Source organism: Nonomuraea sp. NPDC003727 (genome assembly GCF_053586935.1).
On the sequence record NZ_JBSFNE010000001.1, the window covers coordinates 55,600 to 110,180 of the forward strand.

General features: G+C 70.1%; 56 protein-coding genes and 1 tRNA gene (2 of these 57 only partly in view). 21 read left to right on the forward strand and 36 right to left on the reverse strand.

The genetic code is table 11. The annotated features are described in order from the left end of the window. On the reverse strand, nt 1–869 hold the 5' portion of the coding sequence (locus tag ACWDLG_RS00290; RefSeq protein ID WP_354913935.1) for a helix-turn-helix domain-containing protein. 103 nt of this gene lie to the left of the window's left edge; only the first 869 of its 972 coding nucleotides appear in the window; it begins with the start codon at nt 867–869; its stop codon lies off the left edge, out of view. 73 nt (nt 870–942) lie between these two features. Between ACWDLG_RS00290 and ACWDLG_RS00295 the strand changes: the two genes are divergently transcribed. Next, entirely contained in the window at nt 943–2,244 is a 1,302-nt protein-coding gene (locus tag ACWDLG_RS00295; RefSeq protein ID WP_449914294.1) for an aminotransferase class I/II-fold pyridoxal phosphate-dependent enzyme, read from the forward strand. Here ACWDLG_RS00295 and ACWDLG_RS00300 read toward each other — a convergent pair. Continuing rightward, a complete protein-coding gene (locus ACWDLG_RS00300) occupies nt 2,234–3,421 on the reverse strand; it encodes a sensor histidine kinase (RefSeq protein WP_449914296.1) in 1,188 nt (395 codons plus the stop codon). The two genes, ACWDLG_RS00295 and ACWDLG_RS00300, sit on opposite strands and share 11 nt — an antisense overlap. After that, nucleotides 3,418–4,062: a response regulator transcription factor gene (locus tag ACWDLG_RS00305; RefSeq protein ID WP_354913940.1), complete on the reverse strand. Its 645-nt coding sequence runs from the start codon at nt 4,060–4,062 to the stop codon at nt 3,418–3,420. The genes ACWDLG_RS00300 and ACWDLG_RS00305 overlap by 4 nt, the downstream gene beginning before the upstream one ends. 83 nt (nt 4,063–4,145) lie before the next feature. On the opposite strand from ACWDLG_RS00305, the gene ACWDLG_RS00310 reads away from it, so the two are divergent. Genes ACWDLG_RS00310 through ACWDLG_RS00325 form a run of 4 tightly spaced genes read left to right on the forward strand, consistent with a single transcriptional unit; the run spans nt 4,146 to nt 7,535 of the window. After that, complete coding sequence (locus tag ACWDLG_RS00310) at nt 4,146–4,664, forward strand: hypothetical protein (RefSeq protein WP_354913942.1); 519 nt, start codon at nt 4,146–4,148, stop codon at nt 4,662–4,664. Continuing rightward, the gene (locus ACWDLG_RS00315) at nt 4,661–5,701 is read left to right on the forward strand and encodes a peptidoglycan-binding protein (RefSeq protein ID WP_449914301.1); all 1,041 of its coding nucleotides are present in this window, start codon (nt 4,661–4,663) and stop codon (nt 5,699–5,701) included. The genes ACWDLG_RS00310 and ACWDLG_RS00315 overlap by 4 nt, the downstream gene beginning before the upstream one ends. Beyond that, nucleotides 5,698–6,357 carry an ABC transporter ATP-binding protein gene (locus ACWDLG_RS00320; protein ID WP_449914303.1) on the forward strand — a complete coding sequence of 220 codons (660 nt, stop codon included), beginning with the start codon at nt 5,698–5,700 and terminating at the stop codon, nt 6,355–6,357. The genes ACWDLG_RS00315 and ACWDLG_RS00320 overlap by 4 nt, the downstream gene beginning before the upstream one ends. Then, a complete protein-coding gene (locus ACWDLG_RS00325; RefSeq protein ID WP_449914306.1) occupies nt 6,354–7,535 on the forward strand; it encodes an ABC transporter permease in 1,182 nt (393 codons plus the stop codon). Before ACWDLG_RS00320 ends, ACWDLG_RS00325 begins: the two co-directional genes overlap by 4 nt. A 107-nt stretch (nt 7,536–7,642) precedes the next feature. Here the strand turns inward: ACWDLG_RS00325 and ACWDLG_RS00330 are convergent, their stop codons facing one another. From ACWDLG_RS00330 to ACWDLG_RS00345, 4 genes are all read right to left on the reverse strand, one after another. Next, nucleotides 7,643–8,572: an alpha/beta fold hydrolase gene (locus ACWDLG_RS00330; RefSeq protein ID WP_449914307.1), complete on the reverse strand. Its 930-nt coding sequence runs from the start codon at nt 8,570–8,572 to the stop codon at nt 7,643–7,645. 187 nt (nt 8,573–8,759) lie between these two features. Then, the gene (locus tag ACWDLG_RS00335) at nt 8,760–10,778 is read right to left on the reverse strand and encodes a protein kinase domain-containing protein (protein ID WP_449914310.1); all 2,019 of its coding nucleotides are present in this window, start codon (nt 10,776–10,778) and stop codon (nt 8,760–8,762) included. A 263-nt stretch (nt 10,779–11,041) separates the two neighbouring features. After that, the gene (locus ACWDLG_RS00340; protein WP_449914313.1) at nt 11,042–12,001 is read right to left on the reverse strand and encodes a hypothetical protein; all 960 of its coding nucleotides are present in this window, start codon (nt 11,999–12,001) and stop codon (nt 11,042–11,044) included. Further along, the gene (locus ACWDLG_RS00345; protein WP_354913955.1) at nt 11,994–12,485 is read right to left on the reverse strand and encodes a SigE family RNA polymerase sigma factor; all 492 of its coding nucleotides are present in this window, start codon (nt 12,483–12,485) and stop codon (nt 11,994–11,996) included. The genes ACWDLG_RS00340 and ACWDLG_RS00345 overlap by 8 nt, the downstream gene beginning before the upstream one ends. Before the next feature lie 151 nt (nt 12,486–12,636). Here ACWDLG_RS00345 and ACWDLG_RS00350 point away from each other — a divergent pair, with 151 nt between their 5' ends. Together ACWDLG_RS00350 and ACWDLG_RS00355 are read left to right on the forward strand one after the other, a co-directional pair. Beyond that, complete coding sequence (locus ACWDLG_RS00350) at nt 12,637–13,533, forward strand: Gfo/Idh/MocA family protein (RefSeq protein WP_449914317.1); 897 nt, start codon at nt 12,637–12,639, stop codon at nt 13,531–13,533. Between the two features lie 36 nt (nt 13,534–13,569). Further along, nucleotides 13,570–14,709, forward strand: a complete 1,140-nt coding sequence (locus tag ACWDLG_RS00355; protein ID WP_449914319.1) for a baeRF10 domain-containing protein — start codon at nt 13,570–13,572, stop codon at nt 14,707–14,709. Nucleotides 14,710–14,743: 34 nt separating this feature from the next. On the opposite strand, the gene ACWDLG_RS00360 is transcribed toward ACWDLG_RS00355, so the two are convergent. After that, nucleotides 14,744–15,397: a winged helix-turn-helix transcriptional regulator gene (locus ACWDLG_RS00360; RefSeq protein WP_449914322.1), complete on the reverse strand. Its 654-nt coding sequence runs from the start codon at nt 15,395–15,397 to the stop codon at nt 14,744–14,746. 99 nt (nt 15,398–15,496) lie between these two features. Between ACWDLG_RS00360 and ACWDLG_RS00365 the strand changes: the two genes are divergently transcribed. Beyond that, nucleotides 15,497–16,390 (forward strand): alpha/beta fold hydrolase, encoded by an 894-nt coding sequence (locus tag ACWDLG_RS00365; protein ID WP_449914325.1) that lies wholly within the window; start codon nt 15,497–15,499, stop codon nt 16,388–16,390. Between the two features lie 252 nt (nt 16,391–16,642). Here ACWDLG_RS00365 and ACWDLG_RS00370 read toward each other — a convergent pair whose 3' ends face one another. Then, nucleotides 16,643–16,990, reverse strand: coding sequence for a DoxX family protein (locus tag ACWDLG_RS00370; RefSeq protein ID WP_449914327.1), 348 nt, complete (start codon nt 16,988–16,990; stop codon nt 16,643–16,645). A 331-nt stretch (nt 16,991–17,321) separates the two neighbouring features. Here ACWDLG_RS00370 and ACWDLG_RS00375 point away from each other — a divergent pair, with 331 nt between their 5' ends. From ACWDLG_RS00375 to ACWDLG_RS00390, 4 genes are all read left to right on the forward strand, one after another. Further along, a complete protein-coding gene (locus ACWDLG_RS00375; RefSeq protein ID WP_449914330.1) occupies nt 17,322–17,861 on the forward strand; it encodes a DinB family protein in 540 nt (179 codons plus the stop codon). A gap of 44 nt (nt 17,862–17,905) precedes the next feature. Next, complete coding sequence (locus ACWDLG_RS00380; RefSeq protein WP_449914332.1) at nt 17,906–18,439, forward strand: hypothetical protein; 534 nt, start codon at nt 17,906–17,908, stop codon at nt 18,437–18,439. A gap of 166 nt (nt 18,440–18,605) precedes the next feature. Further along, nucleotides 18,606–19,076, forward strand: a complete 471-nt coding sequence (locus ACWDLG_RS00385; protein ID WP_354913969.1) for a pyridoxamine 5'-phosphate oxidase family protein — start codon at nt 18,606–18,608, stop codon at nt 19,074–19,076. Further along, nucleotides 19,073–20,062 carry an NADPH:quinone reductase gene (locus tag ACWDLG_RS00390; protein WP_449914335.1) on the forward strand — a complete coding sequence of 330 codons (990 nt, stop codon included), beginning with the start codon at nt 19,073–19,075 and terminating at the stop codon, nt 20,060–20,062. The genes ACWDLG_RS00385 and ACWDLG_RS00390 overlap by 4 nt, the downstream gene beginning before the upstream one ends. A gap of 52 nt (nt 20,063–20,114) precedes the next feature. Here the strand turns inward: ACWDLG_RS00390 and ACWDLG_RS00395 are convergent, their stop codons facing one another. Next, a complete protein-coding gene (locus ACWDLG_RS00395) occupies nt 20,115–21,083 on the reverse strand; it encodes a DUF1838 family protein (RefSeq protein ID WP_449914337.1) in 969 nt (322 codons plus the stop codon). A 203-nt stretch (nt 21,084–21,286) separates the two neighbouring features. On the opposite strand from ACWDLG_RS00395, the gene ACWDLG_RS00400 reads away from it, so the two are divergent. Next, nucleotides 21,287–21,736, forward strand: coding sequence for an SRPBCC family protein (locus ACWDLG_RS00400; protein ID WP_449914339.1), 450 nt, complete (start codon nt 21,287–21,289; stop codon nt 21,734–21,736). 49 nt (nt 21,737–21,785) lie between these two features. On the opposite strand, the gene ACWDLG_RS00405 is transcribed toward ACWDLG_RS00400, so the two are convergent. From ACWDLG_RS00405 to ACWDLG_RS00430, 6 genes are all read right to left on the reverse strand, one after another. After that, on the reverse strand, nt 21,786–21,968 hold the full coding sequence (locus ACWDLG_RS00405; protein WP_449914340.1) for a hypothetical protein: 183 nt from the start codon (nt 21,966–21,968) through the stop codon (nt 21,786–21,788). Between the two features lie 414 nt (nt 21,969–22,382). Next, a complete protein-coding gene (locus ACWDLG_RS00410; RefSeq protein WP_449914342.1) occupies nt 22,383–23,351 on the reverse strand; it encodes a TIGR04500 family putative peptide maturation system protein in 969 nt (322 codons plus the stop codon). Further along, nucleotides 23,348–24,322 (reverse strand): MvdC/MvdD family ATP grasp protein, encoded by a 975-nt coding sequence (locus ACWDLG_RS00415; RefSeq protein WP_449914345.1) that lies wholly within the window; start codon nt 24,320–24,322, stop codon nt 23,348–23,350. Before ACWDLG_RS00415 ends, ACWDLG_RS00410 begins: the two co-directional genes overlap by 4 nt. Before the next feature lie 73 nt (nt 24,323–24,395). Next, nucleotides 24,396–24,557, reverse strand: a complete 162-nt coding sequence (locus ACWDLG_RS00420; RefSeq protein ID WP_449914347.1) for a hypothetical protein — start codon at nt 24,555–24,557, stop codon at nt 24,396–24,398. 243 nt (nt 24,558–24,800) lie between these two features. Next, nucleotides 24,801–26,936, reverse strand: coding sequence for a peptidase domain-containing ABC transporter (locus ACWDLG_RS00425; protein WP_449914350.1), 2,136 nt, complete (start codon nt 26,934–26,936; stop codon nt 24,801–24,803). 13 nt (nt 26,937–26,949) lie between these two features. Next, nucleotides 26,950–27,360 (reverse strand): hypothetical protein, encoded by a 411-nt coding sequence (locus ACWDLG_RS00430; protein ID WP_449914352.1) that lies wholly within the window; start codon nt 27,358–27,360, stop codon nt 26,950–26,952. A gap of 262 nt (nt 27,361–27,622) precedes the next feature. Here ACWDLG_RS00430 and ACWDLG_RS00435 point away from each other — a divergent pair, with 262 nt between their 5' ends. Continuing rightward, complete coding sequence (locus ACWDLG_RS00435) at nt 27,623–31,117, forward strand: protein kinase domain-containing protein (RefSeq protein ID WP_449914355.1); 3,495 nt, start codon at nt 27,623–27,625, stop codon at nt 31,115–31,117. A gap of 81 nt (nt 31,118–31,198) precedes the next feature. On the opposite strand, the gene ACWDLG_RS00440 is transcribed toward ACWDLG_RS00435, so the two are convergent. Beyond that, nucleotides 31,199–31,813, reverse strand: a complete 615-nt coding sequence (locus ACWDLG_RS00440) for a DUF6461 domain-containing protein (RefSeq protein ID WP_449914356.1) — start codon at nt 31,811–31,813, stop codon at nt 31,199–31,201. Nucleotides 31,814–32,119: 306 nt separating this feature from the next. Here ACWDLG_RS00440 and ACWDLG_RS00445 point away from each other — a divergent pair, with 306 nt between their 5' ends. Further along, nucleotides 32,120–34,378 carry a hypothetical protein gene (locus ACWDLG_RS00445; RefSeq protein WP_449914358.1) on the forward strand — a complete coding sequence of 753 codons (2,259 nt, stop codon included), beginning with the start codon at nt 32,120–32,122 and terminating at the stop codon, nt 34,376–34,378. Between the two features lie 255 nt (nt 34,379–34,633). After that, on the forward strand, nt 34,634–35,008 hold the full coding sequence (locus ACWDLG_RS00450) for a hypothetical protein (RefSeq protein ID WP_449914360.1): 375 nt from the start codon (nt 34,634–34,636) through the stop codon (nt 35,006–35,008). Nucleotides 35,009–35,749: 741 nt separating this feature from the next. Here ACWDLG_RS00450 and ACWDLG_RS00455 read toward each other — a convergent pair. Then, nucleotides 35,750–36,019 (reverse strand): hypothetical protein, encoded by a 270-nt coding sequence (locus tag ACWDLG_RS00455; RefSeq protein ID WP_449914362.1) that lies wholly within the window; start codon nt 36,017–36,019, stop codon nt 35,750–35,752. A gap of 216 nt (nt 36,020–36,235) precedes the next feature. Here ACWDLG_RS00455 and ACWDLG_RS00460 point away from each other — a divergent pair, with 216 nt between their 5' ends. Beyond that, nucleotides 36,236–36,703 carry a peroxiredoxin family protein gene (locus ACWDLG_RS00460; RefSeq protein WP_449914364.1) on the forward strand — a complete coding sequence of 156 codons (468 nt, stop codon included), beginning with the start codon at nt 36,236–36,238 and terminating at the stop codon, nt 36,701–36,703. Nucleotides 36,704–37,086: 383 nt separating this feature from the next. Here the strand turns inward: ACWDLG_RS00460 and ACWDLG_RS00465 are convergent, their stop codons facing one another. The 8 genes from ACWDLG_RS00465 to ACWDLG_RS00500 all read right to left on the reverse strand — a co-directional run bounded on the left by ACWDLG_RS00465 (nt 37,087) and on the right by ACWDLG_RS00500 (nt 41,878). Continuing rightward, entirely contained in the window at nt 37,087–37,590 is a 504-nt protein-coding gene (locus tag ACWDLG_RS00465) for a hypothetical protein (RefSeq protein ID WP_449914366.1), read from the reverse strand. A gap of 637 nt (nt 37,591–38,227) precedes the next feature. After that, nucleotides 38,228–38,689: a hypothetical protein gene (locus tag ACWDLG_RS00470; protein ID WP_449914368.1), complete on the reverse strand. Its 462-nt coding sequence runs from the start codon at nt 38,687–38,689 to the stop codon at nt 38,228–38,230. A 220-nt stretch (nt 38,690–38,909) separates the two neighbouring features. Next, complete coding sequence (locus tag ACWDLG_RS00475) at nt 38,910–39,110, reverse strand: hypothetical protein (protein ID WP_449914370.1); 201 nt, start codon at nt 39,108–39,110, stop codon at nt 38,910–38,912. Next, on the reverse strand, nt 39,107–39,451 hold the full coding sequence (locus ACWDLG_RS00480; protein ID WP_449914372.1) for a flavoprotein: 345 nt from the start codon (nt 39,449–39,451) through the stop codon (nt 39,107–39,109). The genes ACWDLG_RS00475 and ACWDLG_RS00480 overlap by 4 nt, the downstream gene beginning before the upstream one ends. After that, on the reverse strand, nt 39,448–39,744 hold the full coding sequence (locus ACWDLG_RS00485; RefSeq protein WP_449914373.1) for a hypothetical protein: 297 nt from the start codon (nt 39,742–39,744) through the stop codon (nt 39,448–39,450). The genes ACWDLG_RS00480 and ACWDLG_RS00485 overlap by 4 nt, the downstream gene beginning before the upstream one ends. 23 nt (nt 39,745–39,767) lie before the next feature. Next, the gene (locus ACWDLG_RS00490) at nt 39,768–40,382 is read right to left on the reverse strand and encodes a hypothetical protein (protein WP_449914375.1); all 615 of its coding nucleotides are present in this window, start codon (nt 40,380–40,382) and stop codon (nt 39,768–39,770) included. 197 nt (nt 40,383–40,579) lie between these two features. Beyond that, nucleotides 40,580–41,623, reverse strand: a complete 1,044-nt coding sequence (locus ACWDLG_RS00495) for an NADP-dependent oxidoreductase (RefSeq protein WP_449914378.1) — start codon at nt 41,621–41,623, stop codon at nt 40,580–40,582. Between the two features lie 9 nt (nt 41,624–41,632). After that, complete coding sequence (locus ACWDLG_RS00500; RefSeq protein ID WP_449914380.1) at nt 41,633–41,878, reverse strand: hypothetical protein; 246 nt, start codon at nt 41,876–41,878, stop codon at nt 41,633–41,635. A gap of 430 nt (nt 41,879–42,308) precedes the next feature. On the opposite strand from ACWDLG_RS00500, the gene ACWDLG_RS00505 reads away from it, so the two are divergent. Beyond that, nucleotides 42,309–43,085 carry a class I SAM-dependent methyltransferase gene (locus ACWDLG_RS00505; RefSeq protein WP_449914382.1) on the forward strand — a complete coding sequence of 259 codons (777 nt, stop codon included), beginning with the start codon at nt 42,309–42,311 and terminating at the stop codon, nt 43,083–43,085. 116 nt (nt 43,086–43,201) lie between these two features. Here ACWDLG_RS00505 and ACWDLG_RS00510 read toward each other — a convergent pair. The 4 genes from ACWDLG_RS00510 to ACWDLG_RS00525 all read right to left on the reverse strand — a co-directional run bounded on the left by ACWDLG_RS00510 (nt 43,202) and on the right by ACWDLG_RS00525 (nt 46,121). Further along, nucleotides 43,202–43,274 (reverse strand) — tRNA-Thr (locus ACWDLG_RS00510). A 20-nt stretch (nt 43,275–43,294) separates the two neighbouring features. Further along, on the reverse strand, nt 43,295–44,257 hold the full coding sequence (gene rlmB, locus ACWDLG_RS00515) for a 23S rRNA (guanosine(2251)-2'-O)-methyltransferase RlmB (RefSeq protein ID WP_449914384.1): 963 nt from the start codon (nt 44,255–44,257) through the stop codon (nt 43,295–43,297). Between the two features lie 12 nt (nt 44,258–44,269). Further along, nucleotides 44,270–45,661: a cysteine--tRNA ligase gene (cysS, locus tag ACWDLG_RS00520; protein WP_354914011.1), complete on the reverse strand. Its 1,392-nt coding sequence runs from the start codon at nt 45,659–45,661 to the stop codon at nt 44,270–44,272. 82 nt (nt 45,662–45,743) lie between these two features. Continuing rightward, complete coding sequence (locus tag ACWDLG_RS00525) at nt 45,744–46,121, reverse strand: PPOX class F420-dependent oxidoreductase (protein WP_449914387.1); 378 nt, start codon at nt 46,119–46,121, stop codon at nt 45,744–45,746. A gap of 32 nt (nt 46,122–46,153) precedes the next feature. Here ACWDLG_RS00525 and ACWDLG_RS00530 point away from each other — a divergent pair, with 32 nt between their 5' ends. Together ACWDLG_RS00530 and ACWDLG_RS00535 are read left to right on the forward strand one after the other, a co-directional pair. Beyond that, nucleotides 46,154–48,115: a DUF2637 domain-containing protein gene (locus ACWDLG_RS00530; protein WP_449914390.1), complete on the forward strand. Its 1,962-nt coding sequence runs from the start codon at nt 46,154–46,156 to the stop codon at nt 48,113–48,115. A gap of 285 nt (nt 48,116–48,400) precedes the next feature. Then, nucleotides 48,401–49,531 (forward strand): fumarylacetoacetate hydrolase family protein, encoded by a 1,131-nt coding sequence (locus ACWDLG_RS00535; protein ID WP_354914016.1) that lies wholly within the window; start codon nt 48,401–48,403, stop codon nt 49,529–49,531. Here ACWDLG_RS00535 and ACWDLG_RS00540 read toward each other — a convergent pair. The 4 genes from ACWDLG_RS00540 to ACWDLG_RS00555 all read right to left on the reverse strand — a co-directional run bounded on the left by ACWDLG_RS00540 (nt 49,528) and on the right by ACWDLG_RS00555 (nt 51,308). Further along, nucleotides 49,528–49,797 (reverse strand): GlsB/YeaQ/YmgE family stress response membrane protein, encoded by a 270-nt coding sequence (locus tag ACWDLG_RS00540; protein ID WP_354914018.1) that lies wholly within the window; start codon nt 49,795–49,797, stop codon nt 49,528–49,530. The genes ACWDLG_RS00535 and ACWDLG_RS00540 overlap by 4 nt on opposite strands. Nucleotides 49,798–49,890: 93 nt before the next feature. Further along, entirely contained in the window at nt 49,891–50,160 is a 270-nt protein-coding gene (locus tag ACWDLG_RS00545) for a GlsB/YeaQ/YmgE family stress response membrane protein (protein WP_354914020.1), read from the reverse strand. Nucleotides 50,161–50,331: 171 nt separating this feature from the next. Then, a complete protein-coding gene (gene ispF, locus ACWDLG_RS00550) occupies nt 50,332–50,808 on the reverse strand; it encodes a 2-C-methyl-D-erythritol 2,4-cyclodiphosphate synthase (RefSeq protein WP_449914400.1) in 477 nt (158 codons plus the stop codon). Nucleotides 50,809–50,825: 17 nt separating this feature from the next. Then, the gene (locus ACWDLG_RS00555; RefSeq protein WP_181615762.1) at nt 50,826–51,308 is read right to left on the reverse strand and encodes a CarD family transcriptional regulator; all 483 of its coding nucleotides are present in this window, start codon (nt 51,306–51,308) and stop codon (nt 50,826–50,828) included. Nucleotides 51,309–51,548: 240 nt separating this feature from the next. Here ACWDLG_RS00555 and ACWDLG_RS00560 point away from each other — a divergent pair, with 240 nt between their 5' ends. Beyond that, nucleotides 51,549–52,127, forward strand: coding sequence for a copper chaperone PCu(A)C (locus ACWDLG_RS00560; RefSeq protein WP_354914024.1), 579 nt, complete (start codon nt 51,549–51,551; stop codon nt 52,125–52,127). A gap of 796 nt (nt 52,128–52,923) precedes the next feature. Here ACWDLG_RS00560 and ACWDLG_RS00565 read toward each other — a convergent pair. Together ACWDLG_RS00565 and ACWDLG_RS00570 are read right to left on the reverse strand one after the other, a co-directional pair. After that, nucleotides 52,924–53,616 (reverse strand): response regulator transcription factor, encoded by a 693-nt coding sequence (locus ACWDLG_RS00565; protein WP_354914026.1) that lies wholly within the window; start codon nt 53,614–53,616, stop codon nt 52,924–52,926. A 66-nt stretch (nt 53,617–53,682) separates the two neighbouring features. Continuing rightward, on the reverse strand, nt 53,683–54,581 hold the 3' portion of the coding sequence (locus ACWDLG_RS00570; RefSeq protein ID WP_449916154.1) for a sensor histidine kinase. Its footprint extends 274 nt past the window's final position; only the last 899 of its 1,173 coding nucleotides appear in the window; its start codon lies beyond the right edge, outside the window; it ends in the stop codon at nt 53,683–53,685.

A 54,581-nucleotide genomic window follows, 5' to 3' on the forward strand; every position in this document is an offset into this window, starting at 1 on the left:
CGGCCGAGCCGGTAGTACAGGGTCGTCCGGTGCAGGTGCAGCGCCGCTGCGGCGCGCTGGGCGTTGCCGCCGAGGTCCAGGTAGGTCTCCAGGGTGTGCGCCTGCTCGCCGTCCAGCCCGGCCAGCGGATCGTCCGCCGCGCCGAGCAGCGTCAGGTACGGCCCCAGCCCCGCCCACGACACCTGGCGCGGCAGCGCGGGGTCGGCGGCGGCCAGGTGGGCGGCGGTCAGCGCCTGGCGGTAGGCCTCAGGAGCCGCCTCGGGCGCCATCGCCTCGCTGTAGCCGCGGGTGACGCCGTCCTCGTCCGGCATGGCGTCGGCGGGCTGGCGGAGCAGGTAGGCGGCGTGGGTGTCGGTCCGCAAGCCGCCGATGGCATGGCGTTCCGGCCGGCCGGAGCCGGGAAGCACGACGCACACCTGGATGAGTCTGGGGGTCGTCCGGTTCCAGCCCTGCCCCGTGGTCAGCAGGCGGCGGACCATCGCGTCGGGGTCCTCGTGCCAGGCGGCCGCCAGCTCGCGGGCGGTCTCCTCGGCCAGCGCGAGCGCCTTGCCGTCCAGCGTCTGGTCGGGGTCGAGCAGCCACAGGTAGCCGAGCGCGCGCCCGCCGTCCCTGATGGGCACGCAGACCCTGGCCCCCATGCCGAGCTCCTCGTTGGCCGGCACCCGGACGGGTGCCGTGGCCGCGGCGATGCCGTGCAGGTCCTGCCAGCGGCTGATCTCGGGCGCGACCTGCCGGGAGAGGATCGCGGCGACCCGCACCGGATCGGCGTCGGCGTGCCGCGAGCTGTAGGCGATCAGCCGGCCGTCGGGGTCGTCGACGGTGACGCTCCGCTCGATGGCCGCGGCGAGCGCGTCGAGCCATGCCTGCATTCCGACAAGTGTAGGAGCGGGTCCCTTCATCCACACCATGTGCCCGCCGCGACGTGCTGCTTACCCTGGCCCCATGCTCGCCCCTCGCTCCTGGGTTCCCGCCGCCGCCGACGATCTCGTTCAGCACGGCGCGGCCGCCGTCTCCTCGCAGCCCGCCTCGGCCACGCTGGCCGAGATCGAGCGGCTCACCACCCGCAGCCACGAGATCCACGACGTGGAGTGCGTCAACCTCAACCCCGCGACCAACGTCATGAACCCGCGCGCCGAGGCGCTGCTGTCGGCCGGGCTCGGCTCCAGGCCCTCCCTCGGCTACCCGGGTGAGAAGTACGAGACCGGCCTCGAGGCCATCGAGCAGATCGAGATCATCGCCGCCGAGCTGGCCGCCGAGGTGTTCTCGGCCCGCTACGCCGAGGTCCGCGTGGGCTCGGGCGCGCTGGCCAACCTCTACGCGTTCATGGCCACCTGCAAGCCGGGCGACACGATCATCGCCCCGCCGCCCGCCATCGGCGGACACGTCACCCACCACGCGGCGGGCGCGGCCGGCCTGTACGGCCTGACCACCGTCGACGCCCCCGTCGCGGCCGACGGCTACACCGTCGACGTCGCCGCGCTGCGCGAGCTCGCCGTACGGGTCAGGCCCAGACTGATCACCCTCGGCGGCAGCCTCAACCCCTTCCCCCACCCGGTGTCCGCCGTCCGTGAGATCGCCGACGAGGTGGGGGCCCTGCTGCTGTTCGACGCGGCCCACGTGTGCGGGATGATCGCCGGCGGCGTCTGGCCGAACCCGCTGGCCCAGGGCGCGCACCTCATGACGATGAGCACCTACAAGAGCCTGGGCGGCCCGGCCGGCGGCCTGGTCGTCACCGACTCGGCCGCGCTGGCCGAACGCCTCGACGCGATCGCCTATCCGGGGCTCACCGCCAACTTCGACGCGGGCCGTACGGCGGCGCTGGCCGTCGCGCTGCTGGACTGGAAGGTGGCGGGCAAGGCCTACGCGGAGATGATGGTGAGCACCGCCCACCAGCTGGCGACCAGCCTGCAGGAGCTCGGCCTGCCCGTCTTCGGCGGCGGCACCAACTCCCACCAGTTCGCGCTCGTCGCTCCCCGGGGCGGCCAGGCCGCGGCCCGCCGCATGCGCCGAGCCAACCTGCTGGCCTGCGGCATCGGCCTGCCGGCCGCCCCGGTCGAGGGCGACGTCAACGGGCTGCGCCTGGGCACGCCCGAGGTGGCGCGGCTGGGCATGACGGAGGAGGACATGCCCGTGCTGGCCGCGTTCGTGGCCCGCAGCCTCGACCCGTCCGTGGATCCCGCGACGGTCGCGCCCGAGGTCACCCAGTGGCGGCGCGGCTTCTCCGGGGTCCACTTCACCTGCTGACCTCCCGCAGACCCCCGGTCCCCCTCACAGGCCTGCCCGGGCCCGCGACGCTCGCCGTCGCCGGCCTGGGCAGGCTCACGGTGACGGCCAGGCCGCCGTCCGGCCTGGGCAGCGCGGTGATGGTGCCGCCGTGCGCGTCGACGATGGCCCGCACGATCGACAGCCCGAGCCCGGCGCCCCTGTCGGAGCGCACGCGCTCCCCCGCCAGCCGCCGGAACGGCTCGAACAGGCCGTCCACGTCGTACGGCGCGACCACGGGCCCGGTGTTCTCCACCGTGACGAGCCCGTCGGCCGACACCCTGATCCAGACCTGGCCGTCGCGCACGTTGTACTTGATCGCGTTCTCCACGAGGTTGAACAGGCAGCGCTCCAGGAACAGCGGATCGGCCTCGACCTCGGCGTCCGACAGGTCCTGGTGGATCGTGACCCGGCGCCTGCGCGGCTGCAGGTCGACCTGCTCCAGCACGGTGCGGACGATGTGGCGCAGCTCGACCGGGCGGCGCGCGGTGAGCTCCTGCTCCGACTGGGCCAGCAGCAGCAGGCCCTCGATCAGCCGCTCGTAGCGGGCGTTGGTGCCCAGCAACGCCCGTGCCAGCGCCTTCAGGTCGGCGGAGGCCTCCGGCTCCTCCAGCGACACCTCCAGGACCGTGCGGTTGATCGCCAGGGGCGTGCGCAGCTCGTGGGAGGCGTTGGAGATGAACCTGCGCTGGGCGTCGAACGCCCTGTGCAGCCGGTCGAGCATCGCGTCGAAGGTGTCGGCCAGGCGCTTGACCTCGTCGTCGGGTCCGTCCAGGCCGATGCGCTCGTGCAGGGTGCTCTCCGACAGGCGCTGCGCGGTCTCGGTCACCCGGTCGATCGGCCGCAGCGCGCGGTCGGCCACCAGGTAGGCGAGGATCACCGCGATGATCCCGATGAGAATCATGATCATGAGCGAGTAGCGCAGCATCTCGTCCAGCACCTCGGCGGCGCGTACGCCCACCTCGCGCTTCATCGTGGTCTGCAGCTGCTCCTTGGACGGCAGCGCCGCGCCCGGGCCGACCTTGGCGAACGCCAGGACGAACTGCTTGCTCAACGCGCTGGACGTCAGCAGGTAGGTGAACCAGAGCAGCAGCGATCCGGCCACGAAGAACAGCACGCCGTACAGGACGGTGAGCCTGGCGCGCAGCCCGAGCCTCACAGCCGGTACCCCTTGCCCGGCACGTTCCCGACGAGGGCGGGACCGCCGAGCTTCCTGCGCAGCGCGGTCATGGTGACGCGCAGGACAGCGGTGTCGGTGCCCGCGTACTCGTCCCACACCCTGCGGCGCAGCTCCGCCGAGGTCACCAGCGCGCCTTCGGCGCGCATCAGCTCCCACAGCAGGTCGAACTCCTTGCGGCTGAGCGACACGGGCCGCCCGTCCCTGGTCACCGTACGGCGGGCGGGGTCGAGCCTGATCCCGGCCCGCTCCAGCACCGGCGGCGCGGCGGGCGAGCTGCGGCGGGCCAGGGTCCTGATCCTGGCCACCAGCTCGGCGAAGGCGAACGGCTTGACCAGGTAGTCGTCCGCGCCGAGGGTCAGCCCTTCGACCTTGTCGCGCACCTGTCCGGCCGCCGTGAGCATGAGGATCCTGCTCCTGCCGGCCAGTTCCTCGCAGACGTCGTCGCCGTGCACCTCGGGCAGGTCCCTGTCGAGGACGACGACGTCGTAGTCGGTGTGGGAGGCGCGTTCGAGCGCCTCCTGGCCGTCGTAGGCCACGTCGACGGCCATGGCCTGCAGCCGCAGCCCGCGCGCCACGGCGTCGGCCAGCTGTTCCTCGTCTTCCACGATGAGCACCCGCATGATGACGAGCGTGCAGCACCGCCTGTTAGCCGTGAGTAAGCCACTTATCCGGCTTTAGCGCTCCCTTCAGTGAAGTGTGCGGCATGAGAAGACACCTCCTCGTGGCCGCGCTGCCACTCCTGCTCGCCGCCGCGTGCGGCTCGACCCCCTCCACCACCGCGCAGGTCGCCGGCGTCGGCGAGAGCGCCACCGCCGCCGCCAGGCCGAGCGCCTCGGCCACCATGGACAGGAACACCGCCCAGCTCAAGTTCGCCCAGTGCATGCGCGAGAACGGCGTCGACATGCCCGATCCCGACGGCAGCGGAGGCGTGCGCATCCAGGCCAAGAAGGGCGAGCAGGCCAAGACCGAGGCCGCGATGAAGGCCTGCAAGCAGTACCTCGACCAGGCGGCGGGCGAGCGCAAGGCCATGGACCCCGCCCAGCGCGACCAGATGCTGAAGTTCGCCCAGTGCATGCGCGAGAACGGCGTCAAGATGGAGGACCCGAGCGCCGACGGCATGGTGAGGATCACCGGGGCCGAGGGCGGCGAGCAGGCGATGAAGGTCGCCCAGGAGGCCTGCAAGGAGTTCGCGCCCGGCGCGCTGAGGGGGAACGGCTCGTGAGAAGGGTCGCCCTCGCCGGTGCCTGCCTCCTCGCGGTCGCGGTGGCGGGCGCGGCGGTGGCCGTCCTGGCCGACGGCGGCACCGGCGCGGCGGCCCCCGCGGCGGCGGCCGTACCGGCCACGGCGCCGATCACCAGGCAGGACCTGATCGACACCAAGACGGTCGACGGCGCCCTCACCTACGAGGGCGAGCGCCAGGTGGCCGCGGGCGCGGCGGGCACGCTGACCTGGCTCCCCGACGAGGGCGCGGTCGTGAGGCGGGGCCGGTCCCTGTTCAGGACCGACCGCCGCCCCACGGTCCTCATGTACGGCAAGCTCCCCCTCTACCGCACCCTCCAGCTCGGCGTCGGCGACGGCCCGGACGTCGAGCAGCTCGAACGCAACCTCGCCGCGCTCGGCTACGACGGCTTCACCGTGGACGACGAGTTCACCTACGCCACCTACCAGGCCGTCGTCGAGTGGCAGGAGGACAGGGGCCTGCCCGAGACGGGACGGGTGGACGCCGCCCAGGTGGTGTTCCTGCCGTCGGCCGTCAGGGTGACCGGCGTCCGGGGCGAGGTCGGCGGCAGGGCCGCCCACGGCCGGCAGGTGCTGGCGGTCAGCGGCCTGGACAGGGTGGTCCACGTGGACCTCGACACCGACGACCAGACCCTGGCCAGGAAGGGGGCCAAGGTCACCGTCGAGCTGCCGGGCGGCGAGAAGGCGGCCGGGCGGATCACCTCGGTCGGCACGGTCGCCAAGACGGTCAAGGAGAGCACGACCGTCGATGTCGACATCACCCTGGACAAGGCCCCCCGCACCAAGCTGGACCAGGCGCCGGTCGAGGTCGAGCTGGTCAGCGAGCGGCGCGAGGACGTGCTGGCCGTACCGGTGGAGGCGCTGCTCGCGCTGCGCGAGGGCGGGTTCGGCGTCGAGGTCGTCGAGGGCGCCCGCACCAGGCTCGTGCCGGTCGAGGTCGGCGCGTTCGGCAGCGGCATGGTCGAGATCACCGGCGCGGGGCTGGCCGAGGGGATGAAGGTCGGGGTGCCCGCCGAATGAGCATCATCGAGCTGCGCGGAGTCACCAAGACCTACAACGGCACCGTCCACGCGCTGCGCGGGGTGGATCTGACGGTCGACTCCGGCGAGCTGCTGGCGATCATCGGGCCTTCCGGCTCGGGCAAGTCCACGATGCTGCAGATCATCGGCACCCTCGACCGGCCGACGGCGGGAAGCGTGCGGATCGCCGGGCACGACGTCCTGGGGCTGAGCGACCGCCGGCTGTCCGCGCTGCGCGCCCGGCACCTCGGCTTCGTCTTCCAGCAGTTCCACCTGTCGCCGGGGGTGAGCGCGCTGGACAACGTGGCCGACGGAATGCTCTACACCGGCACCCCGCTGCGCGTCCGGCGCGAGCGGGCGGCCGCGGCGCTGGACCGGGTGGGCCTCGGCCACCGGCTCGGCCACAAGCCGAACCAGATGTCGGGCGGCGAGCAGCAGCGCGTCGCCGTGGCCAGGGCCGTCGTGGGCGACCCGCCCCTGCTGCTGGCCGACGAGCCGACGGGCAACCTCGACTCGGCGGCGGGAGCCGAGGTCCTGAAGATCATCAAAGAGCTCAGCGAGGCGGGGACGACCATCGCGATCATCACGCACGACAGCGAGATCGCCGAGTGGTGTCCCCGGCAGGTGCGGGTCAGGGACGGGCTGGTGCTCCCATGAGACCGGCCAGGCTGAGCCTCCGCGACGTCCTCAGGGTCGGGGCGTCGGGGCTGCGGGCCCGCCCGGCCAGGGTGATCCTGTCGGCGCTCGGGATCGCCATCGGGATCGCCACGATGATCGCGGTCATCGGCATCTCGTCGTCCTCGCGGGAGCAACTGCTGCGCCAGCTCGACAAGCTGGGCACCAACATGCTGACCGTCTCGGCGGGCAACACCGTCTTCGGCGAGCCCGCCAAGCTGCCGCGCACCGCGGTCGACATGGTCTCCCGCATCGGCCCCGTCTTCTCCGCCGCCGCGACGGGGTCGGCCCCGGCGACCGTACGGCGGACCTCCCACATCGACGAGGCGGTGACCGGCGGCATCAGCGTCCAGGCGGCGACCACGTCCCTGCTGGAGACGCTGGAGGGCACGGTGGCGAAGGGCACCTGGCTGAACGACGCCACCTCCCGCCAGCCCGCCGTCGTCCTCGGCGCCAAGGCCGCCGAACGGCTGGGCATCACCCGCACCGGCGTGCGGGTGTGGATGGGCGGGCGCTGGTTCACGGTGATCGGGATCCTCCGCCCCACGCCGCTCGCCCCCGAGATCGAACGGTCGGCGCTCGTCGGCTTCCCCGTCGCCGAGGAACATCTCGGCTTCGACGGGCACCCGACGACGATCTACGAACGGTCGGCGGAGGAGGCGGTCGAGGCCGTGCGGGACGTGCTGCCGCGCACGGTCAACCCGGAGAACCCCAACGAGGTCGACGTCAGCCGCCCGTCCGACGCGCTAGCCGCCAGGGCCGCCGCCGCGGGCGCCTTCACCAGCCTGCTGCTCGGCCTCGGCGCGGTCGCGCTGCTGGTGGGCGGGGTCGGCGTGGCCAACACCATGGTCATCTCCGTCCTCGAACGCCGCCGCGAGATCGGCCTGCGCCGCTCGCTGGGGGCGACGAGAGGGCAGATCCGCGTCCAGTTCCTGTCGGAGTCGCTGCTGCTGTCGGCGCTCGGCGGGGTGGCGGGTGCGGTCCTGGGGGCGCTGGCGACGGTCGGGTACGCGATGTCGCGGGACTGGCCGCCGGTCGTGCCCCCGTGGGCGATCGGCGGCGCGGTGGCCGCCACGCTCGTCATCGGCACCGTCGCGGGGCTCTACCCGGCCATGCGCGCGGCCCGCCTGTCGCCGACGGTGGCACTGACCACCACCTGACCGGGTACGGCGGCGGCACCGGAGTCCCCGGTGCCGCCGCCACCCGGGTTCAGGGGATACGGGGCGCCAGGCCACCGCCGGCCGAGGCCGTCTTCAAGCCGACGAGATCATGGACACCGGGGAGCGTCTCCCGCGCCGCCTGCGCGACCCGCTGAGCTGACGAAGGCCGCCACCTCCTCCAGCAGCTCCGGATCCACCGGGCGGGCGTACTGCTCGCGGTAGGTGCTGCGGGAGGCCGGGCCGGGATCGCGGCGCAGGAGATGCGTGAGGTCGGGGAAGCGGCGCGTCTCCACCGGCCCCGGGACCAGGTCGTCGATCACGTCGAGGTCGTCCACGTCGACGTGGAGGTCCTTGTCCCCGATGATCGCCAGCACCGGCACGTGGATCGCCGCGAGATCCTTCTTCGGGTCGTGGACGAGCCACTCGCGGAAGGCCCGCGACACGGGGACGCCGTAGATCCGCGGCGCGCCCGACTTGACCCTGGCGAACAGCCGCCGCGCCTGGTCCTCCGGCGTACGGCCGAACAGCCGCAGGGCCAGCCTGATCGGCCGCGGCAGGTCGTCCTTGCCCCAGCGCGCCGCGCCCCACAGGTAGACCTCCTCCCCTGTCTGGGCGGTGCAGCCGAGCAGGACGGCGGAAGCGGCCCCCGCGTGGGCCGCCAGCCAGGCGGCCTGCTGCGCGCCCTCGCTGTAGCCGATCGCGCCCACCGTGCTCACCCCCGGCAGGTCCGCCACCGCCCGCAGGACCGTGGCGGCGTCCTGGCGGTAGCGGGCGAGCGGGACCGTACGCCCCCCGCCCGGGGTCCGGCCGGTGCCGCGCGGGTCGAACCGGTAGGAGATGACCCCTTTCGCGGCCAGCGCCTCGGCCATGGGCCGGCCGAGGCCGAGCCGGTTGCCGCCCCTGTCGGCCTCCCTGTCCAGCCCCATGGGCCAGGTGAGCACCATGGCGGGATGCGGCCCGTCGCCATCCGGAACGGCCAGCGTGCCTGAGATGGCCACCCCGTCGTCGGCCGTCACCGCCATCTCGATCTCGCGCACGTGGTCCTCCCGTGGTGCCGCTGACCTGCCCTTCCATTGTTTCACCGAAGAACTGATGGGTGATTTCGCCTGGCTTCAGCCGGTGACGGCCGCCCGAACCCGGCCTCGCTGCCGGCCCTCTACCCGACCAGCCGCGCCGCCGAGCATCAGGCCGAGCTGCGCGAGGCACGGCAGCCCGCCCAGGCGGCTACCAGGTGATCTCGGGACTCTCGCGGCCGCCGCTCCAGACACCTGTTCCCGCGGGCCGCCACCGCTCCCGGACGTTGATCGTGGCCCCGGTCCGCGGCACTCCGCTCATGGTCGTGACACATGCCACGACGCCGCCGCCCGCGGGCACGGAACGGCTCGGGCAGACGAAATGCCGCGAGACGACGCGCTCGGCGACGCTGTCGTACAGCTGGACGTGGATGTCGGAGACGACCGAGGAGGAACCCCGGATCCGGCCCTTGAGCCGAATGCTGTCGCCTGCCACGGCGATGCACGGTGACATCTCCACGTTCGTGCCCGGCCCGGCCGAGATCCAGGGGCGGCACTGCCAGTCGTACTGCTTCGACGGAGCCGACGGGCCGTCCCCCGGGTCGCCGCTCACGAGCGTCGTGTCCTTGGGATCCGGCTTGGGATCCGGCTCAGGCTCGGGATCCGGCTCCGGCTCCTTGGCGGGCTGCTTCTTCTCCGCGGTCACCCGCTGCTCGCGTTCCGCCGTCTGCTCGGTACGCTCACGCGGCTGCCGGTCGTGCTGTTCGTCCTGTTCCTGCTCCTGTTGCGACTTCCCCGGCTTCGCCTCCGGCGTGGTCACTCCCGGCGAGGGCGGGGTGGTGACCGGGGCGGCCACCTCGGGGGTGACGACCGGCTTCTTCGCGGTGTCCCCGGCCTGGGCCGCCGCCGTCGCGCCCGGCGATCGCCACGGCGCCACGAAGGTGAGCGCCGTCCCGCTCACCACCAGGGCAGCGGCGACGGCCGCGACCACCGCCAGCCGCCGCCGGGGCGGCCTGCGCCGGGCGGAGGCCAGAGTTCCGTCCTCGACGGCGCCGGGCCGCGACCCCGCACCCCCCGAACCCGGCCCTCCCGGCAAGCCACCCGGAACCGAAGCGCCCGGCGCTCCTGGCGAACCCGAGGCTCCTGGCGAGCCCGGCGCCCCCGGAGAGCCCGGCGATGCGGGGAAACCCGGCACACCCGGAGTGCCCAGGGATGCGGGAAAGCCCGGCGCCCCCGGAGTGCCCGGGGATGCTGGGAAGCCCGGCATCCCCGGAGAACCGAGCGCTCCTGGAGAGCCCGGCACTCCCGGTGTCGCCGGCATTCCGGGGTGGAGGTTCGGGGCGGGGAGGGGTTCGGAGGTGACGGACGGCGGCTCCTGCCTGGCGACGGCGGGCAGGGCGGGCAGTCCCGCCAGGGCGGGCACCGCCGACCGCAGCGCCCTGGCCACCTCCGCCGCCGGCGGCCGCACGGCGGGGTCCTTCGCCACGCAGGCCGAGACGATGGCCCACACGGCGTCCGACATCCCCGGCAACCGCCGCGGGGTCGCGCTCGCGTGCTGCTTGAGCAGCGCCATCGGATGCTCGCCGACGAACGGCGGGCGTCCGGCGACCAGCTCGTAGAGGATCAGCCCGACGGCGTAGACGTCCACCGCGGGTGTGGGGGTGCCGCCGTCGGCCACCTCCGGCGCGAGGTAGGTGGGCGTGCCGATGACCGACGTCGTCTGGGTCAGCCCGGGGCCGTGGACGATGCGCGCCACGCCGAAGTCCGTCAGCCGCGCCTGCCCGCTGGCGCCGTCGATCAGCACGTTCCCCGGCTTGACGTCACGGTGCACGACGTCGAGGGCGTGGGCGGCCGCCAGCGCGTCGGCGACCTGCGCCATCAGCTCGGCCGCCGCCGACTGGGGCAGCGTGCCCGACCGCTGGAGCATGGAGCGCAGGTCCCCGCCCTCGACGAGGTCCATGACGAGCGCCAGCCGTTCACCCTCGATGACGAAGTCGCGCACCGGGACGATGTGGGGGTGGCGCAGCGCCCGCATCACGTTGCGCTCCTGGACGAAGCGCAGGACCAGGTCCTGGTCGGCGGCGTGACCGTCGCGCAGCAGCTTGACCGCCACGATCTGCCCGGTGTCGCGGCTGCGCGCCCGCCAGACCGTCCCCATCCCGCCGGCGCCGATCTCGTCCAGCAGGACGTACTGGCTCCCCAGAGACTCCTCGGACCCGCCCGTCGCCATGTGCTCGCCTTTCCCCTCCAACAAATCCAGATCACCATAGTCACGTACATCCGGGTCAGAAAGATCACCGCATGGCGGGCGATCTCGACCGGAACGGCTACGGCGCCCCGGACCTGCGGCGAGTCCAGGCGGAGCGAGCGAGCCGGGCGGGCCGAGCGGGCCGGGCAGGCGCGCACAGGGCAGGCCGAGCGGGCCGGAGCCGGGCGGGCCGAGCAGATCGGGCGGGCCGAGCAGATCGGGCGGGCGGGGGCGGTTTGCCGGTGTCAGGGCCGGGCCATGCCGGGGACCACGATCAGCGAGTCCGGCGGCAGCTCGAAGAGCTCCTTTCCGCCAGCCGACACCTTGCCGGCGGTGGAGACGACGTAGCCGTCCTCGCTCGGGCCGAGCGGTTGGCCGGCGAGCCGGTACCGCGTCAGCTCCTTGCCGTCCAGGCCGAACTCGATCATCGTGTTGGACGGGAACGCGAGGGCGTAGATCCGGTCCCCGTACACCTCGATCGTGGGCCCGCCGTCCTCGGTGACCAGCTCGGCGTCGCCGGCGTCCAGCGTGACCGGCCGGCCGCCCACCGTGAGCTCCACGCGCGTGGCGCGCTTGCCGTACTGGCTCTCGGCGAAGAGCACCAGCTCGCCCCGCGCCAGCCCGACGGGCTCGAAGCCGCTGGGCACCTCGGGCCGGGTGACCCGGCCGGTGGTCAGGTCGAACAGGAAGTAGGCGCCGACCTTGCCGCTGGCGTGGCCGGCCAGCAGGAGCGTGCGGGAGTCGGCCGACCACGCCCACGGGGTGACGGCCTCCCCCTGACCCGCCTGAGGGCCGTGGTAGACCGTGCTTCCGCTCAGGTCCTTGAGCTGGAAGCCGCTCGGAGTGGGCATGCCCAGCCAGCGGCCGTCGGGCGACAGGGTGAGGTTGCCCGGCGGTGGCGCGGTCTGCTCGCCCAGCAGGACCTGCCGTCCGTCGGTGAGCGTCAGGTACGTCGGGCACCCGTACATGCACGCGGTGTGGATGCTCCGCCCCACGCCGGACGGCTGCGCGGCCACGGACACCTCCGGGGAGGCCGGCCGGACGAACCACAGGCCGCCCACGACGGCGAGGACGGCCGCCACCGCCGCCACCGCGACGGCCGCCCGCCGCCGCCTCATGACGGCCAGGGCCCTGGCCGAGTCGGCGTAGTCACCCGCCTCCTGCTCCAGCGTGCGGTAGGCGGCCCGCAAGGCCTCGTCACTCATGTCCGACCTCCAGCAGTTCGGGCGCGAGTTGCCGCAGCCGCTTGAGCGCGTCGTGGGTGTGGCGCTTGACCGTGCCCACGGAGCAGCCGAGCTGCCTGGCGATCTCCGCCTCCGACAGGTCCTCATAGAAGCGCAGGTAGAGAACCGCACGTTGCTTCGCTCCCAGCCTGGCCAGCGCGCGCGCCAGCATGACCTTGCTGTCGGTGCCGCCCGACGGGTCGGGCTGGACGGTCTCCGGCACCTCGGAGGTGGAGAAGAAGGCGAGCCTGCGCGGTCGCCGCCAGCTCCTGAGCTGGTTCAGCATGATCGTGCGGATGTAGGCCTCGGGATTGCCGCTCTCGGCGATCCTGCGCCAGCGGGCCGCCGCCTTCACCAGGGTGTCCTGGAGCAGGTCGGCCGCGGCGTGATGGTCGCCGGTGAGCAGAAAGGCGGTCCGCGACAACGACGGGCCGCGGGCGGCCACGAACTCCTGAAAGCCTCTCACATCAGCTACAACCCATCGGGGACGGTTCACGGTTGAGTCATCAGCGGAATCAGTCCGGCTCTGGATCAGCTTCGCGCCTCGGCCACATCTTGTGGGGTACGTTGTCCGGCTTCGCCATGCCTGTTACTCGACGGAACCTAGATTGGCTTCCATGCGCATACGGATAGGCCTGGTCGGGGCAGGCCAACGCGCTGCGGAAGTGCACGCGCCCGCGCTCGCCGCGTGCGCAGGGGTGGAGTTCGCCGGGGTCTGGTCGCCGTCCCCGCTCCCCCGGATCGAACTGGCCGACCGGCACCGGGTGCGGGCGTTCGACAGCTTCCACGACCTGCTGGACAGCTGCGAAGCCGTCGCCCTCGCGGTGCCGCCCGCCGTCCAGGTCGAGTTCGCCGCCCACGCCGCGGAGGCGGGCAAGGCGCTGCTCCTGGAGAAGCCGGTCGCCGCGGACATCGCCGGCGCTGAGCAGCTGGTCATGGCGGTCGATCGGGCCGGGGTCGTCTCGCAGCTCGCGCTGCCCTGGCGCCACGCGCCCGCGATCCAGCGCTTCCTGGCGGCGGCCGGGCGGACCCGGCCGGTGGGCGGCAGCGGCCGTGCCGTCTCGAGGACGCAGGCCGGCGGGTCACCGGCGAGCCCGTGGCGGCTCGGACGCAGCGTCCTGCGCGAACTCGGCCCTGACCTCGTCGATCTGCTCGACGCCGCGCTGGGGAAGGTGGTCGGCGTGCGCGCGCAGGGCGACCCGTCCGGCTGGCTCGGCGTGCTGATGGAGCACCAGGGCGGGCGGTTCAGCCAGGCATCCCTGTACGGCAAGGCAGCGGTCGACCGGCCGCGCGCCGACATCGAGATCTACGGGCCCGGCGGCACCGCCTCCGTCGACGGCGTGGCCGCGACGGACAGCGAGGCGTACGAGGCCATGTACGGAAGCTTCGCCGCGTGCGTCGAGCGCGGCACGCCGCCTCCCACGGACGTCCGGCACGGCCTGCGCCTGCAGCAGGTGATCGAGTCGGCGGAGGACGACCTGATCCGCGGCGGGCCGTCCGCGACCGCGCAATGAGATTCCAGCATCCGAACGCCATGACGAGGACATCGCATGATCACCAAGGACACCGTCGACCGTCTCATCCGCTTCGACAGCGGCGGCCTGCCGGTTCTCTCGCTGTACGTGACCGTGGGCCTTGACGGCTCCGACATCGTCCGTACCCGGTTGAACAGCCTCATCGCCCAGGTCCGCCCGCTCGCCGACGACCAGACGCTCGATCGGCGGGCTCGCCTCTCGCTCCGGCAGGACATGGAGCGCATCATGGACATCTCAGCGCTCGGGCAGGGCACGACCGGCTCCGTCGCGGTGTTCGCCTGCAGCGACGCGGGACTGCTCGAGACCGTGCCCCTGCCGCGCAAGGTGCGTGACCGGGTCGTGGTGGACCAGACCCCGTACGTCCGTCCCATGCTCGCGGTCCTCGACGAGTACCACCGCTGCTGCGTCCTGATCATCGACAGGGAGGCCGCCCGCGCGTGGGAGCTGTACCAGGAGGAGATCCACGAGATCGGCAAGGTGCGCGGGCGCGTGCTGCGCAAGCCGGACTACGCCGGCTGGGCAGGCTACGCCGAGTACCGGGTCCGCAACAAGGCCGACGACCTCGCCAAACGCCACTACCGCCAGACCGTGAACCTGCTGGACGAGCTGTTCCGCACCGAGAGCTACGACCTGCTGATCGTCGGCGGCCAGAGCGACGACGTCACCGTCTTCCTGGACTTCCTGCCGCATCACCTGCGCTCGAAGGTCGCGGCGGTCTTCACCGTCGACGTGAGCAAGGCGACGGTCGAGGACATCCGTGAGAACGCCGAGCGCATCCTCGCCGACTACGAGCGTGAGGACGAGATCCGCCGGGTGCAGGAGGTGTTCGAGAGGGCCGCCACGGGCGGCAACGCCGCGATCACGATCGACGACTGCCTGTGGGGCGGCACCGTCGCCGCGGTCGACTACCTGCTCGTTCAGGACGGCGCCGAGGTGCCCGGGGTGGTCTGCGAGAAATCCGGCTGGCTGGCCCGCTCCGGCGAGACCTGCCCGCTCTGCGGCGGTCCCACGCGGCGGTCTCCCGACGTCCTCGAAGATCTGGCGGAAACGGTCATCGACGAAGGCGGCTCCGTCGAGCACGTCACCGCCGACACCCGGCTCAAGAACCACACCGCGGCCGCCGCCCTCCGCTTCCCCCTCCCGCCGAGGCCATGAGGACGGCCGGCCTGAGTGGCCGGCGCGGGTTGTTTCAGCGTGGCGGGACCGCGCCGATCAGTCGTCTGACCGCCTCGAGGTCGCCGGTCACCGTGAGCCCGCCGTCCTCGAGCGCCGCGGCCAGCGGGCGTTCGTGGCTCAGAACCGACTGCAGCGTGAGGTGGTCGCTGTCCAGGCGGACGTCCGCCGGGCCGGAGACCTCGCCGCGCGCGACGGCGACCAGCTCACCGTCGCGGACCTCGACACGGTAGACGTCGCGTTCCAGCGCGATCCGGTACGTCGCGGTCCACGGCGCGTCAGGCTGCGGCACGAAGAAGGCGCGCAGGCCGAGCAGGACGGTGTCCGCGCTGATCTCCCCGCTCAGCGGCACGACCGGGGAGCGCATGCCCCAAGTGCGCAGCGCCGCGAAGACCGGCTCCAGCTCGGCGCCCCATTCGGTGAGTTCGTACGTCCTGCTGGCCGCGGGAGGTGGCAGCGTACGCCGGCGCAGGACGCCGACCGCCTCCAGATCGCGCAGCCGCTGGGCGAGCACGCTGGGGCCGATCCCCGGCAGGGCGGCCTGCAGGTCGGCGTAGCGACGCGGTCCGAGGCGCAACTCGCGCACCACCAGCAGCGCCCAGCGCTCCCCGATCATGTCGAGCGCGTGGGCGATCGGGCACGCCTGCCCGTAGGTCCGCTTCCCCGTCATCGCCACCTCACCACAAATTGACTATGAAAAGAGTAGCAGAAACTACGATTTTCGAAGTAGCCTCGTGGTGATGGATCCGCCCGACGCAGGAGGCCCACCATGCCCGACAGCCGGCCGTCTCAGGCCACACCCGAGAAAACGGTGCACGTCAACGGCGTCGACCTGGCCGTCCAGGCCTTCGGCGACCCGGCCGGTCCCCCGATCCTGCTCATCTCGGGCGCGGAGGCGTCCATGGACTGGTGGGACGACGACTTCACCGCCCGCCTCGCCGCAGCCGGCCGATACGTGATCCGCTACGACACCCGCGACACCGGCCGCTCCACGACGTTCCCCGTCGGGGCGCCGCCGTACACGCAGGCCGACCTCATCACCGACGCGCTCGGCGTGCTCGACGCGTACGGCCTGGCCGCGGCGCACATCGTGGGGATCTCGATGGGCGGCGGCATCGCGCAGCGGCTCGGCGTCGAGCACCCCGGACGGGTGCTGTCCCTCACCTTGATGTCCACCAGCCCCGGCGGGCCCGGCGGTCCCGACCGTCCCGACCTGCCGCCGATGAGCGCGGCGCTGGCCACCATGTTCGAGGAGCCGGCCCCCGGCCCCGACTGGTCCGACCGCGACGCCGTCATCGCCTACTTCCTCGCCGCCGAACACGCCTTCTCCGGCACCATCCCGGTCGACGAGGACCGGATACGGCGCGTCGCCGGGCGCGCGTTCGACCGCAGCCCGGTCCCGGCCGCGGCGTCGAACCACTGGACGATCGAGGGCGGCGAGCCGATCCGCCCCCGCCTCGGCGAGATCACCGCGCCCACCCTGGTCCTGCACGGCACCGACGACCCGCTCTTCCCGTACGGCCATGCCGAGGCGCTGGCCCGCGAGATCCCCGGCGCCTCGCTGATCCCGCTGCCCGGCATGGGCCACCAGATGCCGCCCGCCCAGGTGTGGGACACGGTCATCACGGCGATCGTCAAGCACACCGAACCCGCCACGCGCTGACCGGCCCCGGGCGGCCGGGCCGCCCGGGGCCGCCGCGCCGTTCCGGACCGATGCGCCTTTCCGAACCGCAGCGCCGTTCGGGACCGGCGGGCCGTTCCGGACCGCCGCGCCGGTCCGGGCCGCAGTGCCGGTCCGGGCCGCAGTGCCGTTCCGGACCGGCGTGCCCCGTGACCGCGGTCGACCGTGCGGCGGCTCCGCGGTGGCGCCGGTGAGCGGAACGGCCGTCCATCGAGGCGATCAGGTCGGGGGTGCTCAGCCGGCGTACGCCAGCGCCAGGGAGGCCACCACCGGCGCCACGTACATCAGCGGGAACGCCACGTGCGAGAACGACCGCGCCCGCACCACGGTCATGACCGCTCCCGTGAAGTACAGCACCAGGCCGATCCCCGCCATGACCCCGACGACCGGCACGAACAGCCCGACCAGCAGGCCCACCGCCCCCGCGGCCTTGGCCGCGCCGAGCCAGGGCCACCACGCGCGCGGAACGCTGTAGTCGGCCAGGGGCTGCACCACCCACGTGGCCCGGAAGAAGATCGACCCGGCCGAGAAGCCGACCATGGCGGCGGCCAGGACGGTGACGACGACGTAGGTGGTGAACATCTGACATGCTCCTCATCGGGGGGCCGCCGGAGGCTCGCTCCGGCCGGGGTCTTGCGTCTCCACTGTGTCGACCCGGCCCGGCCCGCGAGTGTGACAGGACGCCGGAAGATTTCTTCAGCGGGGCGTGACATTCCCAGGGGCACCACGCCGACCTGCGGTCTCCCGCTCGCCGGCACATGACCACCGGCCCTTCACGGATCGCGCACCACGACCCTCCGGCGCCCCGAAGCGCAGGGACTTCGGGCCGCCCGCTCGCCTCGTGCCCGCCCATCGGGCGGAACCTCGCGTTTCCCCGGATCTGGCGGCAACCGGCACCGTAGGCTCGCTGACCATGACCACTGTGGACGAACACGGCCGCCCGGAGCCGCTCCTCACCGGCGACGAGACCGCCACACTCCTGGGTTTCCTCGACTACCAGCGCGCCACGCTGGCCTGGAAGTGCTCAGGCCTCGACGCCACCGGTCTGAGCGCGACGGTCGGCGCCTCCTCGATGACTCTTGGCGGGCTGCTCAAGCACCTGGCCTACGTCGAGGACGACTGGTGCTCCCGATGGCTGCACGGACGCGACCGGCAACCCCCCTGGGACACGGTGGACTGGACGGCCGCCCCCGACTGGGACTGGCACTCGGCCGCCGACGACACCCCCGAGCAGCTTCGCGCGCTCTGGCAGGACGCGGTGGCCCGCTCCCGTGCCCTGGTCGCGCAGGCGCTGGCCGACGGCGGGCTGGAGCAGCCGGCCCGCCGTACCTGGCCGGACGGCCGGGCACCCAGCCTCCGTTGGATCCTGGTCCACCTGATCGAGGAGTACGCCCGGCACAACGGCCACGCCGACCTCCTCCGCGAGTCAGTGGACGGCCTGACCGGCGAGTAGGTCACGCCTGGATCCCTTGGGCCGGCCCGGTAGCGTCGCGGGCCATGCGCTCGTCCACGGCCGAGATCCGGCGTCTGTTCCTCCACGCCGGCCACTTCCAGTTCTACCTTCAGGACACCGAAACGTACGGCGACGCCATCGAGGACGGTGACGACGACGGAGATCCCTGGACCGAGGAAGCCTCGCAGTCGCTGAGAATCGGGGTGGAGACCGCTTCGATCGCCGTGGGCACGGCCCGCGAGGACTGGGTCCTGATGACGCTCCGCATGCATGGGTCGCCGCCGCCGGCCGGGCCGTTCGACGAAGCCGATCACGTGGTGGAGGCCGACCTCGACCTGCCGACCGGGCGGCTCAGCGTCTTCGGGTGCGACCAGGAAGCGGGGACCGCAGACGTGATCGCCCTCTCGCCGAGCAGGTACCGGGCGCGCATCTCGTACCTGCCGACCGGGATCGTCCACCCGGACACCGACGACGCCGAGCAGGGCGACCACCTCGAGTACCGCGTCGAGATGTGGGCAACCGCGGAAGAACGCGGCATCCACGTCCTGAAGCAGGGGCCTGATCCCTGGTCCGGGTGACCCTCGCAGGGGTACCGGGCCGGTGGTGACCAGGAGCCCGCCCGAGGTCACCGGCCCGTCCGCTCCCCGCCATCGGTGACGGCGAGATCGGCTGGATGCGCGCGGAGAGGGTAGAGACCTTCTCCTCCCTCCAAGGCCGGAGCTCGGCCGTTCCGAAGGAGAGGCGATGAAGACCATCGACGACGACATGCGACTGATCGTGGACAGCGCGCGGTTGTCCTTCGTGGCCACCGTGTGCCCCGACGGCTCGCCCAATCTCTCGCCCAAGGGGTCGATGCGGGTGTACGACGACGAGCACATCGCCTTCATGGACATCGCGTCCCCGAACACGGTCGCCAACCTCGAACGCGACCCCCGTATCGAGATCAACTCGATCGACGTCTTCCGCAGGCGGGGCTACCGGTTCAAGGGCACCGCGGAGTTCCGCGAGCCGGGCGACCCCGTGTACGAGTGGCTGCACACCTGGCTGCTCGACCTGAACGGCCCCGGCTACCCCGCCCATCGCGTGATCCTGGTGCACGTGGAGAGGGCGCTGCCGATCCTGTCCCCCGCTTACACCTTCGGCGGCGCCGACGAGAGCGATCTCCGGCAGGCGTGGGCGCGGACGTACCTCGCCGACCTGGAAGCGGAACGATGAGCGACCAGGAGACCATGACCGCGGCGTACGTCACGCGGCCGGGCCCCGCGGACGAGATACGGGTCGGCCGGCTGCCGGTGCCCGAGCCGGGCTCGTCGGAGGTCCTGGTGAAGGTGCTGGCGCTCGCCGTCAACCACGTCGACACCTTCGTCCGCTCCGGCGCCTACCGGACACGCCTGCCGTACCCGTTCATCATCGGCCGTGACCTGGTGGGAACCGCGGTCGCGGCGGCGCCGGGGTTCGCCCCCGGCGACCTGGTGTGGTGCAACAGCCTCGGGCTCGACGGTCGCCAGGGATCCTTCTCCGAGTACGCCGTCGTGCCCGCCGACCGGCTCTACCACCTGCCCGGCGGCGTGGATCCGGAGAACGCGGTCGCCTCCCTGCACACCGCGGCCACCGCGTATCTCGGCCTGTTCGAGGAGGCCGGGCTGCGGGTCGGAGAAACGATCGTGGTGACCGGCGCGGGCGGCGGGGTCGGCACGGCCACCGTCCAGCTCGCCGCGGCGGCGGGGGCGCGGGTCATCGCGACCGCGCGCGAGGAGGACTTCGACTGGTGCCGGCGGTGCGGCGCCGACGAGGTCGTCGACTACCACGACCCGGACATGTACCCGGAGATCGCCAAACTCGCCCCCGACGGCGTGGACGTGTTCTGGGACAACGCCGGCCGGCACCACCTGGAGCAGACCGTCCCCCTGCTCGCCCTCGGCGGCCGGATGGTCATCCTGGCCGGTCTTCGCGCCGCCCCCGTGCTTCCCGTGGGGCAGCTCTACACGCGCAACGCCAGCCTGCGCGGCTTCGTCATCAGCAACGCCGGCGTGACCGAACTCGCCGCGGCGGCCACGGCGATCAACCATCTCCTGGCCCGGGGCACCCTGGTGTCCAGGATCGGAATGCGGCTGCCGCTCACCGAGGCCGCCCGCTCCCACCGCCTCCAGGAGGGCGCCGAGCCGCACCGCCTTCGCGGACGCATCGTCGTCCTCCCATGACGGAGACCCCGGTGGTGTCTCGCGTGTCAGGACCTCGACCTGATCGTGGTCGTCAGGCCTTCCCGTTGGCGGCGCACCAGCCCGCCCACGTGGTGGCGCCCTTGTCCAGCTGCTTGTTGTAGAAGGAGGTCCAGGAGTTCTCGCTCGGGCCGGGCGCGGTGGGAGCGGCCTTGAAGAGCGGGTGGCCGGCGTCGACCTCCGCACGCAGCCACGGCTCGATGTCGAGGTAGGACGGCAGCGACCAGCTGCGGGCATGGTAGGTGAGCTGCCCGCGGACGTCGGTCTCCGGCATGCACATGAACGGCGCCCACGGGCTCGTCCTGGACCAGCTGATCTTGGTCTTCATCGCACCCTTGGGGACGGTGCCCGCAATCGTGCGAGCCGCGACCTCGCGGTCGTCGACGTAGAAGTCGAACATCTCCTGTGCCGCGTAGACGCCGTTCACCAGGCCGAACGGCTCGCCCAACGTGCGCCCGAAGTCCGCGCGCACCGGGATGTCGCTGGTCCACACGGTCTCGTCGTGCACCTGCCGCAGGGGCGGGCCGACGTACGAGGAGGTGACGTTGAACGGGCCGAAGTTCACCGCGTCGTTGTTGATGGGGACGACGGGGTAGGTCCGGAGGTCGACCGGGTTCTTCCACTCCCGCACGATCTTCGTGGGGTCGGCGGGGTCGGTGTAGAAGACGATCTCGCGGGAGAGCTGGTAGAGCTGCGTGGTGCCGGGCACCCGGTACAGCCGCCGGATGTTGTAGCCCTCGATGTTGAACAGTTTCTGGCCGTGGCGCAGCTGCGGGTCGTAGGCGTTGCCCTCGATGTTGGCGTACACGGCTCCCGAGATCCGGAAGACCATGTCCCGCCCGTCCGGCCGCCCGTTGGTCTGCAAGGACAGCAGCCCGCTCTTGTCGGTGACCGTCCGGTAGACCGGCCCCGGCGATGTCGGATCATCCGTCGCCTCGTCCGCCGCCGCGCCCGGAACGGCGACGCACACCAACAACGCGGTGAGGGCTGCGGACAAGGTCAAACCACGACGCTTCAACAAGAGTGCTCCTGCGATACAGAGGGGTGACAGGGACGGTTGTGATCATTCCAGCCGACGAGACCCGGCCTCAACCGTCCGCCGCCCTGCTCCATGCTTCCCGGCTTTCCGGCTTCCCCACATGGAGGAATCTTGCGACAATTCCGCGACAGAACGCGCAGGTACGGGAGGCCGGGGTGTCGAACAGCGTGCTGACCCACGCATTCCACGTGGACGTCGCCCCGGAGAAGGTGTTCGAGCACCTCACGACCCCGGAGAGCTACATCGGCCTGTCGCCCCTCGTGGTCGCCGTCAGGGATGTGGACCGGTCGGAGCCCGGCGTGATCCGGTACACGGCCGTCGAGCGCTTCCGGTTCCTCGGGATCTTCACGCACGACAACCCGATCACCGTGGCCCTCCACACCGACGGCCTGTCCGTCCACGGTGAGGTGCGCAGCCCGGGACGCGTTCACCTGGCCTACCGCTTCGACCTCGAGCCGGACGGCACCGGCACCCGGGTGAGCGACCGCCTCGACCTGACGGCCCCGCGGCTCGTGGCCGGGTTCGCCGCCGGGCAGGCGCGCAAGGTCCAGCTCGCTCGCGCCCGGATCCTCGCAGAACGGCTGTCCACCCCTCACGAGGGCACCGCTCGCGACTGACCGGGCGCTGCCGTCGGCCCGACGCCTCGGTCCACATCCGGCGTCCTCGCTAGCCCGCGACCAGGGACTCGCGCCGCCATGGCGCGGAGCGCGCCTGAAGGTACCAGTCGAGAATCCGCTCGCCGGTCTGGAACTCGACGTCCTCGTGGGCGCCGATGTGCTGGAGAGCCTGCTCGAAGTACTTCAGGCGATGCGGCGCACCCATGATGTACGGGTGCACGACCAGCGCCATGACCCTGGCGGACTCCGCGGAGTCCCTGTAGAGCTGGTCGAACTGGTCGGCCGCCCGCTGGAAGTACTCCCGCGCCGGATGATGCTGGATCAGCCCAGCCAGCCGCGGGGGCGCGCACCGGTCACCGACTCGATCGCCCGCGTGGTGGCCCGGATGTCGGCACGCTCGTCCTCGACCTTCTGCATGTTCCGATCATCCGCAGGTGCGTGGCCGTCGAACCGGCCGCGGCGAACCAGGCGTGGGCGGTGGGCAGGGTGTCACGGCCGGCGGCGGGCAGCGCGAGCAGCTTGCCGAGGATCTTGCGGGCCTGGTCGTCGGCGGTGTTGGGACTGCCGGCGATCAGGGGCCTGCTCGCCGAGTTCTGCCTGGCCACGGGACGCCGCAGATGCGCAGATCAGAGGTTGAACGACATGTTCACAGCCAATGCCACGTGATCTGCGCCCCCTGGGCGGCGTCGGCCAGCCACTGATCGAAGGCGGCCTCTCCCGCGGCCTTCAGCGTGTCGGCGTCCTCCACGGCCTCCTGCCGTTCGAGGATCAAGCCGGTGAGGAAGCGTCCTTCGAAGGGAACCGGTCCGACGCCACCTCCGGCCGGTGCCTCTCGCAGAGGTGAGGGGAGATCGCCGGACCAGGTCCGGGCCTTGGTCAGCTGGAGCTCCCATCGGTCGGCGAGGGAGCCGTGGAGTTCGGCGACGTCGACCTCATCGTCTGACACCACCCAGGCCGCCCTTACCCGCGCGAACCGGTCACGATGCCGCGCCAGATATTCGGGGCCCAGTTCATCACGCATCCGGGTGCGGAACGTGTGGTCCCTGGCGATCGCCGCCATGTGGTCGTGGAACGCCTCGGCGCTCAGACCCATCCGGTCCAGCCACTCCTTCATGGCGTCCCGGCTGGTCAGGTCGCGCCGCCTGCGGAAGCTGTCCGCGGCCGCCTGGATGTCGTCCAGAGTGACCTGCTCCTTGGCGGCGGCGTCGCGCAGGAAGCAGAGCCGGACCAGCTCGTCCTGCGGCGACAGCCCGGGGCGGGTGAGCGAACGGAGCATGAGCATCGCCTCGGAAACGGAGACGTGCGTCCCGTTCACGGTCAGCAGCCGGCTGGCGGCCCAGTGCGTCGAATGATCGACGAGCCAGGACGCGCCGTCGTCCGCTTGGACGCCGATCATGATGGTGCCGCCCGACAGGTCGTCGATCAGCAGGTCGTAGTCGACGAGCGGTGACCCGGGACGCGGGCTGGCCACGAGCTGAGCTCCGAGTGAAGGATGCGCCGCGGCCCAGGCGTCAGCGGTGCGGTGTGCCTCCGCGACTGCGGAACGCCGACGGGTCAGCCCGCGGAGCAGGTTCACGGCGCTTTCCAGCGCCGGGCCGAGGGAGGATTGAGTCACCGCGCGTCCGTTTCTCCGGCTGCGAGCCAATCAGCGATGGCGGTGCTGATGGGCAGGCCGGTGAGATCTTCGATCCAGCCCCACTGGCCGTTGGGGTTGATTTCGAGAAACACGTACTCCCCTTCGGGGGTCAGGATGAGGTCGATCGCCCCGAACGACACACCGAGCGCGGCGACCAGGTCCACGCACCGGCGAGCCACGTCATCGGGCAGGTGATGCACGCTGTGCCGCGCGCGGTCGAAGTCGTAATGACGCCAGTCGTCCCGCGTACGCGGCGAGTCCTGCGAGGCGATCTCGGCGGCGAAGACCTGCCGCCCGACCACCGTGACGCGCAACTCCACCGCCTTGCGAACGTACGGCTGCAAGATGGTCGGCTCATGGGCGATCCGGCTCCGGCCCACGAGATCCCTCCGGTTCACCACGGTGGTGTACACGGTGTGCGCCTCGCCGTCGATCTGGAACGAGGTGTGCTCGACCGGTTTCGTGATCAGCCGACCGTCCGCCCGGTCATAGGCAGGCACCAGCTCGGACGGATCGTTGGTGATCACGGTCGGCGGCACGGCGAAGCCCAGTTCCTGGGCCACGGCCAGGTGGACCAGCTTGTTGTGCGCCCTGCGCAGCACCGGCTCCCGGCCCGGCAGCCATCGCGCGTCCAGCAGGTCCCAGAAGCCGTCGAGGAACCACTCCGATAGTTCCCCGACGCGATCCCGCAGGTCGGCCGCCGTGACCTGCTCCGCGGCACGCGGGGAGCCGGGGCGCCGGTACCACACGGCCGTCGTCGCGGCGAGGTCGACGACATCCCCGCCTCTGGCCAGGACGAGCCGGGTTCCGTCCGCGTCGAACCGGGCGGTCAGCCGGGCCGCCGGATACTCGCCGGGATCCCACCACAGAACGTCCACGCCCCGGGCTTTCAGCTTGGGCAGGACCATGTGAACCGTGGCGTCGCCGGGTTCACTCAGAATCAGCAGCAACCTTCCCCCTCAACCGCGTGGGAGGGACGCGCTGCCCTCCCACGCGGTGCTATGAGTTACGCGCCGGTCAGGACTAGTAGTCCGAGACCCACCCGTCGGACGGCTGGCCGTTCTCGCCGGCCGTGTGGTAGCAGCGCTCCATCCGCCGGCCGCCGGAAACGAGGCCGAGGTCGACCTCGGCGATCGGCGTCAGCTCGGCGCTCAGATCGTCCAGGTTCACGATCTTCTTATCCATGTTCTTTTCTCCTTCGAACGTGAGTTGTGAGCTTCGCGTGGAGACGTGCGAAGACGTCTCCAGCTCACGGATGAAGCACACAGCCCGGCCCTTGGAAACGGCTTGGAGGTGGCTGTGGGCAGGAGATGTCCCGAGTTCCTCTGAGTCGCGTGACCTCAGGACCTGGGCGTTCGTGCCGTCGCGCCGGATTCTTCGGGTGTCGATGAGGCGGATTCCAGCCGGAGCCGGTGCGGGACTTGGAGATCACTGCAGCGGATCCTGGCTGCTCACCAGCGCCGCGTAGTGACCGTCCAGCGCCAGCAGCTCCCCGTGCCGGCCGTACTCGGCGATCCTGCCGTTGTTGACCACCACGATGTGGTCCGCGCCGCGGACCGTGCTCAGTCGGTGAGCGATGACGATGCGGGTCTGGGTCAGCCGGGAGAGGTTGGCGTCGATCGCGGCCTCCGTCACCGTGTCCAGGTGGCTGGTGGCCTCGTCCAGGAGCAGTACGCGGGGCCGGTTCAGCAGCGCGCGGGCCAGGGCGATCCGCTGGCGCTGGCCGCCCGAGAGGCCGCCGCCCTCCGACAGCATGGTCTCGTACCCCATGGGCATGGCCGAGATGTCGTCGTGGATGCAGGCCATGCGCGCGGCGAAGACGGCCTCCTCCAGGGTGGCGTCGGGCCGGTTCAGGCAGATGTTCTCGCGGATGCTGCCCGAGAACAGCGCGGGCTCCTGGGTGACGACGCCGAAGTGGTGCCGCAGCGACGCGCGATCCAGGCAGGCCAGTGGCCGACCGTCGTAGCGGATCGTCCCTGTGGACGGCTCGTAGAGCCCCAGCAGGACGCGTGCCAGGGTGCTCTTGCCCGAGCCCGACCTGCCCACGAGCGCGACCTTCTCTCCGGCTCGTACGCGCAGCGAGATCTCGTGCAGCGTCCACGGCGACTGCGCGTCGTAGCGGAAGGAGACCCGGTCCAGCTCGATCTGGCCGTCCAGTTCGGTGACCGTGATCTGGCCGCGCGGTTCCGGCGTGGATTCCATGATGTCCCTCAGCCGCTCGACGTGGGTTCTGACGGTCTGGAGCGTCTGGCCCGCCGACAGCAGCGAGGAGATGGGTGCGAGCGCGGCGCCTGCCAGCCCGACCAGCGCCAGCGTCGCCCCCAGTTCGCCGTCGCCGCCGAGGACCTGCCAGCTTCCCGCCCACAGCAGACCGGCGGGCGCCAGGAAGCGGATGCTCTCGAGGACCGAGTTCACCCCGTTCTCGGTGACGCGCACGCGGGAGTCGGCGTTGAGGTAGGAGACGAACAACCGGGCCCAGGCGTGCGCGGCCTGGCGCTCGGCGCCGGACGCCTTCAGCGTCTCCATGCCGCCGATGGCCTCCATCAACCGCCCCTGGGCATCGGCCTGCGCGGCCAGCTCGCGTTGGGTGAGATCGCCGATGCGGCGCTTGGTAAGCAGCACGACCAGCGCCTGGATCAGGGCGAACGCCACCAGGCAGCCGCCCAGCGCCGGGGCCTGGACGGTCACCAGGACCAGGTATCCGAGTGCCAGCGGCCCGTCCAGCAGCGCCGCTGTGACCTGTCCGGTGATCATCGTACGGAGCACGCTCACGCTCGCGGTGCGCTGGATCAGGTCGCTGGTGCCGCGGTGCACGAAATAGCGGTACGGCAGGCTGAACAACTGCTGTATCACCTGGGTGGTGAGCAGCCCGTCCACGCGTATGCGCAGGTTGAGCAGGACGGTGGAGCGTAAGTAGCCGAGTGTCAGATGGATCAGGCCGAGTATCGCCAGTCCCACCCCGAGCACGACCAGCAGCCGGTCGGCGTGCACAGGGAGCACGGCGTCGATCAGCACCTTGGTGAACCCCTGCACCGCCAGTCCGGCAAGCTGCAGGAGCGCGGAGATGGCCAGGATCTGCACGAGGAGTCCCCGCTGCCTGAGCAGCATGGTCGTGAGGAAGGACGTCAGCCAGGGCGCCGCGCCGGGGTTTCCCGGCCGGAACCGCTCCGTTGGCGCGAAGGTGAGGGCCACGCCGGTGAAGCCGGCGTCGAACTCCTCGTGGGTCAGCCTGCGCCGGCCGGCCGCCGGGTCGGCAATGCTCACCGACGTCGCCGTCCACGCTTCAAGCACCACGAAGTGCCGGAACTCCCAGTGGACGATCGCGGGCAGCGGGATCTTCGCGAGATCCTCCGGCTCGAGGGAGAACGCCTTGGCCTCCAGGCCGTACTGCCGCGCGGTCGTGACGATGGCGAGCGCGGACAGGCCGTCCCTGCCGACTCCCGCGAGATCGCCGATCTCCCGGACCGTGGTCGGCCTGCCGTACCAGCTCAAGATCATGGCCAGGCAGGCGGCGCCGCATTCGGCCAGCCCGCTCTGCAGCCGCAGGGGAACGCGTCTTCTCATCGGAGTCTTCGCATCAGTGATCGACAAGAAGTTGTTCCAGAACAGTGCTGGAGCCTGTCTCCAGGACGAGGTCTCCCACCGCCGGGGACGTGACGGCCGACGGGCAGCTCACGACGATCTTCCGGCTCCGGCCCGGAAGGACCGCGCAGGTGAGATCGGTGTCGGCCACCCTGAGTACGGCACGCGCCCCAGACGTGACCCGGGGCCGGCCCTCCGGCAGCTCCGCCACGGCTCGGCCGTCGCGGAGCGTGGCGGGGACGCGCAGGTGCCCGGGAACGGGCAGTACGGCCAGCTCTGCCAGCACCACGGCGAGTACGGCCGCGGTCGCCCAGAAGGCGGCGAGCTCCCGGCGCGACGCCATCCAGAGCCGCTCGCGCCTGACGCTCCCCTGCGACAGCCGCCGCAAGGCGCTCTCGCGAAACATCACGGGTGTCCCCCGAGCGCTCAACGTTGACTCCTTCCGTCCGGAAACATCCGCATGGATCATGCCCATCGCGACTTGTGGATGACTTGGACCGAGCCTGGACGGGCGCGTCCCGGCCACCGCATGACCACGGCCAGAACCGAGGCGCAGGGCTCGGGGGCGAACTCCTCGACGTTGGGGCATCTCCACGGTTCCCGCGTCAAGACGGGGCAAGGCGGTCGGATGCGACAACTTTGGGCGAAGAATCTTCATCTAACGCGCCGTGGACGCACTGAGCGCGGGGGATCCGCAGCGCATCGGGGATTACTGGCTGGCTGGACGCCTTGGTTCGGGCGGCCAGGGAATCGTGTACGAGGCCTACGACCCCGAGGGACACAGGGTCGCCATCAAGGTGCTGCACGCGTCGGACGACGGCGGCAGCCGTGAGCGCTTCGCCAAGGAGGCCACCGCGGCCGGTCGGGTGGCCTCGTTCTGCACGGCCCGGGTGCTTGCCACCGACCTGGAGGGAAGCAAGCCGTACATCGTCTCGGAGTACGTGGCGGGGCCGAGCCTGCGCAAGGCCGTGAGCGAGGGCCGCAGGTTCACCGAGGACGACCTCCACCGGCTGGCAGCGGCGATCGCCACCGCGTTGACCGCGATCCACGACGCGGGCGTCATCCACCGCGACCTGAAGCCGGACAACGTGCTGCTCGGCCCGGACGGCCCGCGCGTGATCGACTTCGGCATCGCCCGCACCCTGGACATGTCGCTGACGAGGACGGGCGAGGTCTCGGGCACGCCCAGCTACATGGCGCCCGAGGTGTTCATCGGGCAGCGCGCGGGGGCGCCCGCCGACGTGTTCGCGTGGGGTGCCGTCATCGTGTTCGCCGCCACGGGGCAGGATCCGTTCAAGGCGGACAACCTGGGCGGCGTGATGCACCAGGTGCTGTCCTCGGCACCGGATCTGCGGGCGTTACCGCCGCGGCTGGCCCAGCTGGTGGCGGCCGCGATGGCGAAGGATCCCGCCGCCAGGCCCACGGCACGCGACCTGCTGCTCGCGCTGGTCAGCGGCAACGCCGCCGACACCAGGGCCCTGCTGGACGCGGGCAGCCGCTCGGCGCAGGGCGTGCACGGGCCCGACCAGGGTGATCCGGCGCTCGGCACGATCGCGGAGGACGCCTACGCGGCACTCGCGCCGGAGGAGCGCGACCTGGCCGCCGAGGTGTTCCTGCGGATGGTGACCGTGGACGAGGACGGGTACGAGAACGGGCGGTGGGCCTCGCGCGAGGAACTGTACGGCGGGCGCCCAGAGCGTGAGGCGGCGGCGGTCGAGCGGATCCTGCGGGCGTTCTCGTACGTGGTGACCACGAAGGACACCTCGGTCGCCCTGTCCAGGCCCGCGCTGCTGAGGGCCTGGCCGCGGCTGCGCATGTGGGTGGACGCCGACCGCGACGGCCTGGCCGTACTGGGCCAGATCTCCGCGGCGGCACGGCGCTGGTCCGACAACGGCAGGCGGGACGGCGACCTGCTCCAGGGCAGCCGCCTGGAGCAGGCGCTCGGCTGGGCGGCGACCGGTCGCCGTCACGTGACGCTCACCCCCGCCGAGCGGGACTTCCTGCGGGCAGGCACCGAGCTGACCAGGAAGCGGACCCGCCGCAGGACGCTGACCACCATCGCGCTGGCCGGGCTGCTGGTCGTGGCCATGGTCGCCGGAGGGCTGGCCGTCTATCAGCGGCAGCAGGCCGCCGAACAGCGCGACATCCTCACCGCCAAGCAGGTGGCGGCGGAGGCCGACCGGATGCGCACGACAGACCCGGTCAAGGCGATGCTGCTGAGCGTGGCCGCCTGGCGGGTCTCACCGCAGTCGGAGGCCCGATCCAGTCTCATCGCCTCCCTGCAGCAGCAGGAGACGGCGGTCTTCCGCGATCCCCTGGTCAAGGGCATTGCCCACCGTGCCCTCAGTTCGGACGGCCGCACACTCGTCAGCGTCAGCGAGGCCGGCGTGAACGTCTACGACGTCCGCACCGGCAAGCGCACCGGTGGCTGGGCCGGGCTGAGGATGAAGGACGGGACTCCCCAGGAGCCGGCGCTCAACAAGAGCGGTCGCCTGCTCGCCCTGATCATCGGTTCGGAGCTCGGCGTCTGGGACCTCGCCTCGGGCAGGCAACTGGTGCGGCGCTCCCTGTCGGAACGCGGCCAGTTCGGCGTGACGTGGGGTGAGCACGAGTCGATCCTCACCGTGATGTACCAAGGCGACATCGTCTACCTGTTGGACGTGGCGACCGGCAAGCAGTTCGGCAAGGCTCTCTACGCGGAAGGCGGCACGATGCCGTGGCAGGCTCCGCTCGTCGATCCGACAGGCGAACACCTGCTGCTGGCGGGTGGCCGCTTCGACGAGCTGGCGCTGCCGGGCTGGACCCCTGAGCGGCGCCTGGCGCCCTGCCGCATGCACCGGGACGTGGCGGCCTTCACCCCGGACGGCAAGACCGTCGCCTGCGCGGCCGCCACGATCGCGCTCGTCGACGCGGCGACCGGCCGCGAGCACAAACGGGGCGATGACGACTGGGCCTGCGACATCTGCTCGAAGTCCACGGCCCGGCTGCGCTTCAGCCAGGACGGCGACTACCTGGCCGCCTTCGCCGAACGCGAGCTGCGCGTGTGGAAGGTCGCCGACCGGCAGCAGATCCTCACCTACCGGGCCGAGGACGAGCTGACCGACGTTCGCTTCGACGCCGACGGCAGGACCCTGCGCTACCTGTACGACAACATGGTCATCAGCCTCGACCTGGCGCCGAGAGCCGGCGCCACCCATGTCCGGAAGGGAGTGGCGAAACTCAGTCCCGAAGGACGGTGGGCGGCGATGGAGGATCCCGACCAGAACCGCCTCGGGCTCTGGGATCTGCGCGCCCGCAAGGAGGTGGCGACCTTCCCGCTCGGCGAATTCGGGGCATGGGGATTCGACCGGACCGGCACACGCATGCTCGTCGCCGACATCACGAGCGTGCGGCTGATCGACCTCGCGACACGCAAGAAGCTCTGGCAGATCTCCACGCCCCACACGGACACGAACAACCCCGAGCGTGCCGACTTCAGCCAGGACGGCAAGACGGTCACACTCACGCTCCAGCCGTCCACCCAGGAGGGCGACTTCCGGCTCCTCGTGCTGGACACCGCCGGCGGGCGCCTCCTGCGCACGTTCAGCTCGCGGATCGACGGCGGGCCGTACACGCCGGACGGGCGCCTCGCCTCGACTTTCGGCAGGTTCGTCGACCCCACCGCCGGCAAGCCGGTCGACGCGGCCTTCGATGTCGTACGCGGCGCCTCGGTGGTGGCCGTCAGCGGCCAGGGGCGGCTGGCGTTCAGCGCCGGTCCGGCCGGCCGCATCGCGATGTGGACGGTCAAGGGCCCGGACCTGCTCACGCCGGTCCTGCGCGGGACGACGGGTGAGATCGAGGAACTGGCCTTCTCCCCGAAGGGCGATCTGCTCGCCAGCGTGACCAGGGAGGGCATCCTCCAGATCTGGGACGTCAACACCATGCGGCGGCTCGGCGGCGCGTTCAACCTGCACGGCTCCCAGATCACCTCGCTCGCCTTCAGCCCGGACGACTCCACCGTCTACGCCGCCGACTGGGGTTCCGTCTACAAGATCCCGATCGGCGCCGAGCGGATCGTCCAGGACGTGTGCCGCCGCGCCGGGCACTCGCTCTCCCCGGCCGACTGGGCCGCCTTCCTCAAGGACGTGCCCTACCGCGACATCTGCCCGGCCGGGCAGCCCTAGCGGGGCGGCCTTTCCTGCCCGACTCATGACACCCAGGAGCGGGCCCCTCTTTTCCATGCACGAGGGTCCCGCCTCGTTCCGTCAGCCCGTCAGGAAGAACGGCGCTTCGCCGACCCACTCCTCGCTCAGCCTCACTCCTGTGGCGAGCTCGACAGCCGTCAGAGCGGCAGCCCGCCAGCTTTCCCCCTTCTTCCACTCGAAAAGAGGAAGGACCGCCTGCACCTGCGGCCACCGCTCCCAACCCGGCAGCCCCATCGCCTCTTCGGCGTCCATGGCGTTGAAGGAGAGCACCATCTCCCCGTCGGCGGCGAAGGCCACGGAATTGGTGCCGTTGACGTTCCAGTAGGCGCTGTAAGCTCGTCCACCCACGCTCAGGCGGGGAAGAACCGGCGGATAGACGCCCTGAAAACCGTTGTACTCGAAGAGCGCGACATGCCGATCCGAACGATCGACGAGCATGGCCCAGGGCGCGTCATCCGACAGATCCATGAACACCTCCTCATGCTCGAAGGTGTCCGTCTCGTGGACCTCGTAGTGTCCCGCCCCGCTCACCCGTTCACCGAGCTCCGCGAGACCTGACGGAGACCCGTCGTGGGGCACGACCACCGTCCAGCAGATGGCCTCTCCCATCCAGCTGTCATCGAGCAACCGCCGGTAGTGCAGGTACGCCTCACGCGCCATCCGCTCATCGACCACGCTTGACCTCCATCGACCCAGGGCGAGGAAAGATCATCCCAAGCAGGGCCGACAGAAGCGCAGCCGCTGCTTCTCCTCAGCCCGCCACTCGAGGCTCAACCTCGCTCCCGTGGTCAGCTCGATCGTCGCCGGCGCCGCCGCTCGCCGGCTCTTGCCCGGTACACCTCAGCGCCCACAGGCCGGCCATCGCCCATGTCTGGTCGTTCTCCTTCCGTCGAGGTGGGGCCAGGGTTCGGCCCGTTGATCATCGATTCGGGTCCGGCTAAGGTCGAGGGATTTGTCGGCTAGATCTCCCTGGAGTCACGCGTGCGCCGCTATCGTTTCGGCCGGCTCGCCGGGCTGGTCGCCGGCGGCTACGTGGCCGCGGTCGTCGTGCTCGGGGTCATCGCGACGGCCGGAGGCGACAGCGGGGTCCTTGTGTGGACCGCGGCGCTGCGGTGGGTAAGGGGGCCGGTCACCCTCCAATGGTGGGAGGCGCTGTACCTGATCTTCCTCGGCGGGGTACACGGCTGGATGCTGTGGCAGATTCTCCGCGGACGGGTGTCGGGAGAGAGGTCCCGAAACGAAGGGGCTGTCCGCCGGCTGCGGCTGGCGCTCTATCTCAACGCCGCCTCCTCCCTAGTCTTCCGGGTGGTGCCTTCGCCGTGGTGGGTGGATCTCCTCGACGGCATCGCGTGGCTGGCGCTCGTCCTGCTGTTCCCTCGCGTGCTGATCCGTGCCTCCCGCGCCCTGCGCGTCACCGCGCTGGTGGTGGGGGCGTTCATCGGTGTGCGCGCGATCGGTGGGACCGTGGCCGACGCGTTCGACCTCCGTCTCGCCGAGGGGATCCTCTCCTTCGGCCTGCTGGGCGGTCTGCCGTGGATCCTGTGGATGGTGCTGATTCTGGTGGCCCAGGCGAACGACGGCAGGTGGGGAAGGACCACCGTATGGGTGGGAGCCGCCTCCGTGACGCTGCCGCACCTCCTGGTGCCCATGCTTGGCAACCCGTTCATGTACCTGGCCGATGGCGGGAACGGCTTCGGGCTCATCTCTGGTCTCTACTCCACCGCAGGCTTGCTCGGGCCGGTCTGGCAGGCTCGTTCCGCCCACGATCTCGCCAGTCCGCCCGCGCGGGCCGTACTCGAAAAGGGTGGTCCGGTCCGGGCGCCGTCCCGCTGGTGGCCGCTGGCGGTGGTGGCCGTCGCGCTCCCGGCGGTTCCAGCGGTCGTGAACCTGGCTCGGGGTGTACCGCGCTGGATCGGCCCAAGAGGCGTGATCGCGTCATACTTCGAGACGAACGCGGGCTTCTACGGACCGTCCGTGCTGTGGACGGCCTTCGACGTCCTCATCGGGGTGGGCGGCCTCGCCGCCCTGGTGCTCGTCGCGGTGGTGAGGAGGACCCGCCGCCTGGTGCGAGCCACGGTCTCCGCCCTGTTCCTGGCCGCTGTGGTCGGGGTCGTCAGCAGGTTCACCCCCTCGCGGCCCGCGGAGGACAGCGCCGAATCCTGGTCCATCCACCCCGACGCGCAGCCCGACTTCCTCCGCCTCTTCACCTGGGACGGCGCGACCTTCTCCGGCATCTCGCCGTTGTGGTACAGCATCGCCTTCGTCGCGGCCGCCCTCCTCCTGATGTTCCTGTACGGCGGCAGCCCGGCGGACCGCTCCCCGTTCAAGATCGTCGTGACGGCGGTCGCGTCGGTCGCGGCGCTTTGCTTCGTCCCGGCGGCGGACCAGGCGCCCGGCCAGATCACCACGGAGCGGGAGTGCCAGCGGTCGCGCGACGGCCGCGGGCTGTCCGGCGAACGGAGCTTCGTCTGCGCAGTGCGCGAGTCGACCGTGCTGAAGGTCGCGAAGAACGCTCCCGACCCTTTCGTGGTCGCCTACGGTCACCGGCTGTGCGGCATCTACACCCGCAACGACCCGCAGGAGCTCGCGCAGGTTCGGCGTACGGACGGTGTCGAGGTCCGCTCGCTGACCTACTCTCTGGCCGGGATCTGCCCGAGCGCCGCCGCGGTCGTCAAGGCGGAGGGAGAGCGGGAGGACCGCGAGATGCGGGAGTGGGAGGCGACGCAGCAGCGCATCTGCGACGAGTCGCCCCGCCACCGGCCGCTGACCAAGCCGGTGGCGGCCATCGTCCAGCCGGAGCCCGTGTGGACCGACTACGGCAACCTGGAAGCCTTCGATCCGGAGATCACCGAGGACCCCTACGAGGCCACTGCGACCCATGAGGACGAGCTGGTAAGGGTCGCCCCTGGCCACCTCGCCGTCACCGTCCACTCCGACGTCCCGCTCTGCGTCACGACCGAGACCTACACCCGCCGCCCGCCCGTGGAGACCAAGGGCTGGCACCAGGTCGTCGAGGTCGGCTACGACAGTCTGAACGGCGAGATCGAGCTGGCCGACCCGATGGGCGGCGACCCGCTCCCCAACCTCGCCGTTCGCGGCAAGGGCCACTACCGCATCCGCGTCCACTACGCCTGGCTCACCTTCGAAGGACAAAAGTACGCCGGGCAACGACTGCTGATCATGTCCTACCCGGGACAGGGCGACGACGCCGTCGTCCACCGCGAACGCGTCAAACCCTGACGCCAGTGGATCGAGGGCCACGCGATAGAGATCAAACCGCACACCCCCAAGGGTTGCGGCTCGACTTGCAAGATCCATCTGACCTTCGGACCAGCAGGTGAGAAGGAGCCGACAGCCTGGCTGGCCGAGGCCCACCTGGGAAAACCCGCTCGATCGTGCGGCTGATCGAGAGTACGCTGACGGACGCTTCGTCTCGCTTGTCGCTGATTTCGGCACTCCCTCGGCGCAGGGAGCAACAGTGCAGGAGACCTTTTCATGGCGATCCCCAAGAAGGGCTCACGGCTCATCACCGTCGACGGCGTCGCCTACCGCTGGCGGGTCCGCCACAAGCCCACGTACTGCGAGGGAAACAGCTGGGGACCGCTGACCTTTGCGGTGGAGCTGGCCGATGGACCGGGCCGCGTTCTCTTGGTATCACTTCCCTGCTCTCGGCCGGACGCATGGTACGGCGAGCGGACGATGTCCATAGGGCCGGCGCTCGTGACAGCGACCATACGCAGGGCCCGTGCGCGCGGCTGGAACCCATGCCAGGCGGGCAACGCCGTCAACGTCAGCCTCACCGATGACGACCTCACCGACCTGATGAACGGTCAGCCACCTGCCTACGAGGTTCCTTTCATGCGGAGATGACCGACTCCGATCGCAGGCGACCTCCGCTTTGCAGGTGCAGCAATCGGACCGCAGCTCACCCCGACCAGGGGCTGAGCGGTCTCCGATGGCGCCTATCGTGCGGGCCCAGTGGCCAGCGATCGGACTTTGGAAGTGAGATCACCCATTCCGGATCTTGGTGCCAGCGCGGGAAGATCGCCGACGGTTCACCCGGACAGCCAACAGCAACGCGAAACCCCTGCTGCTCGCCTGCGTACTCTCGGCAATGCGGGAGTAGGCGCTGGCATCGCGCTTGCCGGGGTTGCAGCCAGTATCAGGACGTCCCTCGCCGGGGTACTGATCTTCCTGGTTGTCGCTCTGATCGGATTCGGCCTGCGCATCGAGGCTGTGCTTCGCGAGCGTCGGCAGCAGCCTCAGTTCGTCTCTTCGATCAGGCGAGGAACGCGCTGCATCTCGGGCAGAGCGTCGTAGAGGGCGTCTTCTGGGCTGTACCAGTCCACGAATCACAAGATGGGATACGGAGGAGCAGACATGCTCCATCGTTGCTACAGCAGACTCCCTGCCGCCTTGCTTGAGACCTGATCGCTGACCGCTGCGAGCTGATGTCGTTGCTGTACGAGCTGCTGCACAGCGTCCACGTCACCTGCAATGGATTGCAGCTCCTCTCCAGGGACGGGCTGCGGTTCGTCGGCATGCTGCTCGGTGTGCGCCCGGCGGGGCTAGCTCTGATTCCGGTGAATCCTTTCGCGGTGTGGAGGCCTCCTATGAGGTGATGGCCACACTTAGGAGGGAGATGGCATGGGTGACGTCGTGATGCCGGCGGCGCGGCAGGCGCTCTTCAGCATCTCGTTCCAGCGGGGGCAGAAGGCAGACGCGGCTGACCGCTCCTCGGCGAGCGTGCAGCTCATGTTCGAGCGCCATGACGAGGTGGAAGCCGGTCTGGTGACCTCTACCGAGGGCGCGGCCATCCGGCACCTGGAAGCCGAACTGCTCATGCAGGCAGTCCAGGAGTGGCCAGATGTTATCGATCAAGTGACATGTACTGGGCCACGCGGAGCGGAGAGTCGCAGAGGCGCTCGGCTTGCAACGTCGCGATCAAGTCCCAGCCACACCTGGCCCGCATCAGGCTCCGGCTCGACTTGGGCGACATGACGGGCCCGCGGAAAGCTCGCATGGCTCCGGAACAACCAGCACCCGATTGACCTGTGTCGACCTCATTTTCCACAACCTTTGAAGGGAAGTTTCGCCATGCTCGAAACCGGATCGCCCGCGCCTGACGTAGTGCTGGAGGACACCGATGGCAGGGCCATCCGCCTGTCCGACTACCAGGGCAATCATGCCGTGCTGATCTATTTCATGCGGTCGACGTCGTGCCCGGTCTGCAACAGGCACGTCCAAGACCTCATCCGGCGTCGTAACGAGTTTGCAGCTGACGACGTTCACGTGCTTGTCGCGGTTCCTGAGGACCGTCAAGAGGCGGCCGATTGGAAGGCCAAGCGCCAGGTCCCGTTCCCCGTCCTCGTGGGCCGCCAGGGCACCCCGCACGAGATGGTCGGCTTGAGCAGAAAGGTCTTCGGCTCGATGCAGCAGTCAGGCAGCATCCTCATCGATTCCCGCGGCATCATCCGCCATGCTCACGGCTCCACCATGCCCACCAGCGGCTACGACAAGAAAGGGATCGCTGCGGCCATCCAGGGTCTCCGCGCCCACACATGATCTGGAAGGGCACCCGGATCAGCCGCGACCTCGCCTGCGAGTCGCTGATGCTTGCACAGGGCACCCGCTCCACGACGTCTCCGAAGTCCTCGGCAGGACGTCTACGTCACCTTGTGGAGGCCGACAAGCGTGCGGCGACGCGTCCGTCAACGAGCAAGCGGCGACAGCCGCCGACGTGTTCGCCGACGCCGTCAAAAACGCCGCCTGAAGATCCATGCGAGCGTTGCGACCGAAAAGATCACCGGGTCAGTGTTCGAGGGCGGAGCCGTCTGATCGGTTCGGATACTGGACCCAACTGATGACCATGGTCGGGGCCTGCTTTCAGAGGGTGGTGAAGCAGGCCCGTCGACGAGAGGAGACAGCGGCCTCCCAGCCGTCGCGGGTTAGTGCACAGAGGGGAGGCCCACTTTCGCCGCGAACTCGGCGGTGAAGACGACCATGACATCATCGGTACCCAGGTAGTAGTCCTCGGCCGGCGGCCATGCCGCTGGTCTCCCGGCGGCTATCCACACGGGCCTCTCCCGCGAGCACAACCTGATCGCCGCCGGTGTCCGGAGACCCTCCAACTCTTCCCGCCAGGCGATGTCGACGCAGGTCAGTTTCCTGCCAACCAGGCTCGACCAGCGCGGATGGTCGGTCACGTCCACCGCCGCCGACCCGCCTGGCTCCCCGATCATCCGCAGGTGAGCGGTCATCGGCTCAGGAAAGACCTCAAGCCCGTAGTGGTCGAAGCTGCTGCCCCACACAGCCGAGAATGAAGCGCCATCGTCGGTGAACAGTTCCACCCCCATGGTGGGCTGATGCCATGTCCCGAAGTCCCACTCCTCGATGTCATAACCCGTGTATCTGGCTGGCTCCCGGAACCGGATCGACGCAGCCGAGTTCACCGGCCCATACTTGGTGACAGTGGTCCGTCGAGGAGCCCGCCCGCGTACTTGCATGGTGAGCCCTTCGGCAACGCGTCGGGGCACCGGCGCGGCGATGGTGTCTTGGAACTCGGCGGACCACGCGGCGGACTGGCGAGGACAGTCCCCCGGATACCGGTGGGCCGTGGCTGAGGAACGAAGCCCCGGACCGTCGATCGCCCCAACCACTTACGGCGATCAACCAGCGCAAGCGCAAGGCGATCGCAAGAGCCACACGTGGCTCTCGCTGGCGTCCCTACCAAACCGCATTAGCAGCTCGGGTCCTGGCCGTTCGGATCGGTTCGACCTGGACCAACATGCGCGGCCGTCCACCTGGAACGGCATGACACAGCGGTGAACTGCAACCCAAACTGCAACCCGATCAGTCGCAGCCGCCGGCTGCGGATCGAGTGAGCTGGCCCGATCAGCACAGGTGATCGATCTGCCTCTGACCATCGTGTCAGTCGTTCCTGAAAGCATGACCGCACGACGGCGACCGCTGCCGACTACGCATGGTTCAGCTACGACCGATCCCCCGAACTGGCACAAGCGTGCTGCCGACCAGGCCGGTAGTCGGTGAGCTGATGTGTTTGCCAGGTTAGTGATCAGGAAGGTGGTTTTAGTCGTAGAAGAACAGCTCAAGATCCTCGATGGACCCTGGCCCGGTAAGGAAGCCTTCGGCCTTGGCAATCTCGTCTTCCCGTGGCAGCCCGCCCCTTAGAAGTTCCTTCATCCACGTCTCGCCCTGCTCGCCGACCGCATAGATACCGGACAGCAGTTCGGCCATGCCCGCAGGTTGTGTCGGGCTGTGCCCGACGACAGGTTGGAGTTCCCATCCACCTGCCTGGGCAGCCAACCGGAGCACGCCGGCCCAATTGGCGATCCGCCCGATACGCACAGGCCATGAGTCCTCCGTGAAGGGGGCCAACCGTCCACCATGTAGGGGGTTGGTGGCGGCCTTGATGTCCTCCATCACTTGACGTTCCAAGGCGTTACGAACCCAGCTCCCCTCCTGCGATTGCTCAATGGCGGCGGACCACCACTTCCACGCGCCCGCGAGCCGGTCCATGAAGTTATCCATGCCGACAAGTTTTCATGGCGAGACGCCGTGGGCCTTCAGAGAGGTCGATCAACTGGCCAAAGAGACACGCTCTAGAGTGCCTCGGGTGGCCACCTGTCTTTGTGATCAGTCTGGCCGACTGTGCCCCTGCCCGCGCGGCTCCCGCGCGAGACCGGCCCCAGGCCGCAGCTCGCGCTGGGGGAGCCGCGCGGGCGCGGCGGCGCAGCCGCCGCCTTGATCCCTATGAGCCCAATTCGGCAAGTTCGCTGAGCGCCCGTTTCCACGGGTAGATGTCGAAGTGTTCGCCGCCCGTACCGGGGGCGTGTGGCTCGAACTCGCCAGGGCCGAACAGCAGGCGTACGCCTTCGGCGCGCAGGTCGTCGACACTTCGCAGGAACGGCGTCCTGGAGGCGAGCACGCTGTTGGCGAACGGGACCATCACGACCGGGATGCCGAGTCCAGGCGCCTCGGACAGGAGGCCCAGTGCGTAGGTGTCGCGATGCCCTGGGCGAACTTGTTGATGGTGTTGTAGGTGGCCGGCGCGACGATGATGGCGTCGGCGCGGGGCGACTTCGGCTCGGACGGCTTGCGGTACTGGCTGCGGACCGGACGGCCGGTTTGCTGCTCCAACTGCGGGACGTCGATGAAGTCGAGTGCCGGTGGGGTTGCGATGATCTGGACGGTCCGTCCTTCGTCCTGGGCCAGGGCGACCAGGCGGCCGACTTCTCCGGCCGGTCCGGCGGCGCAGACGATGATGTAGAGGACCTTGCCGGGCTGGGTCACGCGATGACTCCCACGGATTCGGCGTACTCGCGAGCGTCGCGCCGCACGCTGATCGGCGCGGTTGCCGGGATGTCACGCACCAATTGCGGTACCGCGTCTCGCCCGGCGATTTCCTCGGGTGCGATCTCTCCGGCGGCTCGCAGGATGTGCAACGCCTGCTCGTGCTTGCCGCACATCAGTAAGGCGCGGGAGGTGTCGAGTAGGAGGGTGGCCTTGCGTTCGTTGATCGGCAGGCTGTCGATCTGGACGTGCCGTGCGTTTCGTGACGCCCAAGAGCAGGACCCTCCGCCCATGCACGAGGGTCCTGCTCGTTCCGTCAGCCCGTCAGGAAGAACGGCGCTTCGCCAACCCACTCCTCGCTCAGCCCCACTCCTGTGGCGAGCTCGATAGCCGTCAGAGCCGCAGCCCAACAGCTCTCCCCCTTCTCCCAATCGAAATAGGGAAGGACCGCCTGCACCTGCGGCCACCGCCCCCAACCAGGCAGCACCATCGCCTCTTCGGCGTACATGGCCTTGAAGGAGAGCACCATCTCGCCATCGACGGCGAAGCCGACGGAGTTGGTCCGGTTAACGTTCCAGTAGGCGCTGTACGCTCGCCCACCCACACTCAAGCGGGAAAGTACCGATGCATCAGCGCCCTGAAAACCGTTGTACTCAAAGAGCGCGACATGCCGATCCGAACGATCGACAAGCATCGCCCAGGGCGCGTCATCCGACAGATGGATGAACATCTCCTCATGCTCGAAGGTGTCCGTCTCGTAGACCTCGTAGTGTCCCATCTCAGTCACCCGTTCACCGAGCTCCGCGAGACTTAACGGAGGCCCGTCGTGGGGCACGACCACCGTCCAGCAGATGGCCTCTCCCATCCAGCTGTCATCGAGCAACCGCCGGTAGTGCAGGTACGCCTCACGCGCCACCTGATCATCAACCACGCTTGACCTCCATCGACCCAGGGCGAGGAAAAGATCATCGCAGGCAGGGCCGACAGAAGTCGGGGAGGTTGCTGTACAACGCTGCTGTACGGAGATCAAAAAGGCCCTCCCGGACTACGCGGCATTGGATCGCGTAGCGACGTCGTAGGCGCCCTTGACGATTCATAGCCCTTTGAAGAGGACTCCCAAGCGACGTCTCAATCTGCTACCCGCACAAGTAGCTTGCCCCAGTTTTCGCCGCTGAACAGCTGGTGGAGAGCGTGCGGGGCAGCTTCAATGCCGCCGTCGACGATTGTCTCGTCGTAGTGGAGCTTACCTTCGCCGAGCAGCCCAGCGAGGTATGTGATCGCCTCTTCGAAGCGGTGGGCCCAGTCAAGTACAAGGAAGCCCTTGATCGTCGCCCGCTGCATGATCAGCTGGACTATGTTGGTGAGACTTCCCGTGTGTTCGCCGCCCTGGTTATAGCTGTTGTACTCGGAAATCATTCCGCACAGGGAAACCCGGGCACCGATGTTGAGCCGCATCAAAATGTGATCCATGACCGGCCCGCCAACGTTCTCGAAATCGACATCGATCCCATCCGGTGTGGCGGCGTCGAGCTGCGCACGCCAGTCAGCGGCGTGGTGGTCGATGCAGGCGTCATAGCCGAGAACCTTGACGGCGTGCTGGCACTTGCTGGGACTGCCAGCAATGCCAATCACCCGTCCCGCCCCTTTCTGCCTTGCGATCTGACCGGCAATCGAGCCGACCGCACCGCAGGCGGCGGAGATGACGATTGTCTCTCCCTCTTTCAAATCGGCCAAGTCGATCCCGAGATAGGCCGAGATGCCGGTGTGGCCGAGGACGCCGAGAAAGGCCGACTCGGGTGCCGGCAGTGGGGTCGGCAGGACAGTAAGCGGCGCCTCCAGCTGTGAGTCGTCGGCAAGGACCAGTTCCTGCCAACCGGTGAAGCCGCTGACAGTGGCCCCGACCGGCATGTCTTCGCGCCTGGATGCGACTACTTCGCCGACGCCGAAGCCACGCATCACTGCGCCGATCGGGACCGGAGGTTCGTAGCTACGCATATCGCTCATCCAGACGCGAGAGGTCGGGTCGAGCGAGAGAAGCTTGGTGCGGACCAAGGCCTGACCGTCGGCCAGCTCCGGTACCTGCTCTTCAACCAGTTCGAGGTCACCGTCGGCGAGTTGCCCGACGGGTCGGCGTCGTAGGCGGTAGGCCCGGTTGATGCGGTTGCCAGTCATACTGAACTCCTACGTTCTCGGCCGTCGGTGCGGCGTTGACGCCAGCCTTTGACGCGGTAATTTCGGATATGTTCGCAGTGCCGCCAGTTCGCTGGGTGCGAGGCAGATGATCGCCTGAGTAGCCTCCAGGTCCGGCATGTCCTCCAGCGGGCCATTCCGCAGCGCGGTCACCCGTTCGACGTCCAACACCTGCCGCACCGACGGCGTCCCCAGAAAGCCTTGCTGCGCAGAGAGCAGAAAGTCGCTCGGCTTCATGGCGTCAGACTACGACGCCACCCGACATCTCCAAGGCGTTTTCCGTCACATCTCGTGGAGTGACATCGTCACGGTGTTGGCGATCACGGCCTGGGGGTCAAAGCGCGTGGGCGGTGCTGGTCGCGACCGGCCGAAGAGCCGCAGCGCGGCCAGCGACCGCCCGACGCGCGGACCACCGCAGGCGGGCCGTCTTGATGACGTGTAGATGAAGTTGCTTTCAGGCATACGTGTTGATCTTGCCCAGATATAAGCGCTCCAGAATACGGCCTGAGGAAACGCGCGAAAAGGACACCTTCCGGAAGGCCCTTTTCTATTGCCCAGCACTGAACGAAGTGCTCGGAGACTTGATCACGGGCGATCGGTAGCCCAGTCTGGATCTCCTGCGGCCAACCACACCGCTGGCGGTCCAGCACGTCTATGGGGTGATCGCGTGACCAATGGTGGACTGTTTGCGGGGACAGGTGCGTTCTATGCACGGTTCCGTCCTGGCTATCCGAAGGTGTTCTTCGACGACGTGATCCGGCGTTTCGGCCTCGACGGTTCTGGACGCCTCCTGGACCTGGGCTGCGGCACTGGCCAGCTCACCATCCCGCTGGCGGGGCATGTCACCGAAGCGGTCGGCATGGATCCCGAGCCCGACATGCTCACCGAGGCCGCCCAACATGCCGCCGCCGACAAGGTCGGCAACGTCACGTGGGTTCGCGGGGGCTCAGCAGACCTGTCAGGCCAGCTCGGACGGTTCCGGCTGGTGACCATGGGGCGCTCGTTCCACTGGATGGAGCGCGAACAGGTGCTGAGGACGCTGGCCGACATGGTGGAGGACCGGGGCGGTCTGGTGATTGCCGATGACGGATGCCTGGCGCGCTCCACCACGCCATGGCAGCACATCATCGAAGAGGTGCAGCACCAGTTCATAGGCCCGATCCCCCATGCTGGTGCCGCGATGCCAGCTGACCCACATGAGGTGGTCCTGACCCGCTCGCCGTTCCAAGACGTCATGCCCGTGGTTCACGAATTCAGCCGGACATGGACGGTGGACCGAATCATCGGCTACCTGTACTCGACGTCATTGCCTCTGCGGAGGCTACTCGGCGCTCGGCAGCCCGCCTTCGAGCGAGAGATCACCGACGCGTTGCTGACAGCTGAACCAAGCGGACAATTCGTCGAACCGGTGGCACTCCACGTCCTGATCGCTCGCATTCCATGATCACCTGAAACCCGGACGACTCCTGCTAGCAAAGCTGTTAGCAAGATCTCAAAATTGTCCTGACAAACAGAAAGCCCCTGAACAGATCTTCCCTGTTCAGGGGCCTTCCAGCGCAGAGCCGACGAGGGGAATCGAACCCCTGACCTTCTGTTTACAAGACAGATGCTCTGCCGATTGAGCTACGTCGGCGCGGCCTCACAGTCTAGACGCTACCGCCTCCGATGACGAGCGACCTCATACAACGTCACCCCCGCAGCCACACCCGCGTTCAGCGACTCCGCCCCCGCGTGCATCGGGATCCTGGCGACCACGTCGCACTGCTCGCGCACCAGCCGGGACAGTCCCTTGCCTTCGGAGCCGACGACCACCACCAGCGGCTCCTCGAACAGGGACACCTCGTCGATGTCGACCTTGCCCGCCCCGTCCAGGCCGACCACGAACAGTCCGGCCTCACGGTACTCGCGCAGCGCCGCCGTCAGGTTGGCGGCGCGGGCGACGCGGAGGGTGGCCAGGGTGCCGGCGGAGGTCTTCCAGGCGCCTCCGGTGACCCCGGCGGCCCGGCGGGAGGGGATCAGCAGCCCGTGGGCGCCGAACGCGGTCGCCGAACGGGCGATGGCGCCCAGGTTCCTGGGGTCGGTCACGCCGTCGAGGGCGACGATGAGCGGGATCTCGGCGGCGTCGTGCGCCAGCTCGACCAGCTCGTCGGGGTGCGCGTAGTCGTAGGCGGGGATCTGCAGGGCGATGCCCTGGTGGACGGCGCCCTCGGTGAGGCGGTCGAGCTTGTCGCGGGTGACCTCGAGGAGCGCGATGCCCTTGTCCGCGGCGATCTTGATGGCTTCGCGGACACGGTCGTCGTTGTCGATGCGCTGGGCGACGTAGAGCGCGTTGGCGGGCACTCCCGCCTGCAGCGCCTCGAGGACGGGGTTGCGCCCGCCGATGTACTCGGGCGCGTCCTCCGGCTTCTTCGGGCGTCCGGCGGGACGGGAGGCGCCGCCGCCGCGCTCCTCGCGGGAGATGCGCTCGGCGCGCGCCTTGTCCTTGTACCAGTGCCTCATCTGCGCAGGCGGGGTCGCGCCCTTGCCTTCGAGCGCACGGCGTACCTTGCCACCCGTGCCCTTGGCCGGGCCCTTCTTCTTGGAGGGCCTGCCTGACGCTCTTCCACCTGCTGCCATGCCACAAGGGTACTAGCGGGACAACTCCCATCGGGCCCCATGCGGAGTGTCCTCGACGGTGATGCCCGCCGCGGCCAGGCCGTCCCTGATGGCGTCGGCGGCCGCGTAGTCCTTGCGGGCGCGGGCCGCCTGCCGCTGTTCGAGCGCGACCTTGACCAGCGAGTCGACGACGCCGGTGAGGTCGGAGCCCGCCGTACGCCACTGGGGTGAGCGGGGGTCGAGGCCCAGCACGTCGAGCATGTTCTGGGTCTCGGCCAGCAGCCGGGCGACGGCTTCCTTGTCGCCGCGCGCGAGCGCGACGTTGCCCTCGCGGACCACCTCGTGCACCACGGCGAGCGCCTGCGGCGTGCCCAGGTCGTCGTCGAGCGCGTCGGCGAACGCCTCGGGCAGCGGCGCGTCGGCGTCGACGTCGTGGATGACCTCGGCCGCGCGCGTGACGAACCCCTCGATGCGCTGGTAGGCGGCGGCCGCTTCGAGCAGCGCCTCCTCGGAGTACTCGATGGAGGAGCGGTAGTGCGGCGCCGCCAGGTAGTAGCGCAGCTCGACGGCACGTATCCGGGTCAGCAGGTCGGGGATCAGCAGGGAGTTGCCGAGCGACTTGCTCATCTTCTCCGCGCCGATCTTGAGCATGCCGTTGTGCATCCAGTAGCGGGCGAAGCCGTCGCCCGCCGCCTGGGACTGGGCGATCTCGTTCTCGTGGTGCGGGAAGATCAGGTCGAGCCCGCCCCCGTGGATGTCGAACGTCGAGCCGAGGTACTTGGTGGCCATGGCCGAGCACTCCAGGTGCCAGCCGGGACGGCCGGGGCCCCACGGCGTCGGCCAGGTCGGCTCGCCGGGCTTCTCGCCCTTCCACAGCGCGAAGTCGCGCGGGTCGCGCTTGCACGTCTCGTCGTCGGTGTCGCCCGCGGCGCGCATGTTCTCGAGCTTCTGGTTGGACAGCTTGCCGTACTCGGAGGCGTAGGACTGGACGTTGAAGTAGACGTCGCCACCCGAGGCGTAGGCGTGACCGCGCTCGATCAGCCGCTGCATGAGCGTGATCATCTCGGGCACGTGACCCGTGGCGCGCGGCTCGACGGTCGGCGGGAGGCAGCCGAGCGTGTCGTAGGCCCAGGTGAAGGCCCGCTGGTTGCGCTCGGCGATCACGAACCAGGGCACGCCCTCCTCCCCCGCCACCCGGATGATCTTGTCATCGATGTCGGTGACGTTGCGGCAGAAGGTCACGTCGTAGCCGGAGCGGGTCATCCAGCGCCTGAGCACGTCGAAGTTGACGCCGGAGCGGATGTGCCCGATGTGCGGCGGCGCCTGCACGGTGGCCCCACACAGGTAAATCGACGCCCGGCCGGCTTCGACCGGAACGAATTCACGGATGGCGCGCGTGCTGGTGTCGTATAGGTGCAGGCTCACGAAGGAAAGGGTACGGACTGCGAGGGCCTTTGGCTAAGCGATCCCATGCATGGCGCCCAATCCGTGTCAATATGTGGGTGGCTCAACCCCTCAGGATGACCTTGCGGGGGTGGATGCGGACGATCAGCCGCTCGTTGCCGGGCGGCTCCTCCCACGACGTGCCCGTGTACTTCAGCGACAGCTCCTCGATCAGCCGGCCCTCGGGGTCGTCCTCCATGGTGACCGTGCCGCGCACCTCGGCGTACCGGTAGGGGTTCTCCGGGTCGATCACCAGGATGCTGGCGCGCGGGTCGCGCTCGAAGTTGCGCGGCTTGCGCCGGCCCTTCACCGTGGAGACGAGGATGTCGTCCCCGTCGGTCCGCACCCACACCACCGTCGACTGCGGCCCGCCGTCCGGATTGATGCTCGTCAGAGTCGCGTGGTTGGCGCCGTCGAACAGCTTCCTCGCCTCTTCGTTCATGAACACCATTGTTCTGTAGGCTCGAGATCGCCATGGACGTGACTCCCCCCTCCGCGCTGCGCCGCATCGGCATCGCACTCGCGGGGCTCGCCGTCGCGGGCCTCACCGCCACCGCCTGCGTGCTGTCCTTCGACGAACTGCGCGCCCTCGCGGCGCTCGGCAGGGCCCGCGCGGATCTCGCCTACCTCTACCCCGCCGGCTTCGACGCCCTGCTGGCGGTGGCGCTGATCAGCGTGCTGCTGCTGCGTTCGGGGCGGCTGCTGGTCCGCGCGCAGGCCGCCCTCGTGCTCGTGCTCATGATCGCCGCCGCCGCGACGGTGAACGTGCTGGTCACCACCAACGGCCTGGCCCGGCTGCCGGTCGAGTCGGTCGCGGTGGGGGTGGCGGTCGCGCCGTGGGTGATGCTGGCGGTCGCGCTCTGGCTGTGGCTGGTGTTGATCAAGCACGTGCAGGCCCGTCGCGAGCCCGCCGGCGTGCCCGACGGTACGGCGGAGCGCGACATCGTGCCGTTCCGCGCCCCCCGTGAGGCGCCTCCGCTGGCCGGTACGGCCGAGCCGGAGCCGGAGTCGACGCCCGTCGTCGGGCCCACGCCCGCGCCGGAGACGCCGCCCATGCCGTCGATCCCGGTGTCGGAGCGCGTCACCCGATGGCCCGCGGAGCCAAGCCGTACGGCGGAGCCGACCCGTACGGCGGAGCCAAGCCGTACGGCGGAGCCAAGCCGTACGGCGGAGCCAAGCCGTACGGCGGAGCCAAGCCGTACGGCGGAGCCAAGCCGTACGGCGGAGCCGCGTGCCGTACCGAAGCCGAGGACGGAACCCGACCCCACGGCCGAGGCCGCGCTTCCCGGCGCGCCCGCCGACGAGCTGCCGCCGACCACGCCTCCCGCCCGCCCCCACCCCGCGCCTGCGCCTGCGCCTGCGCCTGCGCCTGCGCCTGCGAAGACGATGCCCCTGCCCGCACCGACCGAACCTGCCATGGAACGGGCGGAGCGGCCCGCTGACCCCGAGGAGCGCACCCCTACTCCGCGGGAGCACCTCACACGGCCCCAGCACGCCACAGGACCGACAGAGCCCCGCACGGCACCCCAGGACACCGCAGGACCGGCATCCACCGCCGCCCAGGACACCGCAGGACCGGCATCCACCGCCCCCCAGGACACCGCAGGACCGGCATTCACCGCCCCCCAGGACACCGCAGGACCGGCATTCACCGCCCCCCAGGACACCGCAGGACCGATCGAGGCTCCCGCAGCGTCTGAGGAAGGCACCGCAGGACCGGTAGAGGCTCCCACAGCGCCTCAGGACAACACAGGACACGCGGAGGCCCTCACAGCCGCCCAGAACACCTCAGAGTCAGCGGAGACCTCTCCAGCGTCTCAGGACACCGCAGGGCCCGCGGAGACGCCCATGCCGTCCCCTCACGCCGCGGAACCGGTGGAAAGACCTCTGGGCCGTCAGCGCCCTGCGGCACCGGCTGGGACGGGCACGGAGCGCGAGGAGCGCGGCGCAGGACGGCCGGCCAGCCATGAGCGGCACGAGCACGCGGCGGAGGCCGCCGTGGAGCCCGTGCGCACCGCGGCAGCCGACCACGACGGGCATGACGGGCACGACGGCGATGTGACCGCGTCCTCCGTGGGCGGGTCCGTGGACGCCGGGGAGCGGCCGGCCGAGAAGCCGGCGCGTCCCCTCCGGTGGGGTGACCTGGGCCGGGCCGAGCCGACCGACGTGCTGGTCCACCCCCGCCCCGACAGCACCCGTGACGCCGACACCCAGCCCGTCAGGATCGTCGCCGAGCACCCCGCCCGCCCGCGCACCGCCCGCGACGCGAGCTCGGGCTCGGGCTCCGGCTCGGCCGCGGGCCCGGACCCAGGCCACGGCCCCGAGGCGGCCGACGAGAGCGAGCCCGTATTAGGCCCCGCCGAGCCACCGCAGGCCCCTCACACCGACGCGCCCTCGGGACGCCTGCGCAGCACCCCGCTCCCGCCCGAGGAGTAGGAAACCCCGTGGGGTAGAAGGCCCCGTGGGATAGAAGGCCCCGTGGGATAGAAGGCCCCGTGGGATAGAAGGCCCCGTGGGATAGAAGGCCCCGTGGGATAGGAGACCCCGAGGTCAGCCACGCCCCAGGACTCAGCGCCCGGGAACGACGCCCCGAAAGGGCGCACGAGGAGCAACGCCCCAGGACGGGCGCACCGGGAACCGGGTGCGCATCCAGACGAAAGCTTGACCGGACAAGGGTGGCGACCTGACCCGAAAGCGGGCACGAAGGCTCCCGTGGCGATCATGTCGTGGGTACCAGTCCCTGAGGGCAGTGACTTTCCCCTCCACAACCTGCCCTATGGCGTCTTCTCGCGCGAGGGCGAGTTGCCGCGCGTCGGCGTGGCCATCGGTGATCAGGTTCTCGATCTGCACCAGCTCACGGTCACGGGTGCCATGCCCGATGCCTACTGGTTCGCCGCGAGCAAGCTGAACACCTTCATGGGTGCCGGCCCGCGCGCCTGGTTCCACGTGCGCGAACGGGTGACCGAGCTGCTCAGCGACGCGTCGTACACCGATGTGGTGCTGCCCTGCCTGCGGCGCCAGTCGGAGGTGACGATGCACCTGCCGTTCAACGTGTCCGATCTGGTGCTGTTCCAGACCTCGATCGAGAACGCGACGAACCTCGGCAGGATGTTCCAGCCGCCGGGCCGTGATCCGCTGCCGCCGGCGTGGCGCAGGATGCCGTTCGGCCAGTACGGCAGGGCGTCGTCCGTGTCCGTCTCGGGCACGCGGGTGGTGCGCCCGTCCGGGCAGCGCAAGGACGGCTACCTGAAGCCCGCCGAACGCCTCGACCTGTCCGCCGAGCTCGGCTACGTGATGGGGGTGCCGTCGGCTCCGCCGTACCCGCTGACGACGAGGGACTTCCCGCATCACGTGTTCGGCATGGTGCTGATGAACGTCTGGCGGGCGCTCGACCTGGTCACCATGGAGTCGCGCGCGCTGGGCCCCTTCCTGGGCCAGTCGTTCGCGGTGACGGTCTCGCCGTGGGTGGTGCCGCTGGCGGCGCTGAACGCCGCGCGGGTGGAGCAGCCGAAGCCGGAGTGCGAGCTGTCGCCGTACCTGAGGTCGTACGAGCCGGCGGGCCTGCGCATCACGCTGGGCGTGCGTATCAACGGCAACCTGGTCTCGGAGCCGGACTACACCCGGCAGTACTGGACGGGGCCGCAGCTGCTCGCGCACAGCACGATCGCCGGCGCGCCGCTGCGCACCGGCGATCTGCTCGCCACCGGGCCCGTCGGGGGCAATGGGACGTTGCTGGAGATGACCGGGAACGGGCCGTTCCTTGCGGACGGGGACACCGTCCTGCTGACCGCTCGCACGTCCCACGGTGTGGGGTTCGGCGAGGCGCGGGGTTCGGTGTTCCCGGCCGTCTAGACGCTCGTGCCGCGCCGCAGTCCCGCGACGATTCCTACGCCGACGATCGCGAGGACCACCTGCATGACGAGTTCTATCCAGTCGATGCCGGGGGTCGTCGCGACGCCGAGAACCTGCGCCAGGGCCGTGCCGATGAGAGCCGCCACGATTCCGACCACGATGGTCAGGATCCAGCCGATGGGCTGCCTTCCGGGAAGCAGAAGGCGCCCGATCGCGCCGACGACGGCACCGATGACGATGGCACCGAGGATGGATGCGATTGTCATGAGAACCTCCCCGTGGGGTGAGATTTTCACCGCCCACGGGAAGACGATTACCCGCCTACACGACGATAATCGCGACGATGCCGAAGTCGCAGGTCAATGCGTGCCTCGCGTCGCCTGGGCCCGCGCCACGACGAGGACGCCGACGACGGCGAACAGGATCTGGATGATGTGCTGCCACCAGTTGATGCCAGGGGTCCTGCTGAGCCCGAGGAAGTAGGCGACGAGAGTGCCGAGCAGCGCGGCCACGACGCCGACGATCCACGTCATGGTCAGCGACATGTGCTGCTTGCCGGGAACGATGAGCCTGGCGATCGCGCCGACGACGATACCGAAGACGATCGCGGAAATGATCGAGCCGATCATGTCAAGTCCCCCCGTTGTGATGCATCTCCGGACGGGGACGTACCCGGCATCTTCCCAGGTTACGCATGCAGGGATGGCGGTCCGTACCGCGCCAGTGACGGACCGCCATCCCCGGTGGCTCGGCGGGTTCGACACCACCCGCCGGGATCACCCCTCGCTCAGATAGACGCTCTAGGCGCCCTGAGGGTTGACGTCCGCGACGACGAGCGCGGTGGCGATGGCGGCGATCCCCTCGCCGCGGCCGGTCAGCCCCAGCCCGTCGGTGGTGGTGGCGCTGACGCTCACGGGCGCGCCCACGGCGGCGCCCAGCACCTTCTCGGCCTCGGTACGGCGGGGCGCCAGCTTGGGCCGGTTGCCGATCACCTGGATGGCGACGTTGCCGATGGTGAAGCCCGCTTCGCGCACGACTCTCGCGGCCTCCTCGAGCAGCACGACGCCGGCCGCGCCCGACCAGCGCGGGTCGGCGGTGCCGAAGAGCCCGCCCAGGTCGCCGAGACCCGCCGCGGACAGCAGGGCGTCGCAGGCCGCGTGGGCGGCGGCGTCGCCGTCGGAATGGCCTTCGAGCCCCGTCTCGCCGGGCCAGTGCAGGCCGGCCAGGTTGAGCTCACGCCCAGATGCGAACGGGTGGACGTCGACTCCGACGCCCACCCGTGGGAGGTTCGTGTTCAGGAGTTGAGAACCTCGTCGAGCAGGGCCTCAGCCTTGTCCTCGTTGGTCTTCTCCGCGAGCGCCAGCTCGCTCACCAGGATCTGGCGAGCCTTGGCCAGCATCCGCTTCTCGCCTGCCGACAGGCCGCGCTCACGGTCACGCCGCCACAGGTCCCGAACGACTTCGGCGACCTTGTTGACATCACCCGACGCGAGCTTCTCAAGATTTGCCTTGTAACGCCGCGACCAGTTGGTCGGCTCCTCGGTGTGAGGCATGCGCAGAACGTCGAAAACGCGCTCAAGGCCCTCCTGGCCGACGACATCGCGCACACCGACGAGTTCCGCGTTCTCCGCAGGCACCTGGACGGTAAGGTCGCCCTTGTCGACCTTGAGCACCAGGTAGGTCTTTTCCACACCCTTGATGGTCCGGGTCGTGATTTCTTCGATCCGAGCAGCCCCATGGTGGGGGTAGACGACAGTGTCGCCGACCTGGAAAGTCATGTGACAAGTACCCCTTCCGCTGTACTCCAGGGTACCACGCGTCCACAGCCTCCCGGAACAGTGAAATCCCCATAACTGCAGGTCAAAGCCGCATATTAGGACTTGACAACCGTTCAACTCTGTGAATCGCAGAACTGACATAGCGAATGACCTGCGGGGGTGCGGATATGACCATGAACCCGGATCGATATGGTGGGCCTGCCCCAACTCGCACACGCGCGCCATAAGGAGAACCCGCTCGTGACCAGCCGTCGCTGGATTATCGCCGCCGCTGCGTTCCTTGCCGCACCGGTACTGGCCGGCTGTGCCGCCGGATTCGACGCCAACACCAACCAGCCGTACGCGCCCAACGAGGCCGCGGCCCTCATCCAGGACGGCTCCTACGGCGCCCGCGGCATCAAGATCCCTCAGGCCTTCGTCCTCGGCCCCGACTCGGGCGCCAAGCTGGCCCAGGGCGGCTCCGCGCCGATCTACCTGCACGTCGTCAACACCAACGGCCAGGCCGACTCGCTGGTGAGCGTCGCCGCCGAGGTCGGCACGGTGAAGCTGGCCGCGCCGATCGCGCTGCCCAGCAACGAGGGCGTCAACACCGGCAAGCCCTCTCCCCAGCTGATGATCGAGGGCCTCAGCAAGCCGCTCAGCGGCGGCGAGAGCGTGCGACTGGCCCTGCAGTTCGCCAACGCGGGCTCGGTGTCGGTGAACGTGCCCGTGATCACGCGCAGCCGCGAGTTCGCGCAGTACCCGAGCGCGCCGGGCGCCACCCCCGCCCCGCCCACCCCGACGCCGACCGCCTCGCACACCGCCGAATCCGGCCACTGACCGCCCGCACCGGCACCACCCGCTGAGGGCCGCACCGGATCCGCCCGCCAGGGGCCGGGCCGCACGCTCGGGGCAGGCCGTACCGGAGCCGCCCGCCGGCGTCCGCGCCGGCCCGCACCCGAGCCGTCCGGTACGGCAAGCCGGTCTGGCGCCCCCGTCCGCGCCGGGCGCCGTCCGTCACGGGCGCGCGCCCAGCAGGACTCCGGTCCCCGCCGTCCCGCCCCGGGCACCCTCAGTAAGCCGTAACGGACGGAGGGACCCGGGAAGGCTCTGATGGGCGCGGAGGAATCCGGGAAAGGGGACCCGGGAACGCCCTGACGGACGCGAAGGAATCCGGGAAAGGGACCCGGGAACGCCCTGACGGACACGGAGGGACCCGGGAAGACCCAAGCGGACGCGGAGGGACACGGGGAAGAGACCCGGGAGGGCCGGGCCGGCGCACTGGGAGCTCCAGAAGCCCCGAGACGCCCCCACACCCCGCGAGACAGCCCCGGACCCCACGAGGACGGTCTCGGACGCCGCGAGGACGATCTCGATCCCATGAGGCGGCCCCAGACCCTACGAGACGGCCCTCGGGGCACCACAAAGCGGCTCAGAACCCCACGGCACGGCCGTAGCCGCACCGGCCCGCCGAAGGCCCCACCGAAGCGGCCCCCGCACGACGGCTATGCCGGCTCCGGTGAGGCCCCGTGGATCGAGACGGCCCGCGAGCTCCGCCCAGGAGCCGACGCCGCGCGAAACGGCAGAAACCCCGCCGCCCAACCGGGCGAGCGGGGTTTCGCGCGTATGAGGGGCCTCAGTCGTCGACGGGGTCGAACTTGTAGCCGAGCCCGCGCACCGTCAGGATGCACTTCGGGTTGGAGGGATCGGACTCGACCTTGGCGCGCAGGCGCTTGATGTGGACGTCGAGCGTCTTGGTGTCGCCCACGTAGTCGGCGCCCCACACCCTGTCGATCAGCTGGCCGCGGGTCAGCACCCGGCCGGCGTTGCGCAGCAGTACCTCGAGCAGCTCGAACTCCTTCAGCGGCAGCTGCACCTGCTCGCCACGGACGGCCACGATGTGCCGGTCCACGTCCATCCGCACCGGGCCGGCGGCCAGCACCGCCGACTCCAGCTCCTCCACCGTGTCGCCCTGCCGTCGCAGCACCGCGCGGATGCGGGCGACCAGCTCGCGGGAGGAGAAGGGCTTGGTGACGTAGTCGTCGGCGCCCAGCTCCAGGCCGACGACCTTGTCGATCTCGCTGTCCTTGGCGGTCAGCATGATGACGGGCACCTTGGAGCGCTGGCGCAGCGAGCGGCAGACCTCGGTGCCCGGGAGGCCGGGCAGCATGAGGTCGAGCAGCACCAGGTCGGCGCCGTTGCGGTCGAAGGTGTCGAGGGCCTCGGGCCCCGTCGCCGCGACCGACACCTCGAAGCCCTCCTTGCGGAGCATGTACGACAGGGCGTCGGAGAACGACTCCTCGTCCTCCACGACGAGCACCCGGGTCACGATCCCTCCTTCATCGGGCTCGTGACCCGAGTCGTGCGATGTCTGTTGTTGACGGCTGCGCGACGCTCAGCCATTGGCGGCCTCCAGAGGGCGTTGTACGGGTACGGCGGAGCCGCCGAACGCGGGCAGGCGCATCGTGAACGTGGAGCCGGAACCCTCCTTGCTCCACACGCTCACCTCCCCGGCGTGCGCCACGGCGACGTGCTTGACGATGGCGAGGCCGAGGCCTGTTCCGCCGGTCGCGCGTGACCGGGCGGCGTCGACTCTGAAGAACCTCTCGAAGATGCGCTCCAGCGACTCCTCGGGGATGCCGATCCCCTGGTCGCTGACGCTGATCTCCACGCAGTCGCCCGCGGGGCGGGCGCTGACGACGACCCTGGTGTGCTCGGGGCTGTAGGCGATCGCGTTGGAGATCAGGTTGCGCAGCGCGGTGACGAGCAGTTCGTCGTCGCCCCAGATGCGCAGCCCCTCGGTGCCGCCCGCCACCAGGGTGATGTCCTTGGCGATGGCCTTGGTGTTGCAGTGGTCGATGGCGTCGTGGACGGCGTCGTCGATCGACACCTGGCCGGGCGTCGGGATGGGCTCGGCGCCCTGGATCCTGGACAGCGTGATGAGGTCCTGGACCAGGTAGGTGAGCCTGGCCGCCTCGTGCTGCATGCGCCCGGCGAAGCGGGTCACCGCCTCGGGGTCGTCGGCGGCGTCCTGGATCGTCTCCGCCAGCAGGCTGAGCGCGCCGACGGGGGTCTTGAGCTCGTGGCTGACGTTGGCGACGAAGTCGCGGCGGACCGCCTCGACCCTGCGCCGCTCGGTCTGGTCCTCGGCGAGCACGAGCACCTGCCCGTGGGAGCCGAGGGGCGCCACGCGCACCGCGAAGTTGGTCACTTCCTGGCCGAACTTGTGTCCGGCGACGTCGATCTCGCTCTCGCGGATCTCGCCGTCGCGCCGTACCTGCCGGGCCAGGGCGA

Excerpts from the sequence above, each read along its gene's own strand:
- ACWDLG_RS00390 (WP_449914335.1), top strand. The coding sequence starts at position 19,073 with ATGAGCGACCAGGAGACCATGACCGCGGCGTACGTCACGCGGCCGGGC.
- ACWDLG_RS00295 (WP_449914294.1), top strand. The coding sequence starts at position 943 with ATGCTCGCCCCTCGCTCCTGGGTTCCCGCCGCCGCCGACGATCTCGTT.
- ACWDLG_RS00525 (WP_449914387.1), bottom strand. The coding sequence starts at position 46,121 with ATGAACGAAGAGGCGAGGAAGCTGTTCGACGGCGCCAACCACGCGACT.
- ACWDLG_RS00540 (WP_354914018.1), bottom strand. The coding sequence starts at position 49,797 with ATGACAATCGCATCCATCCTCGGTGCCATCGTCATCGGTGCCGTCGTC.
- rlmB (WP_449914384.1), bottom strand. The coding sequence starts at position 44,257 with ATGGCAGCAGGTGGAAGAGCGTCAGGCAGGCCCTCCAAGAAGAAGGGC.
- ACWDLG_RS00375 (WP_449914330.1), top strand. The coding sequence starts at position 17,322 with ATGACCACTGTGGACGAACACGGCCGCCCGGAGCCGCTCCTCACCGGC.
- ACWDLG_RS00460 (WP_449914364.1), top strand. The coding sequence starts at position 36,236 with ATGCTCGAAACCGGATCGCCCGCGCCTGACGTAGTGCTGGAGGACACC.
- ACWDLG_RS00545 (WP_354914020.1), bottom strand. The coding sequence starts at position 50,160 with ATGATCGGCTCGATCATTTCCGCGATCGTCTTCGGTATCGTCGTCGGC.
- ACWDLG_RS00555 (WP_181615762.1), bottom strand. The coding sequence starts at position 51,308 with ATGACTTTCCAGGTCGGCGACACTGTCGTCTACCCCCACCATGGGGCT.
- ACWDLG_RS00380 (WP_449914332.1), top strand. The coding sequence starts at position 17,906 with ATGCGCTCGTCCACGGCCGAGATCCGGCGTCTGTTCCTCCACGCCGGC.
- ACWDLG_RS00320 (WP_449914303.1), top strand. The coding sequence starts at position 5,698 with ATGAGCATCATCGAGCTGCGCGGAGTCACCAAGACCTACAACGGCACC.
- ACWDLG_RS00420 (WP_449914347.1), bottom strand. The coding sequence starts at position 24,557 with ATGGATAAGAAGATCGTGAACCTGGACGATCTGAGCGCCGAGCTGACG.
- ACWDLG_RS00355 (WP_449914319.1), top strand. The coding sequence starts at position 13,570 with ATGATCACCAAGGACACCGTCGACCGTCTCATCCGCTTCGACAGCGGC.
- ACWDLG_RS00495 (WP_449914378.1), bottom strand. The coding sequence starts at position 41,623 with ATGACTGGCAACCGCATCAACCGGGCCTACCGCCTACGACGCCGACCC.
- ACWDLG_RS00405 (WP_449914340.1), bottom strand. The coding sequence starts at position 21,968 with ATGGCGCTGGTCGTGCACCCGTACATCATGGGTGCGCCGCATCGCCTG.
- ACWDLG_RS00325 (WP_449914306.1), top strand. The coding sequence starts at position 6,354 with ATGAGACCGGCCAGGCTGAGCCTCCGCGACGTCCTCAGGGTCGGGGCG.
- ACWDLG_RS00500 (WP_449914380.1), bottom strand. The coding sequence starts at position 41,878 with ATGAAGCCGAGCGACTTTCTGCTCTCTGCGCAGCAAGGCTTTCTGGGG.
- ACWDLG_RS00385 (WP_354913969.1), top strand. The coding sequence starts at position 18,606 with ATGAAGACCATCGACGACGACATGCGACTGATCGTGGACAGCGCGCGG.
- ACWDLG_RS00430 (WP_449914352.1), bottom strand. The coding sequence starts at position 27,360 with ATGTTTCGCGAGAGCGCCTTGCGGCGGCTGTCGCAGGGGAGCGTCAGG.
- ACWDLG_RS00305 (WP_354913940.1), bottom strand. The coding sequence starts at position 4,062 with ATGCGGGTGCTCATCGTGGAAGACGAGGAACAGCTGGCCGACGCCGTG.
- ACWDLG_RS00335 (WP_449914310.1), bottom strand. The coding sequence starts at position 10,778 with ATGGCGACGGGCGGGTCCGAGGAGTCTCTGGGGAGCCAGTACGTCCTG.
- ACWDLG_RS00450 (WP_449914360.1), top strand. The coding sequence starts at position 34,634 with ATGGCGATCCCCAAGAAGGGCTCACGGCTCATCACCGTCGACGGCGTC.
- ACWDLG_RS00350 (WP_449914317.1), top strand. The coding sequence starts at position 12,637 with ATGCGCATACGGATAGGCCTGGTCGGGGCAGGCCAACGCGCTGCGGAA.
- ACWDLG_RS00530 (WP_449914390.1), top strand. The coding sequence starts at position 46,154 with ATGGACGTGACTCCCCCCTCCGCGCTGCGCCGCATCGGCATCGCACTC.
- ACWDLG_RS00370 (WP_449914327.1), bottom strand. The coding sequence starts at position 16,990 with ATGTTCACCACCTACGTCGTCGTCACCGTCCTGGCCGCCGCCATGGTC.
- ACWDLG_RS00470 (WP_449914368.1), bottom strand. The coding sequence starts at position 38,689 with ATGGATAACTTCATGGACCGGCTCGCGGGCGCGTGGAAGTGGTGGTCC.
- ACWDLG_RS00365 (WP_449914325.1), top strand. The coding sequence starts at position 15,497 with ATGCCCGACAGCCGGCCGTCTCAGGCCACACCCGAGAAAACGGTGCAC.
- ACWDLG_RS00485 (WP_449914373.1), bottom strand. The coding sequence starts at position 39,744 with ATGGGCGGAGGGTCCTGCTCTTGGGCGTCACGAAACGCACGGCACGTC.
- ACWDLG_RS00340 (WP_449914313.1), bottom strand. The coding sequence starts at position 12,001 with ATGAGTGACGAGGCCTTGCGGGCCGCCTACCGCACGCTGGAGCAGGAG.
- ACWDLG_RS00360 (WP_449914322.1), bottom strand. The coding sequence starts at position 15,397 with ATGACGGGGAAGCGGACCTACGGGCAGGCGTGCCCGATCGCCCACGCG.
- ACWDLG_RS00310 (WP_354913942.1), top strand. The coding sequence starts at position 4,146 with ATGAGAAGACACCTCCTCGTGGCCGCGCTGCCACTCCTGCTCGCCGCC.
- ACWDLG_RS00535 (WP_354914016.1), top strand. The coding sequence starts at position 48,401 with ATGTCGTGGGTACCAGTCCCTGAGGGCAGTGACTTTCCCCTCCACAAC.
- ACWDLG_RS00425 (WP_449914350.1), bottom strand. The coding sequence starts at position 26,936 with ATGAGAAGACGCGTTCCCCTGCGGCTGCAGAGCGGGCTGGCCGAATGC.